The organism is Pseudoduganella sp. (genome assembly GCF_041914865.1).
Classification (GTDB): Bacteria; Pseudomonadota; Gammaproteobacteria; order Burkholderiales; family Burkholderiaceae_D; genus Rugamonas.
In genome coordinates, this window is record NZ_JAYSCO010000010.1 from 53,729 (window position 1) to 110,089 (window position 56,361).

The following is a 56,361-nucleotide window of genomic DNA, read 5'->3' on the forward strand; positions in this document are numbered from 1 at the left end:
TATCTTGAAATCGAGATATTCAGAAGTGTAGCAGATTTATCTTGAAATCGAGATAAATGGTTATAATCGTCCCCATAGCCTTTTCGGAGACCGCTGTGGATAAAGTCGATTTTTTCCTGGAGCAATGGGCGCGCGAGATGCCCGACCTGGATGTGGGACCGATGGGCGTGATCGGGCGCCTGAACCGCTGTTCAGCGCTGATGCACCGCCGGCTGGACGCGACGTTCGAGCAATTCGGCCTGAGTACCTGGGAGTTCGATGTGCTGGCGTCGCTGCGCCGCTCGGGCGCCCCTTACCAGCTGGCGCCGACCGCCCTGTTCTCGCAGCTGATGGTCACGTCCGGCACCATGACGCACCGCCTGCAGAAGCTGGAAGCGGCCGGCTGGGTGCTGCGCAAGCCGAACCCGGACGATGCGCGCAGCATGCTGGTGCAGCTGTCGCCGTCCGGGCTGGAACTGGTGGAACGCGCCCTGCTGGCGCACGTGGAGAATGAAAAGCGCATCATGGCCCCGCTGGAGGCCGATGCGGCGGCGTCGCTGGATACGCAGCTGCGCCGCTTGCTGGCGATGCTGGAGCCTGAGGCTCCCGGCAGTTCCGCTTAAGCCGGCGCCTTGAAAGCGCCAACCTGGGCGCCGATGCGAGCGCCCATGGCCTCGCCCAGTGCCTGCAGGCCGCTGAGCGGGCGCACCATCACTTCGAAGTCGACGATCTTGCCCGCTTCGTTGAAGCGGATGAAGTCGATGCCCTTCAGCTGCTTATCGCCGACATTGGCGCTGAACTCCAGCACCACGCTCAGGCCATCGTCGGTGGCCAGTTCGCGGTGGTAGGTGAAGTTCTCGAACACCTGGTAGGCGGTGTTCAGCACCAGCACCACCGCCTGCGCGCTGGCGTAAGGCTTGTTGGCCACCGGCGAGCGGAATACCGCATCCGCATCCACAATCGAGGGCAGGGCGGACAGGTCGCCGCTGGCGACCATGCGGTGCCAGCTTTCAAGCGATGCTGCGACGGCGGGTTGCAACTGCATGGGCTTACTCCTTAAATGGCGGCAGCCAGTCGGGTGCCTTGGTTGATGGCGCGTTTCGCATCCAGTTCGGCGGCCACGTCGGCGCCGCCGATCAGGTGAACCTTGCAGCCGGCGTCCAGCAGGCCTTGCTGCAGCTCGCGCAGCGGCTCCTGGCCGGCGCAGACAATCACATTATCCACAGGCAGCACCTGCTGCTGGCCTTCCACCGTGACGTGCAGGCCGGCGTCGTCGATGCGGTCGTAGCTTACCCCGGAATGCATGGCCACGCGCTTGGCTTTCAGGCCGGTGCGGTGGATCCAGCCGGTGGTCTTGCCCAGGCCGTCGCCGACCTTGCTGGTCTTGCGCTGCATCAGGTGCACCTGGCGCGGCGATGGATGCACTTGCGGCGCGCGCAGGCCGCCGCGGTCCTTGTACTGCTCGTCGATGCCCCATTCGGCGAAGAACTTCTCCGGCACCAGGCTGGCGCTCTTGCCTTCGTGGGTCAGGAATTCGGACACGTCGAAGCCGATGCCGCCGGCGCCGATCACCGCCACGTTCTTGCCGACCGGTGCACCGTCGCGCAGCACCTGCAGGTAGCCCAGCGCTTTCGGGTGGTCGATGCCTTCGATCGGCGGGGTGCGCGGCGTGACGCCGGTCGCCAGCACGATGTCGTCGTAGCCGCCGGCGGCCAGGGTCGGCGCGTCGACGCGGGTGTCCAGGTGCAGTTTGACGCCGGTCAGCTCGATCTGGCGGCCGAAGTAGCGCAGGGTTTCGTTGAACTCTTCCTTGCCAGGCACGCGCTTGGCGACGTTGAACTGGCCGCCGATCTCGCTGGCGGCGTCGAACAGGGTCACGTCATGGCCGCGCGAGGCGGCGGTGGTGGCGAAGCTCAGGCCCGCAGGGCCGGCGCCGACCACGGCGATGCGCTTTTTCTGCTGCGCCGGGGCGATAACCAGCTCCGTTTCGTGGCAGGCGCGCGGGTTGACCAGGCAGGACGTGATCTTGCCGGAGAAAGTATGGTCCAGGCAGGCCTGGTTGCAGCCGATGCAGGTGTTGATTTCGGCGGCGCGGTCTTCGCGCGCCTTTTGCATGAAGAAGGCGTCGGCCAGGAAGGGGCGCGCCATGGAGACCATGTTCGCAGCGCCTTCGGCCAGGATGCCTTCGGCCACTTCCGGCGTGTTAATGCGGTTGGTGGCCACCAGCGGGATGCCGACCTTGCCCATCAGGTTCTTGGTGACCCAGGCGAAGCCGGCGCGCGGCACCTTGGTGGCGATGGTCGGGATGCGCGCTTCGTGCCAGCCGATGCCGGTGTTGAGGATGGTGGCGCCGGCCTTTTCAATGGCTTGCGCCAGCTGCACCACTTCCTCCAGCGAGGAGCCGCCTTCCACCAGGTCCAGCATGGACAGGCGGTAGATGATGATGAAGTCCTGGCCCACGCGCTCGCGCACACGGCGCACGATTTCGACCGGGAAGCGCATGCGGTTTTCATAGCTGCCGCCCCATTCGTCCGTGCGCTGGTTGGTGCGGGCGGCGATGAATTCGTTGATCAGGTAGCCCTCGGAGCCCATGATTTCCACGCCGTCGTAACCGGCTTCGCGCGCCAGCACGGCGCACTGGGCGTAGTCTTCGATGGTCTGCACCACCTCTTCGCCGGACAGCTCGTGCGGGGTGAACTGGTTGATCGGCGCCTTGATCGCGCTCGGGGCCACCAGTTTCGGGTGGTAGGCGTAGCGGCCGAAGTGCAGGATCTGCATGGCGATCTTGCCGCCTTCCGCGTGCACGGCGGCGGTCACCTTGCGGTGCTGCGCCACTTCTTCGCCGGTGGTCAGCTTGGCGCCCGCTTTCCATGGCCGGCCCGCTTCATTCGGGGCGATGCCGCCGGTGACGATCAGGCCCACTTCGCCGCGCGCGCGCTCGGCATAGAAGGCCGCCATGCGCTCGAAGCCGTTCTCCTCCTCTTCCAGGCCAACGTGCATGGAACCCATGATCACGCGGTTTTTCAGGGTGGTAAAGCCCAGGTCGAGGGGGGAGAGAAGGTGTGGGTAGCGGTTCATTGGCGTCCTCATTATGCAACTAGTTGCACAAATATAGCCCGGAGGCAGCGTCTATGCAACTGGTTGCATAAAGAATTGTTGCGGGCCTGCCGCGCGCTCAGGCAAGATGGTGCCAACTTCACCATGTTTTCCTGCCATGTCTTTGCCTCACGCGCTGCTGACCTCCCTTTCCGAACGAGCCGGTTCCGGTTCGGAACTGGCCCGGCGCTTCGATAAGTCCATCGGTTTTTTCTGGGCTGCCACCCACCAGCAGATTTACCGCGAACTGGCGCGGCTGGAGGAAGCCGGCTGGATCGAGTCCCTGCCCGCCGAAACGGGCCGCGGCCGCAAACGCGTCTACCAGGTCCTGCCGGCCGGTACCGCCGAGCTGCGGCGCTGGATCGCCGAGAGCGAGGAGCCGCGCCCGCAGCGCGATGCGCTGATGGTGCGTATCCGCGCCGAGGCGGCGGTGGGCCCGGCGGGCCTGGCCGATGAAATGCGGCGCCACCTGGCCCTGCACGAGCAGAAACTGGCGCTGTACCGCAGCTTCGAGGAGCGCGACTTTGCCAGCGACACGGATTCGCGCGAGCGCCGCCTGCAATACGTGCTGCTGAAAGGCGGCATCGCGCAGGAGGAGCTGGCGATCAATATGGCGCGCGAAGCTTTGCGCGTGCTGGAAGGCTAAGGCATGCAGCGCCGCGTCTTCCTGGGGACTGCGGTGCTGGCGACGATGGCTGTCCGCGCACCGGCACTGGCGAAATCCCTGCCGGTGATGAGCCTGTCCACCCTGGACGGCAACGACCCTGCCGCCACCATCGCCGAGCTGGTGCTGCGGGAGGCGTACCGGCGCCTGGGGCGCGAGGTCAAAGTGCAGCGGCTGCCCGGCGAACGGGCGCTCATGTACGCCAATGCCGGCAAAACAGATGGTGAGCTGTACCGCAAACTGGGCCTGGATCGGCAGTACCCCAACCTGGTGATCGTGCCCGTTCCTTTGCTGACGTTTGAACTGGTGATCTTCTCGCGCGGCACCAGCTTGGTGGTCAACGGCTGGGAAAGCTTGCGCCCTTATACGATTGGCTTCGTACGCGGCAACAAGATCGCCGAAGAAAACACCAAGGGCATGCGGGTCGAACCGGTACCGAACCTGGAGCAGGCCTTCACCAAGCTGGTGATGGGTCGCACGGACCTGGTGCTGAGCCACCGTGCATCGGGCATGGCCATCGTGCGCGGGCTGAAGCTGGAGGGCGTGACGATGCTGGCGCCGCCGCTGGCGTCCTTCCCGGCTTATCATTACGTCAACAGCAAGCATGCGGCGCTGGTGCCCGAGCTGACGCGCATCCTCAAGCAGATGCAGGCCGATAAGACCATCGAGCGCATCCAGGCGCGCCATACCACTCTGTGACTTGCCCGCTGGTGGTATTCACCGTTTAACAAAATGTCTCATTTGAGACATCGTCCCCACGCTCTCAAACGCCCCTCCCGCACCGTCTTCAACGGTACATTCTTTTCCGCAACTGGTCTTAGATTGGAAGCATTTTCCAAAACCACTTGACTACCAATTGTGCCCGCCCCACCCTGAAAAAAAGAAGGCAGACCACAACCACGATGACGATGGAGGAGACAAATGGAACGGAAAGTTTCGAGAAGCTTCCTTATAGCCGGTTTGACGGGGAGCATGCTGGCCGCTTGCGGCGGCGGCAATGAAGGCAGCACAACGACGCAAACGCCTGCGCGCATGAAGGCTGCTGCGGCGGCGGTGGCGGATTCCTGTCCGGCCTGGAGCAGCAGTGCAATCTACACGGCGGGCATGTGCGTCACCTACAACGGCGCCGTCTACAAGGCGAAATGGTGGACGCAGAACAATGTGCCAGGCACCGAGCAGTGGGGGCCGTGGGAGCTGCAGGCCACGACGCCTACGCCGACTCCAACACCCACGCCAACCCCGACCCCGACCCCGACTCCGACGCCAACCCCGACTCCTACGCCCACTCCTACGCCGACTCCGACGCCAACGGGCCGCGAGATCGGTTCTTATTTCGCGCAATGGGGCGTGTATGGCCGCGACTACGAAGTGGCCGACATCCACACCACGAAGACCCCGGTCAACGGCGTGCAGACCAGCATTGCCGACCAGCTCACCTTCATCAACTACGCCTTCGGCAACGTGTACCAGAAGAACGGCGGCTACGAATGCGACATGGTGACCCGCACTGAAGTCGGCAACGACAACCCGACCTCGCCGCAAGCCGGCACCGGCGGCGATGCCTATGCCGACTACCAGCGCCAGCCGCGGCGCACCGTCAACGGCCAGGCCGTACCGTGGGACGCACCGCTGTCCGGCAACTTCCAGCAACTGAAGCTGTTGAAGCAGCAGCATCCGAAGCTGAAGGTGTTCATCTCGCTGGGCGGCTGGAGCTGGTCGAAATTCTTCTCGGCCGCCGCCAAGACCGACGCCCTGCGCAAGCAGCTGGCCAAATCGTGCGTGAAGCTGTTCATCGCCGGCGACCTGCCGGTGCAGGACGGGCGCGGCGGCCCCGGTTCGGCGAAGGGCGTGTTCGATGGCATCGACATCGACTGGGAATACCCAGGCGGTGGCGGCCAGGTCTACAACACGGTCGATACCGTCAACGACAAGCGCAACTTCACGCTGCTGATGGCGGAGTTCCGCGCGCAGCTCGACGCGCAGGGCGCCCTCGACGGCAAGCGTTATGCCCTGACCGCCGCCATTGGCGCCGGCGTCGACAAGATCGCCAACACCGAGCCGGGCCAGTACGCGCAGTACATGGACTGGGTCAACGTGATGACCTATGACTTCCACGGCGCCTGGGAGTCGCGCACCAACTTCCACGCCCCGCTGGTACGCGACCCGGCCGATCCCTCGACCGGCAACCTGCTCAAGTACAACATCAGCGACGCCGTCGCCGAGCTGGTGGCGGCCGGAATGCCGAAGGACAAGATCCTGCTTGGCATCCCGTTCTACGGGCGCGGATGGAAAGGCGTTACGGCGGGCCCGAACGGCAACGGCTTGTACCAGGCCGCCACCGGCGGCGCACCCGGCACCTGGGAGCCGGGCAACGAGGACTATAAAACCTTGCGCAACAAAACCGGCCAGCGCTGGTACCACCCGGTGACCAAGCAGCTCTTCCTCTACACCAGCACCGGCGAATGGTGGAGCTACGACGACCAGACCGTCATCAACAGCAAGATGCAGTACATGCGCGACCAGGGCCTGCGCGGCGCCTTCACCTGGCAGCTGGACTCCGACGCCAACGGCGCGCTGACCAGCGAGGTCTGGAAAGGGCGCTAGCCCTTTCTCCCGATGCCGGCGGCGCCCCCTACGCCGCCGGCATTCTTTTTCCGGAGACTCTTATGAAACGTCGTGCGACGGTGCACCACATTGGCATCAGCGACGAATGGCGGCGCTGGATCGCTGAAAACCTGATGCTGGGCCACGCGCCGGAGAAGCTGGCCGGCATCCTGGGCCAGTCCGGTATCCCGCCGCAGGTGGCGCAGGCCGAGATCCTGGCGGCCATGCAAAGCCCCTACCTGCATGGCGTACAGCGCCTGCATAACCGCCTGGCGAAGCGCGACTGGCTGCTCGGCATCCAGGCGCGCCTGAACCGCTTGGCGCCGCAGGAATTGCCGCGCCGCGAGCGTCTGTCGGGCGCAGCCTTCCTGCAGGACCATTACCTGCTCAACCGGCCCGTGATCATCACCGGCATGCTGGACGACTGGCCGGCCCGCAGCCGCTGGACGCTGGAGTGGCTGGCCACGCAGTTCGGCGAGCGGGAAGTGGAAGTGCAGTTCGGCCGCAATGCCGATGCGGACTACGAGATGAACAGCATTGCGCACAAGCGCCGCATGCGCTTCCGCGATTACGTGGCGCTGGTGCGCGGCAGCGGCGCCACCAACGACTTCTACATGACGGCCAACAACGACGGCTGCAACCGGCAGGCGCTGGCCGAACTGTGGCAGGACATGCCGCTGCTGCCGGAGTACCTGGATGGCGAACGCAAAGGCTTCTTCTGGCTGGGGCCGGCGGGCACCGTGACGCCTTTCCATCACGACCTGACCAACAACTTCATGATCCAGGTGATGGGCCGCAAACGCGTGCGCCTGATCGCGCCATGCGAGACGCCGAAGTTGCAGAACCAGCGTCATTGCTTCACCCCCGTCGATGGCCGCGCCATCGACCTGCAGCGCTTTCCCTCGATGGCAGGCGTGCCTGTCATCGACTGCGAACTGGCGCCTGGCGAAATCCTCTTCCTGCCGGTGGGCTGGTGGCATTTCGTCGAGGCGCTGGATGTCTCACTGACCATCTCGGCGACGCACTTCCGCTGGGATAACGATTTTTACAGCAGCTATCCGAACAACCACGATTTCTAATAACGGAGACAGCATGATCAATCGACCCAATTTGCTGATGCTTGCGCTGGTCGGCAGCGCCATCGCCGGCTGCGGCGGCGGCAACGACAGCGCGGACGTCACCGCCAAGCCGCGCCTCATGGCTGCTGCTGCGCCTGCGCCATCGGCCGCTGCCGCCTGCGACGCCTGGAGCGCCAGCGCGGTCTATACCGCTGGCGCCTGCGTGACCTACAACGGCAAGACCTACGTCGCCAAGTGGTGGACCCAGAACAATGTGCCCGGCACCGAACAGTGGGGGCCATGGGCGCTGCAGGACACGACGCCTACGCCGACGCCTACCCCTACGCCGACTCCAACCCCGACTCCGACTCCGACGCCCACTCCAACGCCAACGCCAACGCCGACACCAACGCCAACGCCGGTCGCCTGCCGCCCGGACGGCCTGGTCTCGCCCGTGCCGAACGTCTCCTACTGCGGAGTCTATGACGCGAACGGCCGCGAGAAGCTGGCCAATGGCTTGAACCGCCGCATTGTCGGCTATTTCACCAGCTGGCGCACCGGCACCAACGGCCAGCCCTCCTACCTGGTCAACAACATCCCGTGGACCAACATCACCCACGTGAACTACGCCTTCGCCACGGTTGGCAGCGACGCCAAATTGCAGATCGGCAGCGGCGCCAACAACCCCGACACCGGCATGACCTGGCCCAACAATCCCGCTGCGGCGATGGACCCGACACTGCCGTACAAAGGCCACTTCAACCTGCTCGCGCAGTACAAGAAGAAGCACCCCGGCGTTAAGATCATGCTCTCGGTCGGCGGCTGGGCCGGCAGCGGCGGCTTTTACACCGCCACCACCAATGCGGACGGCAGCATCAACACCAACGGCATCAACACGCTGGCCGACTCGATGGTCGCCTTCCTGCGCCAGTACACCTTCTTCGACGGGATGGATATCGACTACGAGCACCCGACCACCAACAACGAAGCCGGCAACCCGCTCGACTTCCCTCTCTCCAAACCGCGCCTGGCCGGGCTGATGAAGAGCTACAACGTGCTGCTGAAAACCGTGCGTGAAAAGCTCGACACCGCAGCCGTCGCCGACAACAAGTACTACATGCTGACCATCGCCGGTTCGGCATCCGGCTGGGTACTGCGCGGCGAGGAAAACCTGTCCGGCCTGAAGTACCTGGACTATGCCAGCCTGATGTCGTACGACCTGCACGGCGGCTGGAACCAGTACGTCGGCCCCAACGCGCCGCTGTTCGACGACGGCAACGACGCCGAACTAAAAGCCGGCAACGCCTACCAGTACGGCGGCATCGGCTACCTGAACGTCGACTGGGCCTACCGCTACTACCGCGGCGCGCTGCAGGCCGGCCGCATCAACATCGGCGTGCCGTACTACACCCGCGGCTGGAAGAACGTCAGCGGCGGCACCAACGGCCTGTGGGGCACCAGCCCGACCGTCAGCGACACCGTGGTGTGCGCCGGCGTGCGTACCTGCGGCATGGGCGCCACCGGCATCGACAACGTCTGGTACGACCTGGACGCCAACGGCAACCCGACGCCCGGCGGCGGCAACCCGCTGTGGCATGCGCTGAACCTGCAGAACGCCATCGTGCCGTCCTATCTGGATGCCTACGGCGTGACGGAAAAGACCATCACCGGCACCTATACGCCGCACTACAGCGCCACCATGGCCGCGCCATGGCTGTGGAACGCCACGCGCAAGGTATTCATCTCGACCGAGACTGCGCAGTCCATCGCGGCCAAGACGCAGTACGTGGTGAACAACGGCATCGGCGGCATCATGATCTGGGAGCTGGCCGGCGACTATGCCTGGGATGCGGCCAAGGGCGAGTACGGCATCGGCTACACGCTGACCACCAACGTCGCCAACGCCTTCCGCACCGCCAGTGCCTATGGCGCGCTGCGCGCCGAAAGCGCCATGCCGGAGAGCAGCGCGAAAGTCAGCATCTCGCTCGGCGGCTGGAAGCTGGGCGACAGCAACTACCCGATCAACCCTGTCATGACGGTGACTAACAACACCAGCGTCACGATCCCGGGCGGTTCGGTGGTGGAGTTCGACTATCCGGTATCGGCGCCGGCCAATATGAGCGACCAGTCGGGCTATGGCCTGAGCGTGATCAAGGCCGGCTACACGGGGCCGAACAATATCGGCGGCTTCAAGGCCAACTTCAACCGCGCCCGCTTCACCATCCCGGCCTGGCAATCGCTGGCGCCCGGCGCTTCGGTGTCGCTGACGCTGAACTACACCTTGCCGATCAGCGGACCGTCCGCCTACACCATCACGGTGAACGGCGTGAAATACGCGCTCAGCGAGGAGTATCCCGAGCTGCCGCTTGTCCTCAAATAGGAGCGCGATATGCGAGCAACCAGTCTAGCAACACTGGCCGCCGCGCTGCTGCTGTCCGCCTGCGGCGGCAGTGGCGGCGCGGCGGACAGCGCCCCGGCGCAGCGCACGGCAGCGCGCGGCGCCGTGCCCGGGGCGGCTGCCGCCGCCTGCCCGGCATGGAGCGCAAGCCAGGTCTATACGGCCGGCATGTGCGCCATTTACCAAAGCAAGCAATACCAGGCCAAGTGGTGGACGCAGGGGAATGCGCCCAGCCAGGCCGACACCTATGGCCCCTGGAAGTACATTGCCGATGCTAGCGATCCGCCGACCGACCCGGGCGATCCCGGCACCCCGCCAGGCGGCGTGCCAACCAAAGCCGCCGCCGAGGCGCGCGAGCAGGCTTTGACCGACAATGACTTTTTCCGCAGCGTGAAGGCCTCCATCCGCACGCTGGATAACGCGGCGGTCGATGCGGTGGCCCCCGGCGCCGCCGGCAACCCGGCCAACGTCAAACGCGTGGAGCGCCTGCTGCCGGCGGCGAAATGGGAGCACTATTTCCCGTTGCGCGAGCCAAGCTACGAATACCGGCGCTTCCTGCAGGCGGTGGCGAAGTTCCCGGCGGTGTGCGGCGATTACAGCGACGGCAGGAATGCCGACGCCATCTGCCGCCATTCGCTGGCGACCATGTTCGCCCACTTCGCACAGGAGACCGGCGAGCACAATGCCAGCCTGCCGCTGCCGCAATGGCGGCAAGGGCTGAAGTACTTGCGCGAGCTGGGATGCACCGAAGAAGGGCCGGGCTGTGGCTACAACACCGAGTGCAACGATCCGGTATTCAACTCGGTCTGGACCTGCGGGAAGAATGCCGACGGCAGCTTCAAGAAGTATTTCGGGCGCGGCGCGAAACAGCTTTCATACAACTACAACTACGGGCCGTTCTCGCAAGTGATGTTCAACGGCGACCAGTCGGTGCTGCTGAAGAACCCGGACCAGGTGGCGTCGACCTGGCTGAACCTGGCCTCGGCCACGTTCTTCTTCGTCTACCCGCAACCGCCCAAGCCGTCGATGCTGCATGTGATCGATGGCAGCTGGGTGCCCAATGCCAGCGACCGCGCGGCGGGGGCGGGCAACAACTTCGCCACCACCATCATGATCATCAATGCGGAATGCGGCACGGGCACCGAGAAGCCGGCGGCGCAGAACCGCATCGATTACTACCGGCAGTTCGCGGCTGATCTTGGATGGGATGTGGCGGGGGAACAGCTGTCATGCGCCACCATGCAGCGCTTCGGCCCCGCCAGTTCCGCCTCCTACAACATCTATTGGGAGAAAAACTGGAACAGCGGGGGCGATTACCAATGCCAGCTGGTGAGCTACCAGACGCCGTACAACGCGCTCATCGCCGGCAACTATGTGAAGTGCGTTGAGCGTAACTGGGGCGTTACGCTCAAGTAGGACTGGTCAGCGCTGGCTCACCGAGCCGGCCTGGCCGACCTGGCCCAGCGATTCGGCCATGCGCACCATCTTCACAAACTCGGCGCGGTAGCCGTCCGGATCGGCGCCGCGCGCACCCTCCGCGAGTTTGGCGATGTCGCCGTAGCTGAAGTCGGCCACCTGCTGCTCACCGCGCAGGCGCTGGCCGAAGGCGGCCACGGCGACGGCGAAGCGCTGGTCGTCCGGCGCCGCGTCGAGCGATGCGCGCGCGGCATCGGCGCGTACCGCGTGCTCAAGCTGCTTGCTGGCCGGCTGGCCGGGCAGCTTGTAGCGCACCTTGACGAAGCACAGCTCATCGCCCTTGGCCGCCGCTTTCTGCTTGGCTGGCTTGCCATAACGCAGCGGATCGACCAGCTTGCCGGCGTTGGCGGCAGGCGTGATTTCGTAGATGGCGGTCACGGTGTGGCCGGCGCCCATGTCGCCCGCATCCACCTTGTCGTCCTTGAAGTCCTGGCGCGCCAGCATGCGGGTTTCGTAGCCAACCAGGCGGTAGGCTGCCACTTGCGCCGGGTTGAATTCGACCTGCACCTTGACGTCGTTCGCAATCGGGAACATGGTCGAACCGAGTTCCTGCTGCAGCGCCTTGCGCGCTTCCAGCAGGTTGTCGATGTAGGCCGCATTGCCGTTGCCGGACTGGGTCAGGCGCTGGATCAGGGCGTCGTTCAGGTTGCCCAGGCCGACGCCGAAGACGGACAGGTAGATGCCCGACTTGCGTTTATCGACGATGAATTTCTCCAGCTGCTTAGGATCGGTGATGCCGATATTAAAGTCGCCATCCGTCGCCAGGATAATGCGGTTCACCGCTTTCGGGTCGAAGTTGCGCTCGGCCTGCGCATACGCACGCTGCAGGCCGTCGCCGCCGGCCGTGCCGCCGGATGCCCGCAAGTTGTTGATCACGTCGATGATCTTGTTCTTGTCCTTGCCGCTGGTCGGCTCCAGCGCCACGGCGGTGCCATTGGCGTAGGTAACGATGGACACCACATCGTCGTCGCGCAGCTGCTCGGCGAACAGGCGGAAGCCTTGCTGCAGCAGCGGCAGGCGGTCGCGCGGCCCCATGGAGCCCGACACATCGACCAGCAGCACCACATTGGCGCGCGGGCGCTGCGTCGCCTTGATGTCGTAGCCCTTCAGCGCGATGTGGACCAGCTGGTTGCCTTGCTGCCAGGGGCTGGGCATGACCTCGGTGGTCACGGCGAATGGCTGGCTGGGCTGGCTCGGCGCCGTGTACTTGTAGGGGAAGTAGTTGACCATTTCCTCCACGCGCACGGCTTGCAGCGGCGGCATGCGGCCGTCGGACAGCATGCGGCGCACGAAGGCGTAGGAGGCGGTATCGACGTCGACGCTGAAAGTCGATACCGGCTGCTCGCTCACCAGCACGGATTTGTTGCCTTCCTTGTCCGGGAACTTGTCGGCGGATTGCGGCGCTGGCGCAAACTGCGGTACCGGCGCCGGACGGACGGCGTTCGCCACTGGCGCATAGGCGTGCGGTGCAGGGCGCTGCAGCTCTTGTAGGGCGATGTGCGATCCGCTCACCACCACTTTGGAGCGGGTGTCGGCTGGGGCCGGCGGCACCGGCGCTGCCGGCGGCGCAGGCGGCGCAGGGGTCGGCGCCGCTTCACCCACCGGCGTCAGTCGCGGCGGCTGCGCGGTGCAGGCGGCCAGCGCCAGCGCGCCAATGGCCACGACCGGTGCCAGTACTGGGGTCTTTTTCATGTTGAGGGTCCTTTGGAGTTATTGTCCTGCTAACTTCCTCCAAATACCCGCGCCATGCAACGACGATTACATTTTGTATCAGCGTAAGAAGCCGAGATCACGCGTGTTGTAGTTCGCCAGGTTGGGCAGCAGCGCCAGCAAATCGCTGTCGCTGGCGCCCAGCCACTTGCCCAGGGTGGCCGCATACTGGTCGACCGAGGTGCTGGGCAGCAGGCGGCCCTGGCCGACGTCGTCCGGACCGTTATTGGCGAACACCGGCGCCGTGCCGTACAAGCGCTGGCCCTTGACCGCGCCGCCCATCATGAAGTGCGTGCTGCCCCAGCCATGGTCGGAGCCGTCGTTATTGGCCACCAGCGTGCGGCCAAAATCGGAGGCGGTGAAGGTGGTCACCTTGTCGGCCACGCCCAGTTCCTGCGTCGCCTTGTGGAAGGCGGCCATGGCTTCGCCCAGCCTGCCCAGCAGCACCGGGTGGGTGGCGGCCAGGTTGTCGTGGGTGTCGAAGCCGCCCATCGAAACGAAGAATACCTGGCGCTTGGCACCCAGGCTGCCGCTGGCGGAGATCATGCGCGCCACCATTTTCAGCTGGTCGCCCAAAGAGTTGGAGGCGGGAAAAGCGGTCTGCAGCGGCGGTGCCGACGCGAAGGCCGCCGTCAGTGCGGCGTTGGCATCGACCGAGCGGCGCGTGACGCGGTTGTATTCGTTTTCCAGCTGGTGCGTGCGCTGCTGCGTCACCAGCGTGCGCAAGGCATCCGATGCGGCGGAAGATCCGAACAGCGGCGACTTCAGGCCGCTGAACTGCATCGAACCGCTGGCCGAGACCTGGTACTGCACCGCCGATTTGCCGACCATGAAAACGGCATTGCCCGATACGTTGACGCAGGTGAAGGTGGCATTGCCATTGCCGGACTCGAACAGGTCGCCCAGGCGCCCACCCCAGCCGGAGATGGCGCCCTCCGGCCGCGAAGACTGCCAGATCGACTGCTGGTCATTGTGCGAGAACAGCTTGGGCGGCAGCGGTACGGTGCGGGCCTGGTACTGCGCCTTGGTGGTGGGCCGCACCAGCGGGCCGACGTTCATCATCACGCCCAGCTGCCCAGCGTTAAAGATCGGCAGCAGCGGCGCCAGGGCCGGCGCCAGCGCGAACTCGCGCGCGACGCCGGTGGAGTCGAGCACGGGCGCGCTGGCCGCCAGCGCGGTAGCGGCCAGCGCGTCGCGCCCGTAGGCGAGCGTGGGCCGCAGCAGCTGGTAGGCGGCGTAGCCGTTGGCGTCGTAGGGGACGACGGTATTGCCGTTGTCGTTGCCGCCGTACAGGAAGATGCAGACCAGGGCCTTGTAGTCGCTCGCCGTGGCCGCCGCCGCTTCCGCGATCGACAGCAGGTTGATGGCCCAGGGTGCGGCGACGCCCGCCATGCCGAGTGCCGATGCGCGCTTGAGGAAGGCGCGGCGCGATGCTTGCTGTGTCATGGTGGGAGCCTTTATTTCTGGACGATGAATTCGGGGGAGGCCATGACCAGCGTCAGCGCCGCATAAACGCGGTTGGCGCGCGCCGCGTCGGTGCCGGTCGGCATGCTGTTGATGGCATTGCGGATCAGGGTCACTGTGTCCGTGCTGAGCTGGCCCGCCGCCAGCACGAGATTGATCTCGTCCAGCAAGGCCGGTACGTTGTCGGCCAGCGGCAGCAGGGTGGAGTAATCCGCCTTGACGTCGCCGACGCCTTTGCTGATCGCGGCCTGCATGTAGTTGGCGTAGCCGACCACGCTCGATTCGTTCACGATCTGGAATTCCGGCGCGACCACGCCCAGCGCCGGCGGCACATAGCCGGGACGGAAGAAGTTGAACACGCTGGCCGAGCGCAGCGGGCTTTGGCCGAGGCGCGTGGAGGGGTCGCTTGTATTGCCGATTGCCCAGGCGTCGCTGGCCGAACTGGCGTTGAAGGCGCGCGCCCAGGCGGCAAAGCGCAGGATCGGTTCGCGCACCTTGCCGAAACTGGACGAAGCCAGGCTGGCGGCGGAGCGCGCCTCCTGGTCCAGCAGGATGGCCTTGACCACCGCTTTCAGGTCGCCTTTGACGCCGCTGCCGTTGTCGTTGAAGACCGCCGCCACGCGCGCCACGTAGGCCGGCGCCGGATTGCCGGTCACCAGGCGCTGGATCAGCTGGCGCGAAATGAAGGGTGCCACGTTCGGGTGGGCGAAGATGGTGTCGAGCGCCTTGCCCAATGCGGTGGTGGCATCGGTGCCGCTGCCGATGGTGGTGCCGAGGAAGGTCTTGTCGCCGGTTTCGTACTTGCTGCCCACCTGGATCATGGCGCGCTTACGGTAGTCCGGCGTATCGTTGCTGGCGCCGGCCATGTCGTAGTCCCAGCCGGTGAAGACGCGCGCCAGACCCGAGATATCGGCCTGTGTATAAGTTTCCTGCTCGGTGGCGGTGCCGTCCGGGTTGAGCTTCAGCAGGCCGATGGTGAACAGTTGCAGGATCTCGCGCGCGTAGTTCTCGTCCGGCATGGAGCCAGTCTTGGGATTGGCCTTGGCGTTGCCGCGATAGGTCAGGTACTCGCCCATCGACGGCGAAAGCGTGACCTGCTGCAGCAGGGTGCGGTAGTTGCCGAAAGCGTTGGCTTCCAGGATGTCCATGTAGGCGGCGCCGGTGAAGGCGCGCCAGGCGCCGGTGAAGCCGTCCAGCGAAGCCACCACGATTTCGGACAGGGCCAGGGTCACGCGCTGGCGCAGCGTATCGGGCGAGGCGAGCAGCTTGCGCCACACGGCCGCGTCGATGCCGGCCTGGCTGTTCTTGTGTTCGAGGGCATTGAAGCCTTTGGCCACCAGCCAGTCCCAGCGCGTCTGCGAAGGTGGCAGGGCCATTTGCTCATCCAGCCACTTGCTGTAGCCGATGGCCTGCACGCGCGCGATCTGCTCGCGCGTGGCGCCCATCGAGGCCTGGGCCAGGAAGCGCGAGGCCTGGGTTGCGGAGACAGTCTCGACCGGGGTTGGCGGCACGGGCGCGGTACCGCCGCCGGTACCGCCGCCTGTATTGCCGCCGGTGTTGCCGCCACTATCGCTGCCGCCGCCGCCGCAGGCGCCCAGCAAGGCCGCAGCCGCCAAGCCGCCTGACAATTTCGGCAAGCTTGCACATTCCGTCGAATCGTCCATCACCCGCTCCTGAATAATTTCCCTCAAGAATTTTATAGCTGTACAGCTCGCTGTGCCAATCGTGCGCGGCTTTACGTCCACATTTGCGGCGCCAATGCTGGTGCAAGCGCCAGGAAGCGGCGTTCGCCATTGCTGACTGGCTTGCGTGAGGCTATGCTGAAAAGCGGCGTGGAGGGTTCGACATGGAGCGTCGTCGTCTACTGGTGGGTCTTACTCTTGCGGCAATGTTGCCCCTGGCGCCGGGCCAGCAGCTGCGTGAAATCAATATTTCCACTCTGATCGGCACCGACCCGGCCACCACGATTGCCGAACAGATTGTGCGCGAGGCCTATCGCCGCCTTGGCATCAACCTGGTACTGCATCGCCTGCCCGGCGAACGGACGCTGGTCCAGGCCAATGAAGGCAAGATGGATGGCGAGCTGTATCGCAAACTGGGGATGGAGCGCGAATATCCGAACCTGGTGATTGTTCCCGTTGCCCTGCAAACCTACGAGCTTGTGATCTTCACGCGCGGCACGTCTTTTATTGTCAGCGGCTGGGAGAGCTTGCGCCCGTACACCCTGGGCTTTGTGCGCGGCATCAAGATCGTGCAAGAGAACACCCACGGCATGAAAACCGAGGCGGTCGCCACCATGCCGCAGGCGTTTGAAAAGATGATGATGGGGCGCACCGACCTGGTGCTGGGCAACCGCAGTTCCGGCATGGCGGTCATCAAGGCCCTGAACCTGGAGGGCATTACCGTGCTGGAGCCGCCCCTTGCATCCTTCCCGGTCTACCACTATGTGCACAAGAGGCACGAGGCGCTGGTGCCGGAGCTGACCCGGGTCTTGCGCCAGATGCAGGCCGACAAGACCATTGAGCGCCTGCAAAAGGGTACGCCGCCTTAGGCTTTTACAGCATGGCATCCTGCAGCTTGTGCCTGCCGAGGTGCGTTCGGTTGCCGCCGCCGTCAGCCTGCCCAGCCCAACTGCGGATTACTTGACGTCATGCAGCGTTACCTTGGCGGGAGCAATCTCGGTCACGCCGTTGTCCGGCAGCGGTGCATAGCGGCCGGCATCGAGCGGCTTGAGCGGCGCCTTGCCGCGCCCGCTGGCCGGGGTGGCGGGCTGGCTGGCAAGCGCTGGCCGCGGTTTGGCTGCCGGCGCAGGGCCTGCGGCGCCCGCGCGTGCCACCGGCGCGCTGGCGGCGGCTGGCGGCGCACCGGTCTCGGATGGCGCATCGCGCGGCGCGGATGCAGTCCGGTTGCCGGCGGCGGAACCGTTGTTGCGCCGTTCGGCCTGGGCCGGGTCCAGCATGCTGGTAAGACGGCCTTCACTCCAGAACCAGACCAGCCCGTCGGCGCGGCCGCCTTCCTGCTGTGCCATCCAGGCCTTGCCGTCGGTACTGAAGCGCAGTGGCTGGCTGCACTTGCCGGGCGTGCTGTTGATACTCCACATGCCAACCTGGTAGCCGGACAGCTCGTACAGCTGGTGTGCATACGGGCAGGCCCGGGTTGGCGTGTGCACGGCGATCAGGTCGTAGCCTGGCAGGCGCTGGATATCTGCCACGCGCGGATCCTCCACCCGGCCCAGGTCGATCAGCTTCATGCGGTCATACAGTTTGATCTGGTATTGCTGGCTGGCCGTACGCCGCAGCACGACTTCCGCAGCTCCAAGCTGGAACGTCTGCAGCTTGTTGGATGTCAACTCGTCCGTATCGAAACCGACGATGGTGCGGTTGCCCTGCTGGCTGACGACACATGCGGTCAGCAGCAGCAGCAGCAGCAGTACGGCCGGGCGCGCAGGGGCACTGGCGCGCAGCGGCATTTCAGATCTCCACCAGGACTTCGCCCGCCGGGTCGAGCAGGCGCACCTTCATGACTTGCAGCTTGAGGCGGCGGTTGCTTGGATCGGCGTCCTGCACGTAGGCGTAGGTCTGCAGGCGCAGCTGGGCGTATTTGCTCAGGTAACCTTCAATCCGGCGTGCCTTGGCTTCGTCGCTGACCGGGAAGCTGGTGAACTGACCACTGTTGGTGGTGGCCAGCGTGTACTTGCTGTTGTCGTAGAAGTAGGTGTAGCGGTTGCTGTCGGCGAACTCCTTGATGGCGAACGACTTCTTCTCGAAGTTGTAGCGCTCCAGCAGGCTGTTGTCCTGCTGTTCGGTAAGAATATAGCGACCGCCCTTGGCAGCAGCAATCTCCTGGTCAATGCGCGGTTTCAGCGCCGTCACGATATCGTTGCGCTTGAAGCTGTCGGTGGTGCGGCTGTAGTCGCTGGAATAGTCCTGGGCGATGTCTTCGTACGGGACCGGCAGGTTCGCCAGCGCAAAGTACAGGAACATGACCTGGTGGCCACTGTCGATCTTGCGATAGCTGCTCAGCGGGGTGGCGGCATCGCCTTTCGGCAGGGCCGCCTCGGCCACTTTGGCCACGGTGGCCGGATCTTTCAATTCGGCCAGGCCGGGTTCCGGTGCGGACGCCGCTGCGGCCGGCGTATCAGCGTTCTTGCCGCATGCGGCAAGCGTCATGGCCAGCAGCGCTGGCACTGCAACGCGAGCGAAGGGAAGTTTGTTTGCGACGGTCATATCAGTTCTCCTTGGATTATTGTTTCTGTTTCAGGGCACGCACGCCCAGGTAGGCCAGGTAGGCGGCGGCGGCCAGCGAGAGGTAGGTGCCAAAGCCGAGCGAGATGGCTTGCGACATTTTTTGCATCATGGCGTCGGCCACGTCTTCCATGCCGCGGCCACCGAAAGCGCGCATGCTGTCGCGTGCGGCGCTGGCCATGCTGTGCATCTTCATGTAGATGCCAAGGCCGGCCAGGACCAGGAAGGCCAGCGGCGCGCAATAGCCGAGGGCGGCGTATTTGTGGCGCGAGAAGGTGGGCAACAACGGCGCGGCCATGGCCAGCGCGCAGAGCACGCCGTACAGGCCGCTGCTGCCACCGCCCAGCTGGCCGAAGCTTTCCATGCTGGCGCCCATGTTCGCCAGACGCAGCACGTCGAACATGGTGAGGCCCTGCTTCATGCCCGCCATGACGGTGACGCTGAGGGCCGGCAGCCACAGCCAGCTGACCAGGATGGCGAGCATGGCGCCCACCACCGGCTTGCCGATGCGATCGACATACGCCAGCAATGCCGGCTTGCCGTCGTCCAGTGCTTTCTTGGCCATTGCTTTGTACTTTTCCAGGTCTTCCGCTGCGACGTTGACGGGCGTTACGCTGCTGATCTCGCCTTGCGCGTCAAAGGTGACATCGACCTGCATCTGCACTTGCGGCGCCGAGGTGCCGTTCCAATGCTGCTCCAGGGAGAAGGTCTTCTTGGCGCCGCTCACCGCGATCAAGCCCGGGCCAGCGTTGGTGTCGCGCAGGATGGTGCCGCGCGCAGTGGACGGCGCGGCGGGTGCGGTGGCGGCCGGCGGCGCTGCCTGGGCAGCGTGGTTTGGCTTGCCGCATTCGTCACAGAAGCGGGTTTCGATGGCAAGCTCATTGCCACAGTCGTTGCAGTGGACAGGTGTTGTGGACATGACGACTCCTTTAAGGGGGTTCTTGGGGTTGATTTCAGAGGGAGGAAACGACGCGCTGTTCGCCAGCCTTGACCAGCCGCAGGCTGGCATCGCTGGAAGTAGCCAGCTTGCCGTTCAGGTAAACATCGGTATGAAGGCGATAACTGCCCTCTGGCGCGCTGTGCGGCAGGCGCAAGGTGAAGTTGTTGGTGAACTCACCGCTGCCGCCACTGGTATCGACCAGCTTCTCGCCGCGTTTGAATTCCTTGCCCTCCGGGTCAAAGGCCACCAGCACTTCCTTGATTTCGCGGATCGCTTCGCCGGTGCCGGCAACAGCGCGGATCTTCGACTGCAGCTTGATGGGATCGCCGCTGCGGGCCTGACCCTGCGGCGAGAGCGCGCTGGCGTAGTCCACCACCTTGGCGGTAGGCGGCAAGGCATTGCGGTTGCTGCTACGGTATTTTTGTTCGACTTCGGCCGCCGACTGGGTGCGCGCGGAGGCGACTTCGATCACCGCGCAGGCAGCCAGGCCCAGCATGGCGCCACGGACCACGCCGCGCTTGCCATCGACCAGGCCCCCGAGCACAGCGCCACCAGTGGCCATCAGGCCGCACTTCAGCACAGTATTGTTGTCATCCGCGCCCCCCATATTTGGCGTGGCGCAACCACTGCTTGCCAGCGCGACTGCCAGCGCGAGTACGATTGCTTTGGTTTTCATTCAGCTTCCTTTGAGCGTTGTGTTATTCGATCGAGCTGCCGTTGCGCAGCGCTTCCAGTTGCTTGGCCTTGGCCTTTTCCAGCAACACGCGGGCGGCGCGATTGTCGGGTTCCAGGTCGAGGATGTTTTCGGCGGTGGCGATGGCCTTGTCGAACTGCGCGCGCTGCAGGTATTGCTCGGCGCGGGAAAGCAGGGCCTGTGATTTCTCATCGGCTGGAATGGCTGGCTTCCCGGCCGCAGGCTTCGCTGCTGGCGCCGGGCGTTGCGGTGCTGGTGCGGCTTGAGCGGCGGGCCCACGTACAGCCGGCGCGGTTGCTTCGGCAGGGACGGAGCCTGGTGCCGCAGGAGCTGTCGCTGCTGGCGCCGTTGCCGGCCGTGCTGGCTCTGCTGCAATTGGCGCGATGGCTTCCGGCACTGCAGCCGGGGCCGGGGAGGCAGGGGTCGGGGCCTTTGGCAGCGATGGCGCTGGTGCAGCCTCAACGGTCGGCGCAGCAGGCGCACTGGCGGATGGCGCGGATGGTTTGAGGACAATGACGGCGGCCCCAACGGCAGCCAGAAGCAGGCCGGCACCGGCCAGCGCAACGACTTTCGTGCGGGATTTGGAGCTGGCCTCTGGCGCTGGCAGTTCGTCCTTCCGTGCCGGGATCGGCCCTGCCACGGTCGCCGGCGGTACCGGCTGCAGTGCGGGCGGCGTCAGCAACGCCGCGGCAACATCGGCCGCCGCCTCGGCTGGCGCGACAGGCTCGTCCACCACTGGCTGCGGCGCTACCGGCACGACCGCCAGCAATTCATCCAACTCCGACTGGTCCGGCACAAGTGCGCTCGCGGCCGGCGCCTTGGCGACTGGCTGCGGCGCTGCCGGCACGACAGCCAGCAATTCGTCCAACTCCGACCGGTCCGGCTCAAGCGCACTTGCGACCGGCGCTGCGGCGACTGGCTGCGGCGCTGCCGGCACGACAGCCAGCAAATCATCCCGCTCCGACTGGTCCGGCACAGGCGCGACAGCCGCGGCCTCCGCTTTATCTACCGCGCTACCGCAACCGCCGCAGAACTTTGCGCCTGGGTTCAACGGGTGGGCGCAAACCTTGCAGGCTTGCGTAATCTGCTCCGCCAGCTTCGTTCCACATTTTTTGCAGAACTTTGCGTGCGGCGCATTGGTGGTATCGCAAGAGAGGCAGATAGACATTCTTATTAGATTCTTGATTAATTTATTAGGGGTATTGCCAAGAGAGAAATTCAGATAGCATACGTATAATTTTTTGGGTGCTTAGAAGCTTGCTTTCGCCTGCCTTGCCCCTTAATCGCAGGTACCCCGATTCAGGTTCAATCTTTGTGAAAAAATTTTTGAAAAAAGATGAAAAACCTTCCGCGTCACGAAGTTAAAAATTTATTGAACCGGGCAGCCCGGGGCGATCATTCAGCCTCAAGTCGGCTTTACGCCTTTTACCAACCCGGGGTCTACGGATTTATCCAAAAGAGCGTCTGGGACGAAAGCGCTGCCGACGAACTGACGGTCGAGACAATGGATACAGCGTTCCGCAAACCCGATGCCTACAACGGGTTGGCCGAGTTTTCCACTTGGCTGTGTGGGATTGCCCAAAACAAGGTGAGGGAATGGCGGCGTAAAAACGCCAAGTATTTGAGGGAAGTCAGCGTCGACGATCCGCACATCCTGGACGCTGCCCTGGACCCGGTGTGGGATGCACTCTCTTTAATTGAAGAACGCGAACTGGGCGACGCGATCCTGGAATGCATGGGGAAATTGCCAGAAGCACAACGTGATGCGATTTATTGGACTGCCGTTGAAAACTGCAGTCTCGAAGAAACGGCTTTAAAAATGGAAGTCGCCGGCGGGACCATTAAGTCCCGGCTCTTTTACGCAAGGCGCGCAATTCGTCATTGCCTGGAACGGGCGGTAGGCGAGGACTACCTGGGAGGAAAAATTGGATGATGTAACGCGCAGGCGCGAATTCCGCACCTTATTGCCGTTTTATATCAACGGCACCCTGGATGAAACCCAGACCAAAATGATGGAGGAATACCTGGCGGCGCACCCGCGGGCAAAAGATGAATATCTGTTTGCCAAGCGCCTGGCCGAAGCCGCCAACCTGCCCATTGAACGGCGCGATCCCATGGCCGGCTACGACATTATCAAGGCGCGCATAGACGCGCGCCTGGCCGAGGGCACGCCAAGCCTGTTCAGCCGTTGGCGCGAGCAATTCCGCGCGTGGGGCTTTACCCCGGCACTGACCCTGACCCTGGCCTTCTGCAGCGTGCAGCTGGTACTGTCCGGCGCCATTGTCCTGCCAGCCCAGAAGCCGGAGGTCAACCTCACGCGCGGCGTGGCGACAGCGCAGCAGCGTGTGCACCTGAAGGTCAGCATCAAACGCAATGCCGCCTACGGCGACGTGGTGGCCCTGCTGACGCGCGAGCGTTGCCATATCGTCTGGGGGCCGACGCCATCCGGCGAACTATGGCTGGCGCTCGACGAACCGCGCGACGTGCCGCGCGTGCGTCAAGCGCTGGCCCAATCGGCGCTGGTTGAGGACGTACTGGAGATACAGCAGCCATGAAGCGGCGTCACCTGCTTGCCCTGGGCGCCCTGTCTTGGTGGCCGACACTCGGACTGGCGGCAGCGGCCCAGAGCCAGCCGCCGGGACGCTTTGCGCTGGTGATCGGCAACGGAGCCTACAACACCAACGCATTGCCGAATACCCGGCCCGATGCCCAGCTCATTGCCGCGACGCTGGAGAAGGCCGGGTTTGCGGTCAGCCTGAAGAAGGACCTGGACCGCAGCACCATGTTCGAGGCCGTACGGCGCTTTGCGGCCGACTTGCCGGCCGGCTCCACCGCGCTGGTGTACTACGCGGGCCATGGCATGCAAATCAGCGGCAACAACTACCTGTTGCCGGTCGATATCACGCCCACCAGCGAAGCCGGCCTGGCGCAACGCGCCTTCCCCTTGCAGGCCCTGCACGAAAGGCTGGCGCTGGCGCGCTCTGCCGTCAACATCATCATCCTGGATGCCTGCCGCAACAATCCTTTCCAACCGGTGCCGGCTGTGCGCCTGCGCAGTTATGCCAACCTGGGCCTGGCTGGCAGCAGCGTGCCACGCGGGACCCTGGTGGCCTATTCCACGGCGCCCGGCCAACTGGCCGAGGATGGCACCGGGCGCAAACACAGCATTTACACGGAAACCCTGGCCGGGCTGCTCAGCCAGCCAGGCCTGACCGCCGAAAACCTGTTCCGCCGCCTGTCGGACGAGGTGCGGCGCCGCACGCTGGAAGACCAGCAACCGTGGTACGAATCCTCGCTGGCGGGCGACTTTTACTTCGTGCCGCCGCCGGGTTGGCGTCCACCGGCGGCAGGCAGTCCGGCCGCCAACACCGCTGCCGGGCGCGCCAGCCCGCGCTATCGCGGCGCCGGCTCGATTGGCAGCACCGGTGAGGACAGCTGGTACCGCGATATGGATGAACGGGCCTGGACCGAGCTCGACTTCACTATCGAACAGCGCGCACAGCAGGCCGACACGACCGAGCTGGCGCGCCTGGAGAAGCAGGCTGCCAAGGGCAACGTGGTGGCGATGACGACCCTGGCGCTGGCCAAAATGCAGGGCCAGCCCAAAGGCGCACGCAACCGGACAGCGGAAAACTGGCTGCGCAAAGCAGCCAAGCTGGATTTCCCGGTGGCGCAGACCGAGCTGGCCGAACAAATGTACAAGGGCCGCGTGGAAGGCGGCAAGCAGGAAGCGATCCGCTTGTTTGAACGGGCCGCGCTGGCCAACTACCCGCGCGCCCGCATCGACCTGGCCCAGGTGCGTTACGAGAGCAAGCCCAGCACCGAATCGATGCAGCAATTGCTGGATAGCCTGGTGGGCAACAGCAAGAAAATGATGAAGCAATAACGAGAAAAATATGGATAACGATACCCGGCGCGCCGCTTGCGGGGCATGTGGCACGCCTTACGCCGAAGACGCGGCGTTTTGCGACAACTGCGGCGTGGCTGCCGCTACCGAAGCGGCTTCGGCCCAGGCTGCGCCTGTCAGCGAGACGCTGGCCAAGATCCGCTCGCTGGTGCGCGACAAGACACGCTTCGAGCCGGAAGATATCCAGCCGGTGAGCGAGGACGATGCGGAGTATCCATATGAAATGGAAGTAGGCTATGCGTTCGAGGCACGCGTGGAAGAACGTAACATCAACGGCCACTTCAAACCCCGCAGCTCGGACGTGCGCGGAGAATCCATGCTGGACAACTGGGGCCATGCCGCCAGCCAGCGGCCTGGCATGCTGCGGCAGGCAATGGATAAGCTGGAACAACAGCTGCGCGACCCGGAGACCGCCTACAACCAGGTGGAATCGGGCCTGTACCTGGGCGCCGCAGTCCGCTATTACGACCTGGATACCTGCACCGGCTGCGCCGGCCAGGGCAAGAACCGGTGCCATGTATGCCACGGGCGCGGCAGTGAAGGCTGCCACCATTGCTACGGCAACCTGCAAATCAACTGCACCAACTTCAGCTGTTCATTCGGCAAGGTCAATTGCAGCAACTGCTACGGCAGCGGGCAAACGCAAAGGACGGAGTACTACACCGAGTACGTGACCGTCTACCACAACAACGGTTCCGAAACCGTGAGCCAGCCGCGTTCGCGGACTGTGTACGACCGCTGCAACGTGTGCTTCGGCGGCAAGGTCGACTGCGGCACTTGCTATGGCACCGCCAAGATCCGCTGCCCAACCTGCTTCGGCACCGGCGAGATCCGCTGCAATACTTGCGCCGGCAGGGGTGAACTGAAATGCACACCATGCGACGGTTCCGGCGAGGTGGGCGGCATTGCCTGGAGCGACGTGCACGTGGCAGCCACCCATGCCGTGGCCAGCGCGGACGGCATGCCGGACGATGCGCGCCAGATCGTGCAGAAGGAGGGCCCGCACCCGCTTGCGGCACAGGCCAGCGGCGTGCGCATGCGCGCACTGCAGCGGATTGGCCAGGACGAGGGCATGGTGGTGCGCTACAAGATGCCGGTGCGCCTGGTGCGGCTGGCAGCGCAGTGCGGCGAGGCGTGCTACAAGCTGGTGGCCTATGGCCGCGAGCTGCGCTGGCTGACCCTGGACAATATGGTGGAAGACCTGCTGCAGCGCGACCTGCAAGCCTTGAACCGGGCACTGGCCCTGATGGCGGACGATGGCCTATTCGCCACCGATGTGCAAAAGCTGCTCGAACCATTGCAGCACGTGGCCGCCTCGGAACTGAACGCCGACGTGGTGGAAGCGGTGCTCGATGGCGAAGCAGCGGCCGGCCATGCCGGCGTGATTTCCCAACAATATGCCGAGACCATCGAGAAGGCGGTATTGGGCTCCCTGCGCCATGTCTACACCCGCTTCGCCAAACGCAACTGGTGGCAAGGGATGCTGGCCGCGCTGCTGCTGGCGCTGGGCGGCTGGTGGTGGTCGGGCCTGGTGGCCGGCCTGCTGCTGGGCGCCCTGGCACTGCCCGCCAGCCTGTGGCTATTCCGCCATCGCCTGCGCAAGGTATTGGCACAGGCCTTGGGCGGGGATGCCAAAGCCTTGCGTGCCATGGCATTGGCGCGCAAAGGCAAGCGCGACCGCACCGCGACGTTCCTGGTACTGGCGCCAGTAGTGCTGGCACTGGCGGGCAGCGCCTGGCTCCTCCCCAAGCAAGGCCCGCATGCCAGCGCGGCCACGGCAGCCGGTGCGCAGCGGCCCTCCCCGGCGGAACAGGGCGCTATTAGCGAAGCCATGAAACAGCACAAGTCGGGCGCGGTCGGTCCCGCGCGCGCCACGCTGGAAGTCCTGGCGCAGGACGGGAATAAGGCGGCCTACGGCCCCTACGGCTGGATGGTGTTGCTGGGCGAAGGCTTGAGCCCGGAACAGGCCCGCCAGTCGGATATGCGCCAGCGCGTCGAAGCGGCCCGTCCCTGGGCGGAAAAGGCGATGGCAGTGGACGATGCCTGGGGCTATGCCACGCAGGGAATGATCGAGATTAACAAGAACGGCGGCCACTTCGATATGGAGCAGGGACTGCGCCACCTGGAGTCGGCGGCCGAGCGGGGCCACCTGGGCGCCATGCATTTCCTCGGCATGATCCATTTCAAGGGCGTGAACGTACCGGTCGACCTGGTCAAAGCGCGCAAGTGGGTTGCCATGGGTGCCGCGCGCGACGAGCCTGCCGAACTGTATAACCTGGGCATGCTGGACTGGACCGGCGCCGGCCTGGACAAGCCGGACCGCGCCAGCGCCATGAACCATTGGCGCCGGGCCGCCAAGCTGGGCAACGAGAATGCACGCAAAGCCCTGAAAACGGGACGGCCAGTCGAATAGAAATGACGCTGCGATACTGCCGCGAAAGTGATAATCTCTGCGGATATCACTTTCAAAAGGATCAGCTATGCGTTTTTTCTCCACCACGGCTAAGTCGCTCGGTTTTGCGGTTGCCGCTTCTGTTCTCTCCTTCAGCGCCTTCGCACAAGGCTGGCCAAGCGGTAACGTCACGGTGGTAGTGCCGTGGCTGCCAGGCGGCCCATCGGACATTGCCGCGCGCCCGCTCGGTAAAGGCTTGAACGAAAACCTGGGCAAGCCGTTCGTCATCGACAACCGCGCCGGCGGCGGCGGCAATATCGGCACGGCTGCCGTGGTGCGCTCGAAGCCTGACGGCCAGACCCTGCTGGTCACCTCCAGCGCGCCGATCGTCATCAACCCAAGCCTGTACAAGAACATGAGCTTCGACCCGCTGAAGGACCTGGCGCCGGTCACCAACCTGCTGCGTGTGCCGCTGGTGCTGGTGGTGCACCCGTCCATGCCGGCGAAAAACCTGAAAGAGCTGATGGCCCACATCCAGTCGAAGAAGGGCGACTTCTCCTTCGCCTCGTCCGGCAACGGCACGCCGCAGCACCTGACCGGCGAGCTGTTCTCCAGCACCACCAAGCTGCAGATGAACCATGTACCGTACAAGGGTTCCGCACCGGCCATCTCCGACCTGCTGGGCGGCCACGTGCCGATGATGTTCGACAGCACCATCGCGATCATGCCGCACATTAAGAGCGGCAAAGTGAAGGTCATTGCCATCACCAGCGCCCAGCGCTCGCCGCTGCTGCCGGACGTGCCAACCTTCGCCGAATCCGGCCTGCCGACCATTGAGTCCTACGCCTGGTATGGCCTGTTCGCGCCGGCCGGCACGCCGAAGGACGTGATCGCCAAGATCAATGCCGAAGCCCAGAAAGTAATGAAGGGCGCCGACTTCCAGAAGGTATTGGCCGATACCGGCTCGGCCTACGTCGGCGACACCCCTGAAAACTTCAGCAAGTTCGTGCACGCCGAACATGCCAAGTGGGGCAAGGTGGTGAAGGATAGCGGCGCGACGGTCGACTAAACCGTTTCACATTGCCCGGTCTCACGGACCGGGCCGCGGAACGGGTCGTCGAGCAAGGAGAACCGTTCCGCCAGGAAGTCCACCAGCAAACGCGTCGCGGGCAGCATGCCGCGCCGCGTCGGCATCACCGCATACACCACCTCCGTTTTAGGCGCCCAACCGGGTAAAACTTCGACCAGCTGGCGCTGTGCCAGGTCGTGGTGTACCTGTGCGCTCGGCAACTGCACAATGCCGATGCCGGACAGGGCGGCGCGGCGCAGCATGTGCATATCGTTGACCGCCAGGCGTGGGCGGTGCTGCACGGTGCGAATGGCGCCCCCTTGGTGATACAAGGTCCAGCTGTAGTCGCGCTGCATGCGCCCATGGTATGCACTGGGGAAGCGCGCCAGGTCGTCCGGCGAGGCTGGTGTGCCCAAGCGCTGCAGCAAGTCGGGGCTGGCTACCAGGCGCTGCACGCGTTGCGACAACGCGCGCGAGATCAGGTCAGAATCCTCCACTGGCGGCACACGCACGCGCAGCGCGATGTCCACGCCCTCCGCCACTACGTCCACCACGCGGTTGGTGGCCTCCAGCTGCACCTCGACGCGCGGATACTGCACCATGAACTGCGTCACCATCAGGCCTACACACTCCTCCAGCAAGGCGATCGGGCAAGTCAGCCGCAGCAGGCCGGCCGGCTCGTTGCTGCTCATGGCGATCGATTCCTCGGCCGCCGTCGCTGCCGCCAACATGGCGCGGCAGTGTGTGTAATAGGTCTGGCCCACCTCTGTCGCCTTGAAACTGCGCGTATTGCGCACGATCAGGCGTACGCCCAGGCGTTCTTCGAGCAGGGCGATACGCCGGCTCAGGCTCGATTTGGGGATGCCGAGCGCACGGGCGGTGGGATTGAAGCCGCCATTGTCGATCACCATCACAAAATACTGTAAGTCGTTCAGGTCAAGCATGGGCGACGTGTTGCAGAGAAGGGTTATCAAATCAGAAAGCGGGCGGCAGTTTAGCACGCATGCGGGGACGTCACTGTCCCACAGGCGGGAAGGTCCTGGCCGTTTCCAGTGACTAGTGGTAGCCATCTATACAAACCTAGAATTGGCCCGCTTTTTCCCGACCATCCACGCAAGGAACCCGGCCATGACCACCCAGCTTTCCACCCTCGACCGCTTTGAAATCTTCGAGCAACTGCACCTGCACCAGCGCTATATCGACAATGACGCCAGCCGCGCATCAGCGGAAAAATACGTCTCGCTGTATTGGCCGGAGGCCAGGTTCACCGTCAACGACATCCGCCAGAATGTCTTCAGCGGCGCGGCCGGCCTGAAGCAACTGTACGACTACGCGCACAGCGTGTTCCCAATGAAGCGCATGCGCCATTCGCTGGGCACCTTCGTCATCGACGGCGCGGGCGACAAGGCCAGCGTGGAGTGGAACTGGGTTGTCACCTGGCGCGAGGGTGACGAAGGCTTCCTCTCCACCGGCACCTACTTTGACAAGTTTGAAAAGCGCGGCGGCGTATGGAAGTGCATCGACCGTACCTCGCACGTTGACCCGAACTGGCCTGCCGAAAAGTTCCAGCCCTGGGTCGACCGCCAGGACGAGACTTTCAAAGCATCCTGAGGCGCGACCATGATCCAGCTTCAAGACGAAGCGCTGCTGGAAGATCTGCTGGCCGCGATTCACGCGACTTTCGGCCACCATACAGGCTATCGGGCCACCCATTCGAAGGGTATCGTGGCGCACGGCACCTTCACTGCGGCGCCCGAGGCAGCCCGCCTGTCGCGGGCGGCCCACTTGCAGGGGCAGCCGGTGCCAGTCACGGTGCGCTTCAGCAATTTCAGCGGCGTGCCGCAAACGCCAGACGGCGACATGATGGCCAGCCCGCGAGGCCTGGGCATCCGCTTCCATGCGGGAGAGGGTGCAGGCACGGATATCGTGGCGCATTCCTTCGACGGTTTCCCCGTGGCGACGCCGCGCGAATTCCTGGCTTTCCTGCAAGGCATTGCAGCATCAGTTTCGCCCACCGCGCCTGATCCGGCGCCGCTGGAAACATTCCTGGCTTCCCACCCGCGTGCGCGCCATTACCTGGAGACAGTGAAGCCGCCGCCGCGCAGCTACACCACGATCCATTACTTCGGCATCAACGCCTTTGTACTGGCGGCTGCGGATGGCACGCTGAGCACGGGCCGCTACCGATTCGAACCTCTGGCGCCGCCCGAAACCGTGCCGGAACACGAAGTGCCAACGCTGGCGGAGAACTATCTTGCCGACGAGCTGGAGGCACGGCTGGCGCAAGGCCCGGCGGCGATGCGCCTGATATTCCAGCTGGCTGGCAACGGCGACGATACCGCCGACGGCTCGCAGCCTTGGCCGTATTACGGCCCGCAAGCACGACACGAGCAGGTGCTGGGCGAACTGCAAATCGAAGCACTCGCGAGCGACCAGGTGCAAGCCTCAAGCCAGTTGGCGCTCAACCCGGCGCGCCTGATTGACGGCGTACAGCTATCCGACGACCCCATGGTCCCGCTCCGCAACGCGCTGTACCGCCTGGCCGCCAGCCGCCGACGCTAACAACACCCCCTACATTTTTTTTTGGAGAAGACATATGCTGCGTAACACCATTGCTTCGGCCCTGCTGGCCGTATCCACACTGGGCGCACAGGCCCACACCAGCACAACCCCAGCCTCGGTAGTGCTGGTGCACGGCGCTTTCGCCGACGGCTCCGACTGGGCGCAGGTGATCCCACTGCTGCAAGCGAAGGGCTTGCATGTACAGGCCGTGCAGAACAGCCTTGACTCGCTGGCCGGCGACGCCGCCGCCACGCGCCGCGCTATCGACGCGGCGCCGGGCAAGGTGGTGCTGGTCGGCCACTCGTGGGGCGGCAGCGTCATCACCGAAGCCGGTACCCACGACAAGGTTGCAGCGCTGGTCTACGTCGCCGCGTTCGCACCGGGCACCGGCCAGGCCACCGGCGAGCTGGGAAGGAACCATCCACCCTCGCCGGGTGAACGCGAGTTCGTCGTGGACGCGCATGGCTACCTGACGCTGTCGGCACAAGGCATGCGCAACGATTTCGCACAGGACCTGCCGGCTGCGACCACCACCTTGATGGCCGCAACCCAGGGCGCGATCCACGCCAAAGCATTTGGTGAGCCGATCAGCACCGCCGCTTGGAGCAGCAAACCGTCCTGGTACATCGTGAGCGAGCAAGACCGCATGATCCCGCCGGACCTGCAGCGCAGCATGGCGGGCCGCATCAAGGCCAAGACCAGCAGCCTGCCTGCCAGCCACGTGCCGCACCGTTCCCACCCGGCCGCAGTTGCCCAGGTAATCCTGGAAGCCGCCGGTATCCAGCAATAATTCAACAGGAGACAACATGGCCAAGGTTCTGGTCCTTTATTACTCTTCCTACGGGCATATCGAGCACATGGCGCATGCCATTGCAGAAGGCGCGAGCGCGGCCGGCGCAAGTGTGGATGTGAAGCGCGTGCCGGAAACAGTGCCGGTGGAAGTGGCACAACGCGGACGCTTCAAGCTTGACCAGTTGGCGCCGGTCGCCACCGCCGCAGATCTGGAACACTACGACGCCATCGTCATCGGCACGCCGACCCGCTATGGCCGCATGGCTTCGCAGATGGCCGCTTTCCTCGACCAGACCGGCGGCATGTGGGCGCGCGGCGCCTTCAACGGCAAGGTCGGCGCGGCATTCACCTCCACCGGCACGCAGCATGGCGGCCATGAGCAGACTCTGTTCTCGGTCATTACGAACTTGCTGCACTTCGGTATGGTCATCGTTGGCATGCCTTACAGCCATACCGGCCAGATGAGCTCCGACGAAATCGTGGGCGGCTCTCCTTACGGCGCGGGCACCATCGCCGGCAACGACGGGTCGCGCCAGCCCAGCGCCATCGACCTTGCCGGCGCGCGCCACCAGGGCGAGCTGGTCGCGCAGACCGCCATCAAGCTGTTCGGTTAAACCACCTTGAATACGATATCCATGAACTCCAATTTCTCTGTACAAGAATTGCCCGGCACCGTGGACGTGCTGGTAGTGGGCGGCGGCTCGGCCGGCGCAGTGCTGGCCTCGCGCCTGAGCGAACGCGCTGACCGCAATGTGCTGCTGCTGGAAGCTGGCCCGGCGCATCCTGCCTGGTCTTACCCCGCAAATATCAGCAGCAGCGACAGCCTTGGAGGCGACCCGCAGCACGAGTGGGGTTACCGCAGCGAACCAGGCTACATCGGCCACGCGGTCGGCGCCCTGCGCGGCAAAGTATTGGGAGGCAGCTCCGCCATTAATGGCGCAGTGGCGATCCGCGCCCGTGCCAGCGACCTGCAGCACTGGAACCTGCCCGGCTGGTCGTACGAGGACCTGCTGCCGTCGTTCAAGCGCCTGGAAGACAGCGACGGCGGCGCCACCGAACTGCATGGCGCCGGCGGCCCACTACCGGTGCGCCAGTTGACGCGCGAAGACATCACGCCGATGCAACGCGCCTTCACCGATGCCGCACGCGCCGAGGGTTATGCTGCCGTGGGCGACTTCGATGGCCCGAACCCGCACGGCGTCGGCCCATACCGCATGAATGTGGTGAACGGCGTACGCGTCAATACCGGCATGGCTTACCTGGGCAACGGGGTACGCGCACGCCGCAACCTGCACGTGCATGGCGGCGTGACCGTGGATCGCGTGCTATTCGAGGGCAAGCAGGCGGTCGGCGTGCGCCTGGCGGATGGCCAGATGATCAAGGCCAGAGAAATTGTGCTCAGTGCCGGTGCCTACGGCAGCGCCGCCATCCTGCTGCGTTCCGGCGTTGGCCCGGCCGATGAGCTGGCGGCAATCGATATCCAGCCGGTAGCAGACCTACCGGTGGGCCGCCGACTGAAAGACCACCCGTTTTACTACAACGCCTACGCCGCACGGCCCGAGGTGATCGGCGCGCAATCGCCCGCCATCGGCGCCAAGCTGTGGACCCGCAGCAGCCTGGCCAAGCCAGGCGAGCTGGATCTGCACATTACCGCGACCCACCTGTTCCCGCATGAGCTGAGCCCGACCAAGATTGGCTTCGTACTTGCCGTGGCGCTGACGCTGCCGCAATCCGTTGGCACTTTGCGCCTTAAGTCGCGCGATCCGCTGGCAGCGCCATCGATCGACCTGAATTTCCTGGCCGATGCGGGCGACCGCGCACGCTTGCTGGAAGGGGTGAAGCTGGCACGCAAGCTGGGCCAATCCGAGCCGCTGTCCTCGATGGTGCACGCCGAGCTGTCGCCTGGTGCCGGCGTTGAAGACGACGCCACCATCGAGCGCTCCATCCGCGACACGCTGGACACCTACCACCACCCGACATCCACCGTGCCGATGGGACGCGACGGCGATCCGCATGCAGTGCTGGACCTGGAATGCCGTGTGCGCGGGCTGCAGGGCCTGCGCGTAATCGACGCGTCCGTTTTCCCCGACACCGTTTCGGTCGCCACCAATATCACCACCATTGCAGTTGCCGAACACGCAGCTGCCCGTTTTTTCTGAATGCGCAGGATTAGCCATGAATAAAACTGAACACAACCCGCTCGCGCGGCACTGGATCAACGGCGAATGGCTGGCCTCCGCCGCCACCACCAACTCTTTCAATCCCGCCACCGGCGAGGTGATCGGCCAATACGCCGATGGCGGAGCCCATGAAGCGCAACTGGCCATCAGCGCTGCCCGCAAAGCCTTCGAGCTGGGCAACTGGTCGGAAGATGCGCTGCTGCGCGCCCGCGTGCTGGAAGAACTGGCCGCCGCTTTTGAGCGCCACCGTGAAGAACTGATCGAACTGCTGGCATTAGAGAACGGCAAAATCAAGCCGGAAGCAGGCTTTGAAGTCGATATGGCACCATCCAAACTGCGCTTCGCCGGCGCGCTGGCGCGCACGGAGTTCGGCCGCAGCGGGACGCCGCGCACCAATGCGGTCTCCGTGCTGCTGCGCGAGCCGGTTGGCGTGGCCGGTATCATGGTGCCGTGGAATTCACCCGTGATTCTGATGGTGCGCTCACTGGCACCGGCACTGGCTGCCGGCACAACGGTGGTGATCAAGATGCCTGGCCAAACAGCGCAAGTCAATGCGCTGGTGGCCCGCATTATGTCGGAAGCCCCATCGCTGCCGCGCGGCGTCATCAACCTGTTCACCGAATCGGGGGCGGAAGGCGCCAAGCTGATGGTGGCGTCGCCCGACGTACCCTCGATCAGCTTCACCGGATCGACCCGCACCGGCCAAGCCATTTCCGCTGTCGGCGCGCAGCAGCTCAAGCGCTTCGGTTTGGAACTGGGCGGCAAGACGCCGCACCTGCTGTTCTGCGATGCGGACCTGGACGAAGCGCTGCCAGTCATCGCCAAATCGCTGACCGTGTTTGCCGGCCAGTTCTGCATGACCGGGTCGCGGCTGCTGGTGCACAGCTCTATTGCGGCGCAAGTGCGCGAACGCCTGGCAGCACTGCTGGCGGCCGTGCGTGTCGGCCCAGCCGCCGATCCGTCCAGCGATATGGGACCGCTGATCGACCGGGCCAATGTGGCACGTGTTGATGCTGTGGTAAGCCAGGCCATCGCCTCCGGCGCGAAAGTGCTACTGCGCGGCGGCCCGCTGAGTGAAGGGCCACTCGCTGCAGGCGCCTTCTACCGCCCGACGCTGCTGGAAGTGTATGACGCCAAAATGCCTATCGTGCAGCAGGAAACCTTCGGTCCGGTGATGACGTTACAGGTATTCGACTCCGAAGAGGAAGTCGTGACGCTGGCCAACGACAGCGAATACGGCCTCGCCGCCGCCGTCTGGACCCGCGATGTCAAACGATCGCTGCGCGTGGCGCGCAAGATAAAGGCTGGCACGATCTGGATCAACGACTGGGCCCAGGTGTTCGATGAGTTTGAAGAAGGCGGCTACAAGCAATCCGGCCAGGGTCGCCTGAACGGCGTGTCATCGATCGACGACTTCCTGGAGTGCAAACACATCACCTTCACCAAGCTGTGAACGAGGGTACGGCAGACCAGGCCACCCTGCTGGTGCAGCATGCGATCGCCCCGGCGGATAGGGGGCGGTATGAAGCCTGGATCGCCGTCGTTACCCTGGAATGCCAACGCTTCGTCGGCTTCCAGGGTGTAGCGGTGATGCGGCCGAAGAGGAAAGAAACTTTATACACGCTACTGGTGCATTTCTCCACGCACGCACAACTGCAAACCTGGCTCGGCTCGCAGCAGCGCTCGCGCCTGGTCAATGAGCTGCAACCCCTGCTGCTGCATGCCGAACGGGTGGAGGCCGGCATGGGCCTGTGGTTTATGCCGGCCATGCGCCAGCCGCGTCCGTTCAAGCAATTCCTGCTGACGCTGTCTGCCATTTATCCTCTGAGCCAGGGGGTTCCCATGCTGTTGCGCTGGCTGACCAGGGACTGGGGCTTGCCGCCCGCGCTGCAGCAATTGTGCGCGACAGTCCTGTTGGTCTGGCTGATGGTGTATGTGGTGATGCCGCGCTATGTGAAAGCTGTCTCTGGCTGGCTGTCCCGCTAAAGGCCGCACTGGCGGGGCTCCTGGGTCTTGCGAATCTGATTCACAGGCGTTGTTCCTTTAGCCGCATTTTTCCCTCGTTCCATCGGGCCTATTCTTCGGTCTCGATTTCACTACCTACCAACGAGGGATATATGAACCTGGACCTGAACCACAAAACCGCGCTGGTCAGCGCGTCCACTTCCGGTATCGGCTTCGCCATCGCGGACCGCCTGCTGCGGGAAGGCGCCACCGTCATCATCAATGGCCGCAGCGAAGCCACCGTCGCCCCGGCTGTGGCGGCATTGGCCGACAAGTACGGCGCCGAGCGGGTACTGGCGCTTGCGACAGACCTCAGCGTGCCCGGCGCGGAACAACAGGCCGCTGCCAAATTCCCCCAGATCGACATATTGGTCAACAATATGGGCACGTATGCGCTGAATGACTTCTTCAGCACGACGGACGCGGACTGGCAGCGCATGTTCGAGACCAACGTCTGGAGCGGCGTGCGCCTGGCCCGCACCTACATGAAAGCCATGCTGGAACGCGGGCATGGCCGGGTGATCTTTATCTCAAGCGAAGTGGCGCTGACGCCGATGGCCTCCATGGCCCATTACAGCGCCAGCAAAGCGACCCAGCTTTCCATTTCGCGCAGCTTGGCGGAGCTCACCAAAGGCACCGCGGTGACGGTCAACGCGGTGCTGCCCGGACCGACCGAAACGGAGAGCCTGAAGTCCTTCATCCAGTCCGTCAACCCTGGCCTGGCGTACGCCGACGCGGAGCGCAAGTTCATGGACGAAAACCGCCCTTCGTCGCTGATCTACCGCCTGGCGAAACCGGCGGAGGTGGCGAATGTGGTCGCCTTCCTGTCCAGCGAGCGCGCTGCCGTCATCAACGGTGCCGCCATCCGCGCCGAGGGCGGCACGGTCCAGACCATCGCTTGATGGAATTGCCGCCTGGCGCGATGGCACTGGTATGATTTGCCGTCGCCATTTGGCTTAGGGAGCAGGCTTGGATAATCGCAGCGGGGAAATGCTGGTTTTCGCAAAGGTGGTGGAAACGGGAGGCTTTTCCGCTGCGGCCGAATTGCTGAACATGTCGCCGTCGGCCGTCAGCAAACTGGTATCGCGGACCGAGGCGCGCCTTGGCGTGCAGCTATTCAAGCGTTCCACGCGCAGCATCACATTGACCGCCGAAGGACGTGAGTTTTACGCCAACTGCACCCGCATCCTGCAGGATATCGAGGATGCGGAACTCAGTGTGACGCAAGGATTTTCCCAGGTGCGCGGGCTGTTGCGCGTGAATGCGTCGCTGCCGTTTGGGCAGCATTACCTGCTGCCGCTCCTGCGCGAATTCAAAGCCATTTACCCGGAAGTAAAGATCGACATCTCTTTGACGGATTCCAAGATCGAACTTCAACGCGACGAGGTCGATGTCGCGATTCGCATGGGTCCCCTGCACGACGCCAGCTTCCGCGCGCGCCGGCTAGGCATCAGCAGGAAGGTCGTGGTTGCGGCGCCGTCCTACCTGGCGATCCATCCGGCACCGCAGGTTCCGGCTGACTTGCAGCACCACGACTGCCTGAACTTCAACTTCCGCCGCGCGCTGGATGAATGGCCATTTACGGTTGACGGCAAACTACTACACCTTGCGGTCGATGCGGCGATGAAGACGAACAATGGCGAGACCATGCGCGAACTTACGCTGCAAGGCTTGGGCATCAGCCGCTTGGGCATGTTCCACGTCTACGACGATATCCAGCGCGGCGACCTGGTCGAACTGCTACCGCAGTACAACGCTGGCGATGTTGAGGAGATCAACATCATCTTCCTGAACCAGAAGCACATCCCACCGCGCATCCGGACCTTCATTGATTTCGTAGTTGAGAAGCTGGCTCCCATCCTTGAACTCAAGGGCGACGCGAAGCGTTAGGATCCAGCCGCTCCCGCAGAACCGTAGCGTGCGTCCAGCCGCTTATTCCGGCCAAGACCGGGACTGCAAGTGGATCGCGGGGAGCGCGGCGCGTCATTGCGCGCCGCTTTCTCTTATTCCACCGTCACCGATTTGGCCAGGTTGCGTGGCTTGTCGACGTCGGTGCCGCGTGCCAGGGCGGTGTGGTAGGCCAGCAGCTGCAGGGCGACCACGTGCAGGATCGGGGACAGCGGGCCATAGTTCTCCGGCAGGCGGATCACGTGCAGGCCATCGCCGGAGGTGATGCGCGAGTCGACGTCGGCGAAGACGTAGAGCTGGCCGCCGCGTGCACGCACTTCCTGCATATTCGACTTCAGCTTCTCCAGCAGGGCGTCGTTGGGGGCGATGGTGACCACCGGCATTTCGTCGGTGACCAGCGCCAGCGGGCCGTGCTTCAGTTCGCCGGCGGGATAGGCTTCGGCGTGGATGTAGGAGATCTCTTTCAGCTTGAGCGCGCCTTCCAGGGCGATCGGGTAGTGCATGCCGCGGCCCAGGAACAGGGCGTTTTCTTTGCGCGCGAATTCTTCGGCCCAGGCGATGATCTGCGGTTCCAGCGCCAGCACGGAGCCGATGGCGGATGGCAGGTGGCGCATGGCTTTCAGGTGGGCGGCTTCCTGTTCATCGGTCAGCAGGCCGTTCACTTGCGCCAGGCTGAGGGTCAGCAGGAACAGGGCGGCCAGCTGGGTGGTGAAGGCTTTGGTGGAGGCCACGCCGACTTCCACGCCGGCGCGGGTGATGTAGGCGAGTTTGCACTCGCGCACCATGGCGCTGGTGGAGACATTGCAGATGGTCAGGGTGTGCTGCATGCCCAGTTCGCGTGCGTGCTTCAGGGCGGCGATGGTGTCGGCGGTTTCGCCGGACTGGGAGATGGTGACCACCAGGGTCTTCGGATTCGGCACGCTATCGCGGTAGCGGTATTCGGAGGCGATTTCCACGTTGACCGGGACTTTGGCGATGGATTCGATCCAGTACTTGGCAGTAAGGCCGGCGTAGTAGCTGGTGCCGCAGGCCAGGATCAGGACGCGGTCGATTTCCTTGAATACCTTGTAGGCGCCGTCGCCGAACAGCTCGGGCATGACGCCGGTGACGCCTTCCAGGGTGTCACCGACCACGCGTGGCTGTTCGAAGATCTCTTTCTGCATGAAGTGGCGGTATGGGCCCAGTTCGGCGGCGCCGGTGTGGGCGTGCACGGTCTTCACTTCGCGCTGCACTTGCTTGCCGTTGACGTCGACGATCCAGGTGCGGCCCAGCTGCAGGTCGACCACGTCGCCTTCTTCCAGGTAGATGATCTGGTCGGTGGTGCCGGCCAGCGCCATGGCGTCGGAGGCGACGAAGTTTTCACCCTGGCCCAGGCCGACGATCAGCGGCGAACCCTGGCGCGCTGCGACCACGCGGTGCGGTTCGTCGCGGCAGAACACGGCGATGGCGTAGGCGCCGTGCAGGCGCTTGACGGCCTGCTGCACGGTTTCAAACAGGTCGCCGTTGTACATGTGGGCAACCAGGTGGGCGATCACTTCGGTGTCGGTCTGGCTGGTGAAGACGTAGCCGAGCGCGGTCAGTTCGGCTCGCAGTTCGTCGTGGTTTTCAATGATGCCGTTGTGGACCAGGGCGATGCGGGCGGCGTCTTCACTTGGGGAGAAGTGCGGGTGGGCGTTGTGCGAGGCGGGGGCGCCGTGGGTGGCCCAGCGGGTGTGGGCGATGCCGGTGAAGCCGTTCAGGCCGCCTTCGTTGATCTGCTTTTCCAGGTCGGCCACGCGCGAGGTGCTGCGCGAGCGCTGCAGTTTGCCGTCCAGGTGCAGGGCGACGCCGCAGGAGTCATAGCCGCGGTATTCCAGGCGCTTCAGGCCCTCTACCAGGATAGGGGTGATGTTGCGCTGGGCGACAGCGCCGACGATACCGCACATATGAACCTCTTCTGAAAAAGTTAATTGATTGGATCGTAGAGCAGGCGCTAAGAAATTTGCTTTCTGTTTTGGCGATACAATGAAAGAATATTTCTTACCGCGCTTAGCGCGAAATATTCTTTCAAATTATGGACTTTGATGAAATTGATCGCCGAATCCTGAATGCATTGCAGAAGGATGCTTCCCAGACTAACGCGGAATTGGCTGCTGCTGTCCACGTTTCCCCGCCCACCTGTTTGCGCAGGGTCAAACATTTGCGCGAGAGCGGGGTGATCGAGCGCGAAGTGGCGCTGGTGGCGCCGGAAAAGGTGGGGGCGCACCTGACGGCGGTTGTGGAAATCTCTTTAGATATCCAGGCGGCGGAGCGCATGGCGGAGTTTGAGGCACTGGTAGCGCCGGAGCCGGCGGTGTTGCAGTGCTATCGCGTTTCCCCGGGGCCGGATTTTGTGCTGATTGTGCAGGTGGCGGATATGCCGGCCTACCATGCGCTGGCGCACCGTTTGTTCGCGGGCCAGGCCAATGTGCGCAATGTGAAGGCCTACTTTTCCACTTTCCGGAGCAAGTTCGAGACCAGCATTACGGTGTAAGGCGGTTATCCCCGGTTATACCGGGGTAAACACAGGCTTATGCACATATTCATCCACAGGGCCAGTTAGCCCGCTTGCGGTTTTCCCGCGTTTCCCACTGACTTTCCCCGCGTTTTCCGCAAGGTTTCCCACATCTTTATCCACAGTTTCAGGTTATCCATACTTATCAGCTGGTATTCCCCAAGTTTTTCCACAGAACCAGGTATCCGGCCTGCAGTGTGGACAAAAGGGGCATACCACTTGGGTGCTTATCCCATACCTGTACAGCGGTTTTCAGGCGGAAATGCACCAGCTTTTACACATCTTTATCCACAGCAGTAGAATGGGGTAATGAACTATCTCGCGCACATCTACTTGGCCCGCCACAGCGAAGCCGCCATGGTCGGGGCCATGCTGGGTGATTTTGTGAAGGCGAACGGCAGCGAGCACTACACGCCGGAGATCGCGAACGAAATTGCGCTGCACCGTTTTATCGATTCGTTCACGGACAGCCACCCGGTGGTGCTGGAGGCGAAGAGCCTGTTTGGCGAGGGGCGGCGGCGTTATGCGGGTATCGTGCTGGACGTGTTTTACGACCACGTCCTGAGCCAGCGCTGGGATGATTACTGCGAGGAGCCGCGCAGCCAGCTGATCGAGCGCTTTTACGGTGCGCTAGCGTCGCACGAGCAGCAATTGCCGGAGCGGCTGCGCGAAATCCTGCCTAAGCTGATCAAGCAGGACTGGCTGGGGGCCTATGGGGAGTTCAGCGGCGTCGAGCTGGCATTGACCCGGATGTCGGACAGGCTAAGCCGCAACGGCCACCTGCTGCGCGAGGGCATCGGGGAAGTGCAGCAGCACTACGAAGCGATCGCGCAAGGCTTTGACCGCTTCTTCCCCGAGCTGGTGAAGTTCACCTACCAGCGCCGCCGGCAGTTTTCGCTGGCTTAGGCCTTCTTGACCTTGACCGGGCGCTTCCAGCCTTCAATGGTCAGCTGCTTGGGGCGCGAGATGGTGAGTTTGCCGGCGGGGGCGTCTTTGGTCAGAGTGGTGCCGGCGCCGATGGTGGCGCCTGCGCCGACGGTGACCGGCGCCACCAGCTGGCTGTCGCTGCCGATGAAGGCGTCGTCTTCGATCACGGTGCGGAACTTGTTGGCGCCGTCGTAGTTGCAGGTGATGGTGCCGGCACCGACGTTCACGCGCGAGCCGATGGTGGCGTCCCCGATGTAGGCCAGGTGGTTGGCTTTGGAGTGGGCGGCAACCTGGCTGTTCTTGATTTCGACGAAGTTGCCAACGTGGACGTCTTCGCCCAGCTCGGTGCCGGGACGCAGGCGGGCGTATGGGCCGATCTGGGAGGCGGCGCCGACCACGGCGTCTTCGATGTGGGTGAAGGCTTTGATGTTGGCGCCGGCGCCGATGCGGGCGTTGACCAGCACGCAGTTCGGGCCGATGGTGGCGCCATCGGCGATTTCGACCTTGCCTTCGAAGACGCAGCCGACGTCGATAGTGACGTCGCGCCCGCAGCTCAGTTCGCCGCGCACGTCGATGCGGTTCGGGTCGGCCAGCGTGACGCCCTTGTCGAGCAGCGCGTTGGCGACGTTGCGCTGGTAGATGCGTTCCAGTTCGGCCAGCTGGGCCTTGCTGTTCACGCCCAGCACTTCCCATGGCGCGGCCGGGTGGGCGGAGACGACTTGCACGCCTTCTTCCACGGCCATGGCGACGATGTCGGTCAGGTAGTACTCGCCTTGTGCGTTTTCGTTCTTCAGCTTGCCCAGCCACTGCTTCAGCTTGGCGGTCGGGATCACCATGATGCCGGAGTTGATTTCCTTGATCAGGCGCTCGGCTTCTGTGGCATCCTTCTCTTCAACGATGCGCTGGATGGCGCCGCCGACGCGGACGATGCGGCCCAGGCCGAACGGGTTATCCTGCACCACGGTCAGGATGCCCAGTTTGTCCTTGCCGGCCGCATCCGCCAGGCGCTTGAGCGAGGCGGCGGAGGTCAGCGGCACGTCACCGTACAGCACCAGGGTCGGCTGGTCGTCGTCCAGGTGGGCCAGGCCTTGCTGCACGGCGTGGCCGGTGCCCAGTTGCGGCTCCTGCAGGGCGGCCGAGATCTCGGTGCCCGGCACGGCCTTGTGCTGCTCCAGCGAAGCCAGCACCGCTGCGCCGCCGTGCCCGTAAATAACGCACAATTTGGCCGGGGACAGGCTGCGCGCGGTGTCGATGACGTGGGACAACAGGGACTTGCCCGCAACGGGATGGAGTACTTTTGGCAGCGCCGACTGCATGCGCTTACCCATGCCTGCGGCGAGGATGACGACGTTCATAGACCGTGATTCTTGTGTGAGTTGAAATATGAAAAAGTTTAACACGTGCATCGTGCTGGCTTTTGCCATTCTGCTCGCAGCGTGCAGCTCCCTGCGCCTGGCGTATAACAACGCCGACACCCTGCTGTACTGGTGGCTGGACGCTTACGTCGACTTCGACAGTGCGCAGAAGGCGGAGGTCAAGCAGGACATCAATGAGTTCTTCCGCTGGCACCGCAAGACCCAGCTGCAGGACTATGTGCAGCTGCTGCAGCGCGGCCAGCGCCAGCTGAAGGGCGAGGTCACCCAGGCCGAGCTGCTGGCCAATTATGTGGATATCCGCGACCGCACCGAGGCCCTGCTGCTGCGTTCGGCGCCCGAGATCGCGGACATGGCGCTCTCGCTCAAGCCCGACCAGCTGGAAACCATGGAGAAGAAGTTCAACAAGAATAACGTCGACTTCCGCAGGAAGGTGATGAAGGGCGACCAGGAAGACCAGAACAAGTTCCGCTTCAAAAAGTCGATGGAGCAGTTCGAGCTGTGGTTCGGCGATTTCAGCAATGAGCAGGAAGCCATCATCCGCCGCGCTTCCGACGCGCGGCCGCTGAATAACGAGCTGTGGCTGGACGAACGGATCCGCCGCCAGCAGAAGGTGCTGGCGCTGGCGCGCAAGATCATGCTGGAGCAGCCCAGCAAGCAGGTCGCCACGCAATGGGTGGAAGACATGATCCGCACCAGCTTCGACCGGTTTGGCCATTCCGAGCGCAAAGCATTCTTCGACAGCTACACGCAAGGCACGGTGGAACTTGTGCACACAGTGCTGCGCATTGCCACGCCCGAGCAAAAGGCCCACGCGCACAAGCGCATGGAGGGTTGGATCAGGGACTTGAATACCCTGGCGGCGCAGGCGCAATAGGCCTGCGCCCATGGCGGGCATGAGATAATGCCGCCCATGCAAAAGAAGAAAGTCCCCAACCAGGTCCGCATCATCGGCGGCGACTGGAAGCGCACCCCGCTGCCCGTGCTGGAAGCACTGGGCCTGCGCCCGACGCCGGATCGCGTGCGCGAAACCGTCTTCAACTGGATCAACCACCTGCAGGACGCTCCCTGGAGCGAGACGCAGGTGCTGGACCTGTTCGCCGGCAGCGGCGCCCTCGGTTTCGAGGCCGCCAGCCGCGGCGCCGGCAAGGTCACCATGGTCGATGCCAACAGCGCCGTGGTGCGCCAGCTGGAAGCCAACCGTGAAAAGCTGAAGGCGAGCAATATCGCCATCCAGCGCGGCGACGCCCTGGCGACCGCCCAGGCGCTGGCCGGCCGCGGTGCGCGTTTCGACCTGATCTTCCTCGATCCGCCCTACCAGCAAGGTTTGCTGGAGCGTGCCCTGCCGCTGTGCCGCGCGCTGCTCAAAGAGGGCGGCCTGGTGTATGCGGAAGCCGAAGCGCCGCTGGCGCTGGCGGGCTGGGACGTGGTGCGCGCCGACAAGGCGGGCATGGTCTACTTCCACCTGCTGCAGGCGTTGCCTGAAAATGAGGCATAATCCTTCTTTATCCTGACGGGAGTCGTAATGGTTGTAGCAGTTTATCCGGGTACGTTCGACCCGCTGACCCGGGGTCACGAAGACCTGGTGCGCCGTGCATCGGGCCTGTTCGACACGCTGATCGTGGGCGTGGCCGACAGCCAGAACAAGCACCCGTTCTTCACCCTGGAAGAACGGCTGGAAATTGCCAATGAAGTGCTGGGCCATTATCCCAACGTCAAAGTCGAGAGCTTTTCCGGGCTGCTGAAGGACTTTGTGCGCGAACACGACGCGCGCGTGATCGTGCGCGGCCTGCGCGCGGTATCCGACTTCGAGTTCGAATTCCAGATGGCGGGCATGAACCGCTATATGCTGCCGGATGTGGAAACGCTGTTCCTGACCCCATCCGACCAGTACCAGTTCATCTCGGGCACGATCGTGCGCGAGATTGCCGAGCTTGGCGGTGATGTTTCCAAGTTTGTATTCCCCTCCGTCGACCGCTGGTTGCGGAAAAAGATCGCCGCCCGCAAAGGCGAGTAAGAAAGTATTGCCATGGCTTTAATGATTACCGACGACTGCATCAATTGCGACGTGTGCGAGCCCGAGTGCCCGAACGACGCGATTTACATGGGTCCGGAGATCTACGAAATTGATCCCAACAAGTGCACCGAATGCGTGGGGCACTTCGACGAACCGCAGTGCCAGCAGGTCTGTCCGGTTTCTTGCATTCCTTTCAACCCTGATTGGCGGGAAAGCAAGGAACAGCTGATGGCCAAGTTCGACAAGCTGCAAGCCGAAAAAGGCTGATGTCTCCCAAAATGGGTGGCTCTGCGTTATATTGCAAAAGGCTACCCATACCATCGGAGACAAAATGAGCTTTACCCGCCGCAAAATCATGCAAGGCGCAGTTGCCGCCGCCATCCTGGCTGCGAGCAGCCTGCCCGCGTTCGCCGCCGAAGTGGGCGGCATCAAATTTCCAGACACCGTCACGGTAGCCGGGCAAGAACTGGTGCTGAATGGCGCCGGTGTGCGCAGCAAGCTGGTGTTCAAAGTCTACGCGCTGGGTTTCTACCTGAAAGAGAAAAAAACCACAGTGGCCGACGTGCTGGCCTCGAGCGGCCCGCGCCGCATCCGCATCATGCCGATGCGCGACCTGACTTCGGATGACTTCGGCATGGCCTTCATGAAGGGCCTGAACGACAACGTCAGCGCGGACGAACGCACCAAGCTGCTGCCGCAGACCAAGGCATTCGGAGAAATGTTTGCCCAGTTCCCGGGCTTGAAGAAAGGTGACGAGCTGATCGTCGACTGGACGCCTGGCGTTGGCTCGCAAGCCACGCTGAACGGCAAGAAAGTGGGGGAAGTGCTGCCCGATGTGGCGTTCTTCAACGCCATCATGCGCATCTGGATCGGCGACAAGCCCGTGGATGCCGCCCTGAAACCTAAAATGCTGGTTGCGCCACAGTAATTGCTGCGCTGCGGAAGGCTTATGCGCGGCAGGCCATGGCGCGCAGTTCGGCGACGTGGCTCGGCGAGCCTTCCATCGAATTCAGCATACGCTTGAACATCATGGTGTCGCGCATCAGGCGGCGCTGCAGGCGTTCCTCTTTGCTCAACTTTGGCTTAACGACAAGCAGTGCGGCGCGGGCGATACCACGCAGCATAGGCTTGAACACGACGGCCAGCGCCAGCGCCAGGATCACCAGCGGCAGGTACTGCGCGAATTCGATGATGTTAATGTAAGTAGACATGGCAGTTTGCGAACCTATAGAATCTGATGACACTATAGTGCGGCGCAACATATAACGCCAATTCCGTTTCCCGATAACAATTATTATTGCGGTGAATGACCGATGAGCTTTCTGACCCTCGACCTCAACCTGTTGCGCGTTTTCGATGCCGTGATGACGGAACAGAACCTGACGCGCGCTGCCGGCCACCTGGCCATGACGCAGCCGGCGGTGTCGAACGCCATCAAGCGCCTGCGCGAAAGCCTGGGCGATGACCTGCTGATCCGCACCGCGTATGGCGTGAAGCCGACCCCACGCGCGGAGGCGCTGTGGCCGCAGGTGCGCAGCGCCCTGGCCGCGCTGGAAGCGGCGGTGACGCCGGGCACCTTCGACGTGTCCAAGACCCACGCCACCTTCCGCATGGCGATGGCGGATGCGACGGCGGCGTTCTGGCTGCCTTCCCTGATGCGTTCGATTGAACGCGAAGCGCCGGGCGTGAACATCCGCATGGTTCCTTTGACAACACGGGAACCGCGGCCGATGCTGCTGCGCGGGGATATCGACCTGGCGGTCGGCTTCTTCCCGGGCGTCGCCGCCCAGCTGATGAGCGAGCCAAGCTCGCCGATCCGCCACGAACGCCTGTATTCCGGGATTTACGTCGCCGTGATGCGGCGCGGCCACCCGCTGGCCAAGCAGGACCTCACGCTGGACAATTACTGCGCGGCCAACCACCTGCTGGTCAGCTTCTCCGGGCGGGCGCATGGCCTGGTGGACGAAGCGCTGGCCCAGTTGCAGCGCGAGCGCCGCATCCTGCTCACGGTGAACCAATTCTTCACCGCCGGCCGCGTGGTCGCCAATAGCGACCTGATCACGGTGCTGCCGAAGCACCTGGTGGCCTCCACCGGCATGACTGACGCGCTGATCTACAAAGAACTGCCGTTCCAGCTGCCGGCCGTCCACCTCGACATGCTCTGGCACGAACGCGACGCCCGCAGCCCAGCGCACAAATGGCTGCGCAGCCACCTTGAAGGCATGAACACCGTCGCCCAAAAAACCGCCCCCGGCACCACCCCGAAAAGCGATACCTACTAAAAATGTCCACCCTGGGGTCAGGAAAAAAAGTGGACATTTTTTTGGGAAATGTCCACTTTTCTTCCTGACCCCAAAGTGGACATTTTGGGTTCTTTTTAGGCGTCGAGGGTCATCAGGCTGGCGTTGCCGCCGGCGGCGGTGGTGTTGACGCACAGGGCGCGTTCGGCGATCAGGCGCCACAGCGGGATGTCGCCTTCTTCCGTGGTGTCGATCACGGAAACAATCGCGCCGTCGCGGGCGGCCAGCTCGGGGCGCAGTTTGGCGCCGAGGCTGCTTTCCACCAGCGCGATCTGGAAGTCGGCTTTTGCCAGGTCGGCATTGCTGACGGTCTGGATCGCGGCCTTCACTTCTGCCGGCAGGTCGGCTGGCAATGCTCCTTCCACTACCAGGGCGCGGTTGCCGGTCGCGAGGGCGGCGGCTACCTGGTTCAGCAACACTTCCGCATTGGTGGCGAAGCAGGTGATGTTGCCGCGTGGTACATAGGCCAGGGTGTTGCGTTCGCCGGTCGGGCCCGGCAGGGCGGTGAAGCTGCCCACCGGGGTGGTGCGGACGTAGTTTTCAATGTGGCCGGCCAGGCCTTCCTTGCCTTTTGCCTTGGCCCAGGCGGCCAGCGAGTCGATCGCCGGCAGGGCGATGCGGTCGTGGCGGTCCAGTACCACGGCGCCGCGCTGCAGGCGCTTCAGGTACAGCGGGCCGCCGGCTTTCGGGCCGGTGCCGGACTTGCCTTCGCCACCGAATGGCTGCACGCCGACCACCGCGCCAACGATGTTGCGGTTGACGTAGATGTTGCCGACGTGGGCGCTGGAGGTGATGTAGTCGATGGTTTCATCGATACGGGAGTGCACGCCCAGGGTCAGGCCGAAGCCGCTGCCGTTGATTTGTTCAATCACTTTCGGCAGTTCGGAACGCTTGTAGCGGATCACGTGCATCACTGGGCCGAACACTTCCTTGGTCAGCTCGGACAGGGAGCGGATTTCCAGTACGGTCGGCGGAACGAACGTGCCTTCGTCGGCGCCCGGTGCATCGAGCGAGAAGCTCGATTTTGCCTGGGCGCGGACTTTCTCAATGTGCGACAGCAGGTTTTGCTGCGCTTCCTTGTCGATCACCGGGCCGATGTCGGTCACCAGGCGGTCCGGGCTGCCGATCTTCAGCTCTTTCATCGCGCCTTTGAGCATCTTGATGGTCTTGTCGGCGATGTCCTCCTGCAGGAACAGCACGCGCAGTGCGGAGCAGCGCTGGCCGGCGCTGTCGAAAGCGGAGGAGATGGCGTCGCCCACCACCTGCTCCGGCAGGGAGGAGGAGTCGACGATCATGGCGTTCTGGCCGCCGGTTTCGGCGATCAGCGGGATGTCCACATTTTCCGCGACGGCGCGCTTGGCCAGGGTGCGGTTGATCAGCTGCGCCACTTCGGTGGAGCCGGTGAAGATCACGCCTTTTACGCGTGCGTCGTTGCACAGGCCTGCGCCGACCACTTCGCCGCGGCCCGGCAGGAATTGCAGGGCGGCGCGCGGGACGCCGGCTTCGTGCAGCAGTTCGACTGCGCGCTGGGCGATCAGCGGGGTCTGTTCGGCGGGTTTGGCCAGCACGACGTTACCGGCTGCCAGTGCGGCTGCGGCCTGGCCGGTGAAAATGGCGAGCGGGAAGTTCCATGGGCTGATGCAGGTGACGGGACCCAGCGCCAGAGTGTTGGTGGTGCCGCGTACCTGCACGGCGTAGTAGCGCAGGAAGTCGACGGCTTCGCGGACCTCGGCAATCGCGTTCGGCAGCGATTTGCCGGCTTCGCGCACGGCCAGCGCCATCAGCTCGAGCTTGTGCTGTTCGAAGAGGTCGGCGGCGCGTTCCAGGCATGCGGCGCGCTGCGACGGTTCGGTGGTTTGCCAGTCCATGGCGAAGTTGCTGGCGGCGTGCAGGGCGTTGTCGACGTCTTCGGCAGTGGCTTCGGTGACGGCGCCCACGATGTCGTCTTTGCGTGCAGGGTTCACCACCGGGGCGGAAGCCTGGCCGGCGCTGGCTGGCACGGCCAGCAGGGGTGCGGCGCTCCAGCTGCGCGGTTGTGCCAGGGCGACGGAGACTTCGCGCAGCACGTCTTCGTTGGAGAGGTCGATGCCGGCGGAGTTCTTGCGCTCAGCACCGAACATGTCCAGTGGCAGGGCGATGGCGTTGTGTGGCACGCCATTCAGCTTACGGGCGGCTTCGATCGGGTTGGTGATCAGGGAGTCGACCGGAATGCTTTCGTCGACGATCTGGTTGACGAAGGAGGAGTTGGCGCCGTTTTCCAGCAGGCGGCGTACCAGGTAGGCCAGCAAGGTCTCGTGCGAACCGACAGGCGCGTAGATACGGCATGCCTTGTCCAGGTTTTCCGAACCAACGACCTGGTCGTACAGGGTTTCGCCCATGCCGTGCAGGCACTGGAATTCGTAGCTGTTGATGCCGTCGCGCTTGGCCCAGGTGTAAATCGTGGACAGGGTTTGCGCGTTGTGGGTGGCGAACTGCGGGTAAATCACGTCGGTCGCCGCGAGCAGGCGCTGGGCGCATGCCAGGTAGGAGACGTCGGTGTAGACCTTGCGGGTGTAGACCGGATAGCCAGGCATGCCGTCAACCTGGGCGCGCTTGATTTCGGCATCCCAGTAGGCGCCTTTCACCAGGCGCACCATGAATTTGCGGCCGCTGCGCTTTGCCAGGTCGACCAGGTAGTCGATCACGAACGGGCAGCGCTTCTGGTAGGCCTGCACCACGAAGCCGATGCCGTCGAAGCCTTCCAGTTCTGGGTTGAAGGCCATCGCTTCCATCAGGTCGAGCGACAGTTCCAGGCGGTCGGCTTCTTCAGCGTCGATATTCAGGCCGATGTTGTAGCCCTTGGCCAGCTTGACCAGGGCGGTCAGGCGCGGCAGCAGCTCGCCCATGACGCGGTCGCGCTGGGCGCGGCTGTAGCGTGGGTGCAGGGCGGACAGTTTGACGGAGATGCCAGGACCATTGCGGATGCCGCGGCCGTTGGAGGCTTTGCCAATCGCGTGGATCGCCTTTTCGTAGGCGGCGTAGTAGTTGGCGGCGTCGGCTTCGGTCAGCGCTGCTTCGCCCAGCATGTCGTAGGAGTAGCGGTAGCCGCGTGCTTCGTTGTCTTTGCCGTTCTTGATCGCTTCTTCGATGGTCTGGCCGGTGACGAACTGGTTGCCCAGCATGCGCATGGCCAGGTCGACGCCCTTGCGGATCAGCGGCTCGCCGCCTTTGGCGATCAGGCTGGTGATGGCCGAACCCAGGCCTTCTTCACTGGAAGAGCTGACCAGCTTGCCGGTAATCAGCAGGCCCCAGGTGGCAGCATTGACGAACAGGGAAGGCGATTCGCCCAGGTGCTTGCGCCAGTCGCCCTTGGAAATCTTGTCGGCGATCAGGCGGTCGGCGGTGGCAGCGTCGGGAATACGCAACAGTGCTTCGGCCAGGCACATCAGGGCAATACCCTCTTCCGAGGACAGGGAAAACTGGTGCATCAGCGCATCCACACCGGAAGAACGGGTGCGTTTTTCGCGCACGGCGGTCACCAGGCGCTTGGCCAGGGACTGCGCCTCCTGGGTGGTTTCCGGCGAACCGACGTTAATTTGCGACAGTAGCCATTGCACTGCAGTTTGTTCGTCGCGGCGGTAAGCGGCAGTAATGGCGCTGCGCAGCGGGCTTGGATCGCGCAGGATTTCAGCTTGCAGGGCGGCGAACGGGGTGGTGTTCAGATGCATGAATGTCTCTATTGGCTAGTATGTAAAGAATCGTTTGGCACCTACGAAAACACGCCCGGCAAACCACGTTTGCGCGGGCGTGTTGTGCGGTGCAGCTAATGATTCGGATTGTATGCCGGAATCGCTCGGATTAATTCTGGTATTACTTTGTACTAGCAATAGATAGTTTTTGGTGCGAGAATTTGACCAAATAAAATTAATTGTGGGGATGTAATGCTGGACAAAATCAGTAAGAAAATTTTGGCCGAGCTGCAAAGTGACGGCCGAATTAGTAACGTTGAACTGGCTGCACGAGTAAATTTGTCGCCTGCTGCCTGCCTGGAACGCGTGCGGAAATTGCACGAGGCCGGTTACATCATGGGGTACACGGCGCAGCTCAATCCACAGTTACTGGATGTTTCGCTGCTGGTGTTCATCGAGGTGGTCCTGGACCGTACTACGCCGGAAGTGTTTGATGCTTTCAAGCACAGCGTCCAGCTGATTCCGGAAGTACTCGAATGCCATATGGTGGCGGGCGGTTTTGACTACCTGGTTAAGGCGCGTGTGAAGGATATGGCGGCGTACCGTGAGTTCCTTGGGAAGACCTTGCTGCAGAAAGGCGTGCGGGAAACCCACACTTATGCGGTGATGGAAGAAGTGAAGAACACGACCAAACTGCCGATCAAATAGGCAATTTCCACAGCATCCACCAAAAACCAAGGACGGCAAGTAGTAGCACAGCGGCCACGCTGTACCATGCGCTGCGAATGCCGTCTTCTGGATTCCCCTCCTTGTGGCCATTGAACATGGCGCGAACCAGGTTTTCGCCGTGCATCCAGCTACTCAACAGAACTCCCGCAATGTGAATGGCAACGAGCAGCAGCATCGTATTAGCCAATCCTTCATGCAGTTCTTCCAGTAATTTCCCGCCGATCTCCTTGTACGTGCCGTAACCAGTGGCTGTGACCAGGATCGTCATTACCAGCATGGCAACAATTGCCAATCCACCAGCTGGGTTATGTCCAACCTCATGATCGGGCTGTCCGCTTAACAGCGAACGGAAGTAGGCCAGGACTCTTGCAGGCCTGCGTATGAAAGCTGAGAACCGGGCATATCGCGTGCCGATCAGCCCCCAGAACAGGCGAAAGATCACCAGTCCTGCCATGGTGTAGCCAAAAGCGACGTGAAGCTGGCGCCAGTTATCGTGTTCGGCAGTCAGGTAAGCACCGGCAAAGTTCAACACCATCAGCCAGTGGAATACGCGAACTGGAGCATCCCAGACCAGGATTTTATGTTCAGGTTTCGAGTCCATGGGCCACATCCTGTGCCCATGAGGTTAAGTGGGTGTTAACCCTTTGCAAAAATTTTCGATGACGCCGTAGGCGTAGCGCGAGGCGACGGTTTGTACAAATTCCATGAAGTCAGTTGCGGCGTCTTCGTTCGCGTTGTCGGAAATCGTGCGCATGATGGCGAAAGGAATTCCTAGCTCATGGCAAACCTGGGCGACCGCTGCACCTTCCATTTCAACTGCAAGTAGATCAGGCAGGGCGTCTTTCAGCTTACCCAGATGCTGGCGGTCCTTGATGAATTGGTCGCCGCTTCCGATTAGCCCGCGGTGGATTTGTGGGTTGTTTAGTTCGTTTTCCAGGAATTCACGGGTAGCCAGGCTGAGTTTGAGGCTCATTTCGCGGTCAGTCGGCATGCGCGAGAGGCCAGTGAGTGGGATTTCGAAGCGAGGGAACAGCGGGCTGGCATCAAAATCATGTTGAGCCAGCGAATCCGCGACGACTACATCGCCAACTCGAACCCCCAAGTCTGCAGAACCGGCAACGCCGGTAAAAATTATGTGGGTAACGTTGAACTTCTCCACAAGTGTTGCAGCTGTCACAGCAGCAGCAACCTTGCCAATTCGCGATAAAACAGCCACAGAATCGATTTTCCAGAGTTTTCCAGCCGTGTACTCGCGTTTACCGTGGATGAGCTTGTAGGGGCTCTCCATGGCTTCCAGCAGACCTTGTTGTTCTTCTGCCAAGGCAGAGATGATTCCGAGACGCATGCGCGAGTTGTCCTCTATTTATTTAAAGTTGTATACGAAAGGATAGTAGTAGATAGTAAACGCGACCCTGTCTGTGGATAAAGCTGTTAACATCCACAGAATCATAAGTTTACGAATTGTAGAACTGGCTGGACAAGAACTGTGTCTAAAACGGATGAGTTCTGAACAAATTTTGTGCGTGAACTCAAAAATGGGGTTTACGCACATTCGATCCTGTGGATATTCATCAGGTTATCAACAGACGATGCAGGTTTTGGGCTGAAATTGGCTCTCCGAACAGGAATCCTTGGCCAAAATCGCAACCAGCAGCCATCAAAATCTTCAGTTGTTCTTCGGTTTCGATCTTTTCCGCAATGACTTTGATGCCGAGCTTGTGCGCCATGGCGACGATGGCCTCGCACAGTGCCTGGTTTTCGGTAAAGCTGGTGTCCAGTTTCAGGTAATCGATCTTGAAACGCTTCAGGAAGTTCAGGGATGAGTAGCCGTGGCCGAAATCGTCCAGTGAAATCTGCATATTGGCGTCCCTGAGTGACTGGATACGCTCGACCACTTCGCGGCTGGCTTCCAGCAGCAGGCTCTCAGTGACTTCGATGATGATGGAACGCGCGGGAAGCGCCTGTTCCCTGAGCAGCGCCAGCCAATGATCGACGCCAACGGCTTCGTGCCTGAATTGCCAGGCTGATTTGTTCACGCAGACCTGGAAGCCATCGCCAAAGCTCGCGGCCTGGGTGGCTGCTTCCTGGAAAACCCATTCCCCGATCGATTCGATAATGCCGGTGTTTTCTGCGACGCCAATGAACTCGGCTGGTTTGAGCAAGCCCCGTTGCGGATGTTCCCACCGGATCAGTGCTTCGGCCATTTGTACTTTGCCGTTTGCCAGGTTACGGATCGGTTGGAACAGCAGCTGCAACTCTTTGTTTTTCAACGCATTACGCAGCTCTTTGCAAAGTTCGATACGCAGCTGGCTGGCTTCCTGCATAAAGGGGGCGAAATAGCTGAAGCGATTGCGGCCTTGTTGCTTGGCGAGGTACATGGCCTGGTCGGCGCATTTGATGAGAGTTTCAGCATCGCTGGCATCATCCGGGAAAAGGGCTATGCCAATGCTGCCGGATATTTCGGCAGTTTCATGTTTGAGCTGGAAGGGCCGGGCCAGGCTGTGGAGGATGTCCTGCACGATCCTGACGACATCCCCTGTGTCCTTCAATTCGCTCAGTATGACTGTGAATTCGTCGCCGCCAAGGCGGGCTACCGTATCGGTATTGCGTACGCATTGCAGCAGCCGCTCTGCCACTTGTTTGAGCAGGATGTCGCCAAAGTCATGGCCAAGTGTGTCATTCACGGCTTTGAAGCCATCGAGGTCGATGAAGACCAGGGCCATTGGCGCAATATCGCGCGCCGATTTTTTCATCTCCTGGCGCAGGCGTTCATTGAACATGCGCCGGTTTGGCAGGCCGGTAAGGGCGTCGAAGTTGGCCTCCTTCCAGATCGCTTCTTCGGTGGCCTTCTTTTTTGTGATGTCGGAGAAGAGGGCGACGTGACGCAGGGCGTTGCCCTGGTCATCGAAAACCGTGTTGAAACGTAGCGAGACCAGGTAGTGGTCGCCGTTTTTATGCTGGTGCCAGACTTCGCCTTCCCAGTAGCCGGTGTGTGTGATGGTCTGCCGCATGCGGCTGAAGAACTTGATGTCCTGTTGGCCGGAAGTCAGTTCGTAAGCGAGGTGGCCGATTACTTCGTCGGCTGGGTAGCCGCTAATGCGCGAAAAGGCTGGGTTTACCGACAGGATTCGTCCCTCTGCATCGGTCACCATCATGCCTTCACTCGCGTTGTCGTACATGAGGGTGGCGAGCTTGCTTGCTTCTTCATGCCTTTTACGCTCGCTGATGTCTTCCGCCATGACGAAGAGGCCGATAACGTTGCCGTTTTCGTCGCGATCAGGCACGTAAGTAATCGCGTCGCAGCAATCCTGGTCGTTGCGCTGGATGTGGCGTTCGAAATGGACCATCTCGCCGTTGAAGGCGCGTTCAAGGTGCGGGCGGGTTTCGGCATAGATCTCCGGCGGTAAAACTTGCTGGAGACTGTCGCCTTCACCGTAAATTTCAGCAAATCGGCGGTTTTTAAAGGTGTATTTTTCGTCTTTTCCAACATAGGCAATGACGATAGGCAGGTTGTCCGCAATCAGCCGCAGGCGTTGTTCGCTTTTGGCCAGCTTTTTTTCCGTTTCGTTCGATGTAACGTACAAATCATGGATGCGGCGTTCGCGTTCTTCTGCAGCAGCAAAGGAATGCAGCGCGTAGATGGTTGCAGCGGCGATCAAGAGGAAAATCAGGAACAGTGCCAGGCCGGCGATGATGAAATGCCGCTGTGAGATCAAGGCCAGGCCAACGTTGGAGCTGCCGACTAAGACTACGAGAGGCAAGTTAGGCAGTTTGCGGTAGCTGGCGATGCGGGATTTGTGGTCAATAGGGCTGATCGTGGTCAGCGTATCGATCGGTGAGTTCCGGAATGAGCGATAGACATTGGAATCGCTGATATCGCGGTTGAAGGTTTGTTCGAAGAGCGGCGCACGGGCAATGATCCTGCCGTTGGTATGGAACAGGGTGACGGTGACGTCATCGCTTAATCGCGAATTTTCAAAGGTTTGCGCCAGGGTGCTGGCATTTATCGGGGCGACGATCACGCCAAGGAACTGGCCTTTAGCGTTGTCCACCCTGCGGCTTAGAAAGAACAGGCGTGATTTGGAGATTCGGCCGTAGGTTGGTTCACCAACGTAAAGTGAATTTCCAGGTTTGAGCTGGGCCTGGAAGTAGTCGCGGTCCTGGTAGTTGATGCCTTTGACGGGAATGTCGCGTGAACTGGCAGTTGCGAAGCCGTTCGGGTCGATGAAAGTAATCCAGAAACTGCTGCCAAAAGTAGCACCGCGTGATGAAAGCAGGGCGTCGACAGTCTGCGGCGTGTAAGGGGCGACTTTGATGGCGTTGGCAAAGCCAAGCAAAGCAATGTCGGACAGCTGGATCGTACTCAGGACTTGGGCTTCGATGGCCCGTGCATAGTGTTGGGTTTGCTGGCGGATAGCCTGTTCGCGGTCGCGTGCGGAGGAAAGCAGCTGCCACGCCACGACTGCTGTGGCGAGCAGGGCGAGCATGGCCATCGTGACAAGCAATCGCCGGCGAAAGCGCCGATAGGCGTCTGTGGTCGACAAGAGGTTCTCCAGCTTGGTTGCATGGAATAACTCGCTTTTTCAGTATAGATGATCGCGTTGGAGAGTTTTGTTTACGTTAGATTAGTGTGTATACAAAGTAGTAGTGGTTGTTAACAACCCGCACTTTCTGTGGATAAGTCCACCTTGCGGAAAAAAATCAGGGGTTTACGCGCTGTATAAGGAGGCGAGTAAACCTTGCGTGAGCCGGGAACTGTTTTTGGACAATTTTTCGGCTTTTGGCTGAACTTTGGTTTACTCACAATCGATGCCTGTGGATATTCATAGCGTTATCCACAGTCGCGAAGGGGGAGAAAAATGGGTCTTAAGGCGATTTTTCCCATTCCGATCATCCAGGGACCGATGGCTGGAGGCGCCAATACGCCGGCGATGGTCGCGGCCGTCTCGAACGCTGGCGGGCTCGGTTCATTCGGCGCATCCATGCTGTCGCTGGACACGATCCGTTCCCAGGTAGCGGAAACCCGGCGTCTGACAGCGCGCCCATTTATGCTGAATTTCTTTGTGCAGGGCATTCCTTCGCCGTCTCCGCAGGAAGTGGAACGGGCCGTGGGCTTGTTGCGGCCGGTTTGGAGTTCGCTGGGTTGGCCGGAGCTGCCTATGCCGGCGAAATGGTGTGAGGATTTCGCGGCGCAGTTTGAACTGTTGCTTGAATTGAAGCCCGCCGTGGCGAGTTTTACCTTCGATATCCTCACTGCGGCGCAGGTGAGGCGTTTGCATGACGCGGGCATTTTCGTTATCGGGACTGTGACCACGGTGGAGGAGGCGCTGGCCTGGCAGGCCGCCGGTGCCGATGCGATAGTCGCCTCGGGCGTGGAGTCGGGCGGCCATCGCGGGACATTCATCGGCGAGCAGTCGGCAGCGTCGCTGGAGGCGATTCCCTTGCTGGCGGCGGTACTGCAGGCGGTGAAGATCCCCGTTATCTCGGCTGGCAACATCATGTCGGGCGCCGATATCCGTGAGCGGCTGGCGCTGGGCGCGTCGGCGGTGCAGATGGGGACTGCCTTTCTGGTCACCGACGAATCGGGCATTCCTGCTGTGTACAAGGAGCGCCTGCTGGCGGCGCAAGGCAACCCTACCCGCCTGACGCGTGCGTTCTCGGGCCGCCTGGCGC

Annotated in this window: 50 protein-coding genes and 1 pseudogene (1 of these 51 running past the window's edge); 32 read left to right on the forward strand and 19 right to left on the reverse strand. The window is 62.8% G+C overall.

Annotated elements, in window-relative coordinates; all coding sequences use genetic code 11:
* The first annotated feature begins 56 nt into the window (after positions 1–56).
* Positions 57–602: a MarR family winged helix-turn-helix transcriptional regulator gene (locus tag ACE3TQ_RS07260; protein ID WP_374581347.1), complete on the forward strand. Its 546-nt coding sequence runs from the start codon at positions 57–59 to the stop codon at positions 600–602.
* Here the strand turns inward: ACE3TQ_RS07260 and ACE3TQ_RS07265 are convergent.
* Both ACE3TQ_RS07265 and ACE3TQ_RS07270 read right to left on the reverse strand, forming a co-directional pair.
* Positions 599–1,024, reverse strand: coding sequence for a nuclear transport factor 2 family protein (locus ACE3TQ_RS07265; protein WP_374581348.1), 426 nt, complete (start codon positions 1,022–1,024; stop codon positions 599–601). The two genes, ACE3TQ_RS07260 and ACE3TQ_RS07265, sit on opposite strands and share 4 nt — an antisense overlap.
* A gap of 11 nt (positions 1,025–1,035) precedes the next feature.
* Positions 1,036–3,057, reverse strand: a complete 2,022-nt coding sequence (locus ACE3TQ_RS07270) for an FAD-dependent oxidoreductase (RefSeq protein WP_374581349.1) — start codon at positions 3,055–3,057, stop codon at positions 1,036–1,038.
* Between the two features lie 136 nt (positions 3,058–3,193).
* Here ACE3TQ_RS07270 and ACE3TQ_RS07275 point away from each other — a divergent pair, with 136 nt between their 5' ends.
* The 6 genes from ACE3TQ_RS07275 (at position 3,194) to ACE3TQ_RS07300 (ending at position 11,215) form a co-directional block, all read left to right on the forward strand.
* Complete coding sequence (locus tag ACE3TQ_RS07275) at positions 3,194–3,721, forward strand: PadR family transcriptional regulator (RefSeq protein WP_374581350.1); 528 nt, start codon at positions 3,194–3,196, stop codon at positions 3,719–3,721.
* A gap of 3 nt (positions 3,722–3,724) precedes the next feature.
* The gene (locus ACE3TQ_RS07280) at positions 3,725–4,438 is read left to right on the forward strand and encodes a substrate-binding periplasmic protein (protein ID WP_374581351.1); all 714 of its coding nucleotides are present in this window, start codon (positions 3,725–3,727) and stop codon (positions 4,436–4,438) included.
* Between the two features lie 222 nt (positions 4,439–4,660).
* A complete protein-coding gene (locus tag ACE3TQ_RS07285) occupies positions 4,661–6,343 on the forward strand; it encodes a glycosyl hydrolase family 18 protein (protein WP_374581352.1) in 1,683 nt (560 codons plus the stop codon).
* Between the two features lie 62 nt (positions 6,344–6,405).
* The gene (locus ACE3TQ_RS07290; RefSeq protein ID WP_374581353.1) at positions 6,406–7,422 is read left to right on the forward strand and encodes a cupin-like domain-containing protein; all 1,017 of its coding nucleotides are present in this window, start codon (positions 6,406–6,408) and stop codon (positions 7,420–7,422) included.
* Positions 7,423–7,435: 13 nt separating this feature from the next.
* On the forward strand, positions 7,436–9,781 hold the full coding sequence (locus ACE3TQ_RS07295) for a chitinase C-terminal domain-containing protein (protein WP_374581354.1): 2,346 nt from the start codon (positions 7,436–7,438) through the stop codon (positions 9,779–9,781).
* A gap of 9 nt (positions 9,782–9,790) precedes the next feature.
* Positions 9,791–11,215: a glycoside hydrolase family 19 protein gene (locus ACE3TQ_RS07300; protein ID WP_374581355.1), complete on the forward strand. Its 1,425-nt coding sequence runs from the start codon at positions 9,791–9,793 to the stop codon at positions 11,213–11,215.
* 6 nt (positions 11,216–11,221) lie between these two features.
* Here ACE3TQ_RS07300 and ACE3TQ_RS07305 read toward each other — a convergent pair whose 3' ends face one another.
* The 3 genes from ACE3TQ_RS07305 to ACE3TQ_RS07315 all read right to left on the reverse strand — a co-directional run bounded on the left by ACE3TQ_RS07305 (position 11,222) and on the right by ACE3TQ_RS07315 (position 16,113).
* Positions 11,222–12,967, reverse strand: coding sequence for a von Willebrand factor type A domain-containing protein (locus ACE3TQ_RS07305; protein ID WP_374581356.1), 1,746 nt, complete (start codon positions 12,965–12,967; stop codon positions 11,222–11,224).
* Between the two features lie 78 nt (positions 12,968–13,045).
* Complete coding sequence (locus tag ACE3TQ_RS07310) at positions 13,046–14,431, reverse strand: DUF1501 domain-containing protein (protein WP_374581357.1); 1,386 nt, start codon at positions 14,429–14,431, stop codon at positions 13,046–13,048.
* Positions 14,432–14,442: 11 nt separating this feature from the next.
* Positions 14,443–16,113 (reverse strand): DUF1800 family protein, encoded by a 1,671-nt coding sequence (locus ACE3TQ_RS07315; RefSeq protein ID WP_374581358.1) that lies wholly within the window; start codon positions 16,111–16,113, stop codon positions 14,443–14,445.
* Positions 16,114–16,295: 182 nt separating this feature from the next.
* Between ACE3TQ_RS07315 and ACE3TQ_RS07320 the strand changes: the two genes are divergently transcribed.
* Positions 16,296–17,000, forward strand: coding sequence for a substrate-binding periplasmic protein (locus ACE3TQ_RS07320; protein WP_374581359.1), 705 nt, complete (start codon positions 16,296–16,298; stop codon positions 16,998–17,000).
* Between the two features lie 87 nt (positions 17,001–17,087).
* Here the strand turns inward: ACE3TQ_RS07320 and ACE3TQ_RS07325 are convergent, their stop codons facing one another.
* From ACE3TQ_RS07325 to ACE3TQ_RS07350, 6 genes and pseudogenes are all read right to left on the reverse strand, one after another.
* Positions 17,088–17,918, reverse strand: coding sequence for a hypothetical protein (locus ACE3TQ_RS07325; RefSeq protein ID WP_374581360.1), 831 nt, complete (start codon positions 17,916–17,918; stop codon positions 17,088–17,090).
* A 1-nt stretch (position 17,919) separates the two neighbouring features.
* On the reverse strand, positions 17,920–18,675 hold the full coding sequence (locus tag ACE3TQ_RS07330) for a DUF4852 domain-containing protein (protein ID WP_374581361.1): 756 nt from the start codon (positions 18,673–18,675) through the stop codon (positions 17,920–17,922).
* 16 nt (positions 18,676–18,691) lie between these two features.
* Positions 18,692–19,612: a hypothetical protein gene (locus ACE3TQ_RS07335; RefSeq protein WP_374581362.1), complete on the reverse strand. Its 921-nt coding sequence runs from the start codon at positions 19,610–19,612 to the stop codon at positions 18,692–18,694.
* 34 nt (positions 19,613–19,646) lie between these two features.
* A complete protein-coding gene (locus tag ACE3TQ_RS07340) occupies positions 19,647–20,309 on the reverse strand; it encodes a hypothetical protein (protein WP_374581363.1) in 663 nt (220 codons plus the stop codon).
* 22 nt (positions 20,310–20,331) lie between these two features.
* A complete protein-coding gene (locus ACE3TQ_RS07345; protein WP_374581410.1) occupies positions 20,332–21,276 on the reverse strand; it encodes a hypothetical protein in 945 nt (314 codons plus the stop codon).
* 78 nt (positions 21,277–21,354) lie between these two features.
* Positions 21,355–21,495, reverse strand: a pseudogene (locus ACE3TQ_RS07350) (zinc ribbon domain-containing protein); the annotation flags it as partial.
* 168 nt (positions 21,496–21,663) lie between these two features.
* On the opposite strand from ACE3TQ_RS07350, the gene ACE3TQ_RS07355 reads away from it, so the two are divergent.
* The 5 genes from ACE3TQ_RS07355 (at position 21,664) to ACE3TQ_RS07375 (ending at position 27,695) form a co-directional block, all read left to right on the forward strand.
* Positions 21,664–22,260: an RNA polymerase sigma factor gene (locus ACE3TQ_RS07355; RefSeq protein ID WP_374581364.1), complete on the forward strand. Its 597-nt coding sequence runs from the start codon at positions 21,664–21,666 to the stop codon at positions 22,258–22,260.
* Positions 22,253–22,882 (forward strand): hypothetical protein, encoded by a 630-nt coding sequence (locus ACE3TQ_RS07360; protein ID WP_374581365.1) that lies wholly within the window; start codon positions 22,253–22,255, stop codon positions 22,880–22,882. Before ACE3TQ_RS07355 ends, ACE3TQ_RS07360 begins: the two co-directional genes overlap by 8 nt.
* A complete protein-coding gene (locus tag ACE3TQ_RS07365; protein ID WP_374581366.1) occupies positions 22,879–24,213 on the forward strand; it encodes a caspase family protein in 1,335 nt (444 codons plus the stop codon). Before ACE3TQ_RS07360 ends, ACE3TQ_RS07365 begins: the two co-directional genes overlap by 4 nt.
* A 10-nt stretch (positions 24,214–24,223) precedes the next feature.
* Positions 24,224–26,647 (forward strand): hypothetical protein, encoded by a 2,424-nt coding sequence (locus ACE3TQ_RS07370; RefSeq protein ID WP_374581367.1) that lies wholly within the window; start codon positions 24,224–24,226, stop codon positions 26,645–26,647.
* A 67-nt stretch (positions 26,648–26,714) separates the two neighbouring features.
* Positions 26,715–27,695 (forward strand): Bug family tripartite tricarboxylate transporter substrate binding protein, encoded by a 981-nt coding sequence (locus ACE3TQ_RS07375; RefSeq protein ID WP_374581368.1) that lies wholly within the window; start codon positions 26,715–26,717, stop codon positions 27,693–27,695.
* Here the strand turns inward: ACE3TQ_RS07375 and ACE3TQ_RS07380 are convergent.
* Positions 27,692–28,639: a LysR substrate-binding domain-containing protein gene (locus tag ACE3TQ_RS07380; protein ID WP_374581369.1), complete on the reverse strand. Its 948-nt coding sequence runs from the start codon at positions 28,637–28,639 to the stop codon at positions 27,692–27,694. The two genes, ACE3TQ_RS07375 and ACE3TQ_RS07380, sit on opposite strands and share 4 nt — an antisense overlap.
* A 184-nt stretch (positions 28,640–28,823) precedes the next feature.
* Between ACE3TQ_RS07380 and ACE3TQ_RS07385 the strand changes: the two genes are divergently transcribed.
* The 9 genes from ACE3TQ_RS07385 to ACE3TQ_RS07425 all read left to right on the forward strand — a co-directional run bounded on the left by ACE3TQ_RS07385 (position 28,824) and on the right by ACE3TQ_RS07425 (position 37,123).
* Positions 28,824–29,306: a nuclear transport factor 2 family protein gene (locus ACE3TQ_RS07385; RefSeq protein WP_374581370.1), complete on the forward strand. Its 483-nt coding sequence runs from the start codon at positions 28,824–28,826 to the stop codon at positions 29,304–29,306.
* Positions 29,307–29,315: 9 nt separating this feature from the next.
* Positions 29,316–30,257, forward strand: coding sequence for a catalase family peroxidase (locus ACE3TQ_RS07390; protein ID WP_374581371.1), 942 nt, complete (start codon positions 29,316–29,318; stop codon positions 30,255–30,257).
* A 34-nt stretch (positions 30,258–30,291) separates the two neighbouring features.
* Entirely contained in the window at positions 30,292–31,047 is a 756-nt protein-coding gene (locus ACE3TQ_RS07395; RefSeq protein WP_374581372.1) for an alpha/beta fold hydrolase, read from the forward strand.
* Between the two features lie 16 nt (positions 31,048–31,063).
* The gene (gene wrbA / locus ACE3TQ_RS07400; RefSeq protein WP_374581373.1) at positions 31,064–31,663 is read left to right on the forward strand and encodes an NAD(P)H:quinone oxidoreductase; all 600 of its coding nucleotides are present in this window, start codon (positions 31,064–31,066) and stop codon (positions 31,661–31,663) included.
* A gap of 21 nt (positions 31,664–31,684) precedes the next feature.
* Complete coding sequence (locus tag ACE3TQ_RS07405) at positions 31,685–33,208, forward strand: GMC family oxidoreductase (RefSeq protein ID WP_374581374.1); 1,524 nt, start codon at positions 31,685–31,687, stop codon at positions 33,206–33,208.
* Between the two features lie 16 nt (positions 33,209–33,224).
* Positions 33,225–34,682, forward strand: a complete 1,458-nt coding sequence (locus ACE3TQ_RS07410; protein WP_374581375.1) for an aldehyde dehydrogenase family protein — start codon at positions 33,225–33,227, stop codon at positions 34,680–34,682.
* Positions 34,679–35,215, forward strand: a complete 537-nt coding sequence (locus tag ACE3TQ_RS07415; RefSeq protein WP_374581376.1) for a hypothetical protein — start codon at positions 34,679–34,681, stop codon at positions 35,213–35,215. The genes ACE3TQ_RS07410 and ACE3TQ_RS07415 overlap by 4 nt, the downstream gene beginning before the upstream one ends.
* A 131-nt stretch (positions 35,216–35,346) precedes the next feature.
* The gene (locus ACE3TQ_RS07420) at positions 35,347–36,135 is read left to right on the forward strand and encodes an SDR family NAD(P)-dependent oxidoreductase (protein ID WP_374581378.1); all 789 of its coding nucleotides are present in this window, start codon (positions 35,347–35,349) and stop codon (positions 36,133–36,135) included.
* 67 nt (positions 36,136–36,202) lie between these two features.
* Positions 36,203–37,123, forward strand: a complete 921-nt coding sequence (locus tag ACE3TQ_RS07425; RefSeq protein WP_374581380.1) for a LysR family transcriptional regulator — start codon at positions 36,203–36,205, stop codon at positions 37,121–37,123.
* Positions 37,124–37,236: 113 nt separating this feature from the next.
* On the opposite strand, the gene glmS is transcribed toward ACE3TQ_RS07425, so the two are convergent.
* Entirely contained in the window at positions 37,237–39,066 is a 1,830-nt protein-coding gene (glmS, locus tag ACE3TQ_RS07430) for a glutamine--fructose-6-phosphate transaminase (isomerizing) (protein WP_374581381.1), read from the reverse strand.
* 128 nt (positions 39,067–39,194) lie between these two features.
* Here glmS and ACE3TQ_RS07435 point away from each other — a divergent pair, with 128 nt between their 5' ends.
* Both ACE3TQ_RS07435 and ACE3TQ_RS07440 read left to right on the forward strand, forming a co-directional pair.
* Complete coding sequence (locus ACE3TQ_RS07435; RefSeq protein WP_374581382.1) at positions 39,195–39,653, forward strand: Lrp/AsnC family transcriptional regulator; 459 nt, start codon at positions 39,195–39,197, stop codon at positions 39,651–39,653.
* 330 nt (positions 39,654–39,983) lie between these two features.
* Entirely contained in the window at positions 39,984–40,580 is a 597-nt protein-coding gene (locus tag ACE3TQ_RS07440) for an ACP phosphodiesterase (protein ID WP_374581383.1), read from the forward strand.
* Here the strand turns inward: ACE3TQ_RS07440 and glmU are convergent.
* A complete protein-coding gene (glmU, locus tag ACE3TQ_RS07445; RefSeq protein ID WP_374581384.1) occupies positions 40,577–41,956 on the reverse strand; it encodes a bifunctional UDP-N-acetylglucosamine diphosphorylase/glucosamine-1-phosphate N-acetyltransferase GlmU in 1,380 nt (459 codons plus the stop codon). The two genes, ACE3TQ_RS07440 and glmU, sit on opposite strands and share 4 nt — an antisense overlap.
* 28 nt (positions 41,957–41,984) lie before the next feature.
* Here glmU and ACE3TQ_RS07450 point away from each other — a divergent pair, with 28 nt between their 5' ends.
* The 5 genes from ACE3TQ_RS07450 to ACE3TQ_RS07470 all read left to right on the forward strand — a co-directional run bounded on the left by ACE3TQ_RS07450 (position 41,985) and on the right by ACE3TQ_RS07470 (position 44,919).
* Positions 41,985–42,851, forward strand: coding sequence for a DUF6279 family lipoprotein (locus ACE3TQ_RS07450; RefSeq protein WP_374581385.1), 867 nt, complete (start codon positions 41,985–41,987; stop codon positions 42,849–42,851).
* Between the two features lie 27 nt (positions 42,852–42,878).
* Positions 42,879–43,472: a 16S rRNA (guanine(966)-N(2))-methyltransferase RsmD gene (gene rsmD / locus ACE3TQ_RS07455; RefSeq protein WP_374581386.1), complete on the forward strand. Its 594-nt coding sequence runs from the start codon at positions 42,879–42,881 to the stop codon at positions 43,470–43,472.
* A 27-nt stretch (positions 43,473–43,499) separates the two neighbouring features.
* Positions 43,500–43,991, forward strand: coding sequence for a pantetheine-phosphate adenylyltransferase (gene coaD / locus ACE3TQ_RS07460; protein WP_057262219.1), 492 nt, complete (start codon positions 43,500–43,502; stop codon positions 43,989–43,991).
* Positions 43,992–44,003: 12 nt separating this feature from the next.
* Positions 44,004–44,258, forward strand: a complete 255-nt coding sequence (locus ACE3TQ_RS07465) for a YfhL family 4Fe-4S dicluster ferredoxin (RefSeq protein ID WP_374581387.1) — start codon at positions 44,004–44,006, stop codon at positions 44,256–44,258.
* 64 nt (positions 44,259–44,322) lie between these two features.
* Entirely contained in the window at positions 44,323–44,919 is a 597-nt protein-coding gene (locus tag ACE3TQ_RS07470) for a chalcone isomerase family protein (protein WP_374581389.1), read from the forward strand.
* 19 nt (positions 44,920–44,938) lie between these two features.
* Here the strand turns inward: ACE3TQ_RS07470 and ACE3TQ_RS07475 are convergent, their stop codons facing one another.
* On the reverse strand, positions 44,939–45,202 hold the full coding sequence (locus ACE3TQ_RS07475) for a hypothetical protein (protein WP_374581390.1): 264 nt from the start codon (positions 45,200–45,202) through the stop codon (positions 44,939–44,941).
* Positions 45,203–45,304: 102 nt separating this feature from the next.
* Between ACE3TQ_RS07475 and ACE3TQ_RS07480 the strand changes: the two genes are divergently transcribed.
* Entirely contained in the window at positions 45,305–46,273 is a 969-nt protein-coding gene (locus ACE3TQ_RS07480) for a LysR family transcriptional regulator (RefSeq protein WP_374581391.1), read from the forward strand.
* A gap of 95 nt (positions 46,274–46,368) precedes the next feature.
* Here the strand turns inward: ACE3TQ_RS07480 and putA are convergent, their stop codons facing one another.
* Positions 46,369–49,998: a trifunctional transcriptional regulator/proline dehydrogenase/L-glutamate gamma-semialdehyde dehydrogenase gene (gene putA / locus ACE3TQ_RS07485; RefSeq protein ID WP_374581393.1), complete on the reverse strand. Its 3,630-nt coding sequence runs from the start codon at positions 49,996–49,998 to the stop codon at positions 46,369–46,371.
* Positions 49,999–50,211: 213 nt separating this feature from the next.
* Here putA and ACE3TQ_RS07490 point away from each other — a divergent pair, with 213 nt between their 5' ends.
* On the forward strand, positions 50,212–50,667 hold the full coding sequence (locus ACE3TQ_RS07490; RefSeq protein WP_161024199.1) for an Lrp/AsnC ligand binding domain-containing protein: 456 nt from the start codon (positions 50,212–50,214) through the stop codon (positions 50,665–50,667).
* Here the strand turns inward: ACE3TQ_RS07490 and ACE3TQ_RS07495 are convergent.
* From ACE3TQ_RS07495 to ACE3TQ_RS07505, 3 genes are all read right to left on the reverse strand, one after another.
* Positions 50,660–51,289 carry a cytochrome b/b6 domain-containing protein gene (locus ACE3TQ_RS07495; protein ID WP_374581394.1) on the reverse strand — a complete coding sequence of 210 codons (630 nt, stop codon included), beginning with the start codon at positions 51,287–51,289 and terminating at the stop codon, positions 50,660–50,662. The genes ACE3TQ_RS07490 and ACE3TQ_RS07495 overlap by 8 nt on opposite strands.
* Before the next feature lie 24 nt (positions 51,290–51,313).
* A complete protein-coding gene (locus ACE3TQ_RS07500; protein WP_374581395.1) occupies positions 51,314–52,033 on the reverse strand; it encodes a 5'-methylthioadenosine/adenosylhomocysteine nucleosidase in 720 nt (239 codons plus the stop codon).
* A 226-nt stretch (positions 52,034–52,259) separates the two neighbouring features.
* A complete protein-coding gene (locus tag ACE3TQ_RS07505) occupies positions 52,260–55,232 on the reverse strand; it encodes an EAL domain-containing protein (protein WP_374581396.1) in 2,973 nt (990 codons plus the stop codon).
* 315 nt (positions 55,233–55,547) lie between these two features.
* Here ACE3TQ_RS07505 and ACE3TQ_RS07510 point away from each other — a divergent pair, with 315 nt between their 5' ends.
* Positions 55,548–56,361 carry the 5' portion of an NAD(P)H-dependent flavin oxidoreductase gene (locus tag ACE3TQ_RS07510; RefSeq protein WP_374581397.1) on the forward strand. Its footprint extends 224 nt past the window's final position, so only the first 814 of its 1,038 coding nucleotides appear in the window; the start codon lies at positions 55,548–55,550; its stop codon lies beyond the right edge, outside the window.

Bases quoted from the DNA above. Each gene is read 5' to 3' on its own strand.
- ACE3TQ_RS07285 (WP_374581352.1), top strand. From the start codon at position 4,661: ATGGAACGGAAAGTTTCGAGAAGCTTCCTTATAGCCGGTTTGACGGGG.
- ACE3TQ_RS07320 (WP_374581359.1), top strand. From the start codon at position 16,296: ATGGAGCGTCGTCGTCTACTGGTGGGTCTTACTCTTGCGGCAATGTTG.
- ACE3TQ_RS07315 (WP_374581358.1), bottom strand. From the start codon at position 16,113: ATGGACGATTCGACGGAATGTGCAAGCTTGCCGAAATTGTCAGGCGGC.
- ACE3TQ_RS07290 (WP_374581353.1), top strand. From the start codon at position 6,406: ATGAAACGTCGTGCGACGGTGCACCACATTGGCATCAGCGACGAATGG.
- ACE3TQ_RS07275 (WP_374581350.1), top strand. From the start codon at position 3,194: ATGTCTTTGCCTCACGCGCTGCTGACCTCCCTTTCCGAACGAGCCGGT.
- ACE3TQ_RS07330 (WP_374581361.1), bottom strand. From the start codon at position 18,675: ATGACCGTCGCAAACAAACTTCCCTTCGCTCGCGTTGCAGTGCCAGCG.
- ACE3TQ_RS07470 (WP_374581389.1), top strand. From the start codon at position 44,323: ATGAGCTTTACCCGCCGCAAAATCATGCAAGGCGCAGTTGCCGCCGCC.
- glmU (WP_374581384.1), bottom strand. From the start codon at position 41,956: ATGAACGTCGTCATCCTCGCCGCAGGCATGGGTAAGCGCATGCAGTCG.
- ACE3TQ_RS07325 (WP_374581360.1), bottom strand. From the start codon at position 17,918: ATGCCGCTGCGCGCCAGTGCCCCTGCGCGCCCGGCCGTACTGCTGCTG.
- ACE3TQ_RS07355 (WP_374581364.1), top strand. From the start codon at position 21,664: ATGAAAAACCTTCCGCGTCACGAAGTTAAAAATTTATTGAACCGGGCA.
- ACE3TQ_RS07270 (WP_374581349.1), bottom strand. From the start codon at position 3,057: ATGAACCGCTACCCACACCTTCTCTCCCCCCTCGACCTGGGCTTTACC.
- ACE3TQ_RS07380 (WP_374581369.1), bottom strand. From the start codon at position 28,639: ATGCTTGACCTGAACGACTTACAGTATTTTGTGATGGTGATCGACAAT.
- ACE3TQ_RS07480 (WP_374581391.1), top strand. From the start codon at position 45,305: ATGAGCTTTCTGACCCTCGACCTCAACCTGTTGCGCGTTTTCGATGCC.
- ACE3TQ_RS07490 (WP_161024199.1), top strand. From the start codon at position 50,212: ATGCTGGACAAAATCAGTAAGAAAATTTTGGCCGAGCTGCAAAGTGAC.
- ACE3TQ_RS07500 (WP_374581395.1), bottom strand. From the start codon at position 52,033: ATGCGTCTCGGAATCATCTCTGCCTTGGCAGAAGAACAACAAGGTCTG.
- ACE3TQ_RS07370 (WP_374581367.1), top strand. From the start codon at position 24,224: ATGGATAACGATACCCGGCGCGCCGCTTGCGGGGCATGTGGCACGCCT.
- ACE3TQ_RS07450 (WP_374581385.1), top strand. From the start codon at position 41,985: ATGAAAAAGTTTAACACGTGCATCGTGCTGGCTTTTGCCATTCTGCTC.
- ACE3TQ_RS07410 (WP_374581375.1), top strand. From the start codon at position 33,225: ATGAATAAAACTGAACACAACCCGCTCGCGCGGCACTGGATCAACGGC.
- ACE3TQ_RS07420 (WP_374581378.1), top strand. From the start codon at position 35,347: ATGAACCTGGACCTGAACCACAAAACCGCGCTGGTCAGCGCGTCCACT.
- ACE3TQ_RS07405 (WP_374581374.1), top strand. From the start codon at position 31,685: ATGAACTCCAATTTCTCTGTACAAGAATTGCCCGGCACCGTGGACGTG.
- ACE3TQ_RS07335 (WP_374581362.1), bottom strand. From the start codon at position 19,612: ATGTCCACAACACCTGTCCACTGCAACGACTGTGGCAATGAGCTTGCC.
- ACE3TQ_RS07340 (WP_374581363.1), bottom strand. From the start codon at position 20,309: ATGAAAACCAAAGCAATCGTACTCGCGCTGGCAGTCGCGCTGGCAAGC.
- ACE3TQ_RS07305 (WP_374581356.1), bottom strand. From the start codon at position 12,967: ATGAAAAAGACCCCAGTACTGGCACCGGTCGTGGCCATTGGCGCGCTG.
- ACE3TQ_RS07295 (WP_374581354.1), top strand. From the start codon at position 7,436: ATGATCAATCGACCCAATTTGCTGATGCTTGCGCTGGTCGGCAGCGCC.
- putA (WP_374581393.1), bottom strand. From the start codon at position 49,998: ATGCATCTGAACACCACCCCGTTCGCCGCCCTGCAAGCTGAAATCCTG.
- ACE3TQ_RS07375 (WP_374581368.1), top strand. From the start codon at position 26,715: ATGCGTTTTTTCTCCACCACGGCTAAGTCGCTCGGTTTTGCGGTTGCC.
- ACE3TQ_RS07465 (WP_374581387.1), top strand. From the start codon at position 44,004: ATGGCTTTAATGATTACCGACGACTGCATCAATTGCGACGTGTGCGAG.
- ACE3TQ_RS07385 (WP_374581370.1), top strand. From the start codon at position 28,824: ATGACCACCCAGCTTTCCACCCTCGACCGCTTTGAAATCTTCGAGCAA.
- ACE3TQ_RS07495 (WP_374581394.1), bottom strand. From the start codon at position 51,289: ATGGACTCGAAACCTGAACATAAAATCCTGGTCTGGGATGCTCCAGTT.
- ACE3TQ_RS07435 (WP_374581382.1), top strand. From the start codon at position 39,195: ATGGACTTTGATGAAATTGATCGCCGAATCCTGAATGCATTGCAGAAG.
- rsmD (WP_374581386.1), top strand. From the start codon at position 42,879: ATGCCGCCCATGCAAAAGAAGAAAGTCCCCAACCAGGTCCGCATCATC.
- coaD (WP_057262219.1), top strand. From the start codon at position 43,500: ATGGTTGTAGCAGTTTATCCGGGTACGTTCGACCCGCTGACCCGGGGT.
- ACE3TQ_RS07440 (WP_374581383.1), top strand. From the start codon at position 39,984: ATGAACTATCTCGCGCACATCTACTTGGCCCGCCACAGCGAAGCCGCC.
- ACE3TQ_RS07260 (WP_374581347.1), top strand. From the start codon at position 57: ATGGTTATAATCGTCCCCATAGCCTTTTCGGAGACCGCTGTGGATAAA.
- ACE3TQ_RS07265 (WP_374581348.1), bottom strand. From the start codon at position 1,024: ATGCAGTTGCAACCCGCCGTCGCAGCATCGCTTGAAAGCTGGCACCGC.
- glmS (WP_374581381.1), bottom strand. From the start codon at position 39,066: ATGTGCGGTATCGTCGGCGCTGTCGCCCAGCGCAACATCACCCCTATC.
- ACE3TQ_RS07365 (WP_374581366.1), top strand. From the start codon at position 22,879: ATGAAGCGGCGTCACCTGCTTGCCCTGGGCGCCCTGTCTTGGTGGCCG.
- ACE3TQ_RS07300 (WP_374581355.1), top strand. From the start codon at position 9,791: ATGCGAGCAACCAGTCTAGCAACACTGGCCGCCGCGCTGCTGCTGTCC.
- wrbA (WP_374581373.1), top strand. From the start codon at position 31,064: ATGGCCAAGGTTCTGGTCCTTTATTACTCTTCCTACGGGCATATCGAG.
- ACE3TQ_RS07310 (WP_374581357.1), bottom strand. From the start codon at position 14,431: ATGACACAGCAAGCATCGCGCCGCGCCTTCCTCAAGCGCGCATCGGCA.
- ACE3TQ_RS07475 (WP_374581390.1), bottom strand. From the start codon at position 45,202: ATGTCTACTTACATTAACATCATCGAATTCGCGCAGTACCTGCCGCTG.
- ACE3TQ_RS07390 (WP_374581371.1), top strand. From the start codon at position 29,316: ATGATCCAGCTTCAAGACGAAGCGCTGCTGGAAGATCTGCTGGCCGCG.
- ACE3TQ_RS07280 (WP_374581351.1), top strand. From the start codon at position 3,725: ATGCAGCGCCGCGTCTTCCTGGGGACTGCGGTGCTGGCGACGATGGCT.
- ACE3TQ_RS07395 (WP_374581372.1), top strand. From the start codon at position 30,292: ATGCTGCGTAACACCATTGCTTCGGCCCTGCTGGCCGTATCCACACTG.